The sequence below is a fragment of the Maricaulis sp. CAU 1757 genome, assembly GCF_054482675.1.
The window spans coordinates 54,932-109,683 of record NZ_JBTLRI010000001.1 but is presented as its reverse complement, the minus strand read 5'-3'; the positions used below and the strand labels follow the sequence as shown (position 1 = coordinate 109,683).

The window sequence follows — 54,752 nt, the reverse complement described above, 5'->3', positions numbered from 1 at the left end:
TCCCCTCCCGATGGCAGCGCCCATCGACCAGAGAGAGATTTCAAGCGACCGGCCGCGCGAAGGCGTCAGGCGGGTCGAACCGGTTCAGGGCCAGGACGGCAGCGCCGCGCTGCATGACCGCCAGACCGATCGCTCCCAGGACATTGAACGTCTGGCCGCGCAGACCTTGCGCAATTCCAGACTGAAGATCGAGCAGGACCAGTCGTCCGGCACCTTCGTTTACTTCCTCATTGATCAGGATACCGGCGAAACGGTTCGCCGCTGGCCGCCGGAGAAATATGGCGAGCTGATGGAATTCCTGCGGACCCAGCGCGCCGGGCTGCTCGACAAGAGCGCCTGACGACAGTGCGCCCCAACACCGTTCCGGCCCGGCAAATTCGACCTACCCGGCGACGATAGCCCGGCAAGGCCGGTGCCCTGGCGGTGCCTCTCGCCATGGCTGAAGGCGTAACTTACTGATTTCTCTATTTCTCCAAGTGTGTGCCAAACCGGCACGCGACTTGCGCCTGTGTGTTCCAACAGCCGCTGAAGGCGGTCCACGGATACGCGGGAGAATGTCGCATGACCATGAGCGTCCACACCAATACCGGAGCGATGATCGCGCTCCAGAACCTGAACAAGACCAATGACGAGATGATGGGCGTTCAGACCCGCATCAACACGGGTCTCAAGATCTCGGGTGCCAAAGACAATTCTGCCATCTATGCGGTCGCACAGGGCATGCGTTCGGACGTTCGGGCGCTTGGCGCCGTCGACACCGGTCTGGACCGTGCCACCACCATCGCCGACGTGGCGCTGGCGGCGGGCGAAGCCATCTCCGATCTGCTGATCCAGATGCGCGAGAAGGCCACCGCTGCCATGGACCCGTCTCTGGATGCGTTCAGCCGCGGCGCCTACGATTCCGACTTCAAGGCCCTCGTCGATCAGGTCAGTGTCATCCTCCAGAACGCCGAATTCGATGGCGCCAACATCCTGGACGGATCGGTCACTAACGGCATCGAATTCCTCGCCGACGCTGACGCGGCCCGGACGATCACGCTGAAATCCCAGGACATGAGTTTCGGCGGCACCATCATCACCCTGGCCCAGACCGCCAGCCTTGGCACCGTGACCCTCGCCACGGCCGCTGTCACCGCGATCAAGACGAGCCTGGAGAACGTCAACCAGGCCCTCGCCAATCTGGGTTCTGACACCAAGAAGCTGGAGGCCCACTCCGGCTTTGTGAACAAGTTGATAGACTCGCTCAACAGCGGCATCGGCGATCTTGTGGACGCCGACCTCGCCAAGGAGAGTGCCAGGCTGCAAGCCCTGCAGGTCAAGCAGCAGCTGGGTGTGCAGGCCCTGTCAATCGCCAACGGCCAGCCACAGATCATCCTCAACTTGTTCAACGGCTAGGGCCCGCCCCTGCCTCCTTCTCCACCACGGCGCGGCCCTCCCTAGCGGGGGCCGTTTCCGTATCCGGTAGGCGAAGGCTTATGTTGCCGGCCAGGGAGGCCTTGTGATGACCGATACGTTCCTGCCTTACGGCCGCCAGTGCATTGACGATGATGACGTGGCGGCCGTGGTCGCGGTGTTGCGCAGCGATTGGCTCACAACCGGGCCGACCGTTGATGCCTTCGAGGCGGACTTTGCCGCCGCCGTTGGGGCGAGCCACGCGGTGGCCTGCAGCAATGGCACGACGGCCCTGCATCTGGCCCTAGCCGGGCTCGGCATCGGGCCGGGTGATGTCTGCATCGTCCCTGCGGTCACCTTCATGGCCACTGCCAATGCGGCCCGCTATTGCGGTGCCGAGGTGGAATTTGCCGATGTTGATGGCGATACCGGCCTGATGACCGCAGAGACCCTGGCCGAAGCGCTCGAACGGGCGCGCCAGCGGGGACGTGTTGCGGCCGTGCTGCCGGTGCATCTGGCCGGGCAGTGCGAGGATGTCGGGCGTCTGGCCGAGCTTGCAGAGGCAGCTGGTGCGGCGCTGGTGGAAGACGCCTGTCATGCGCTCGGAACGACCTACAGGGGCCGACCCGTGGGGGGCTGCAGGCACTCCTCAGCGAGCTGTTTCTCGTTTCATCCGGTCAAGACCATCGCCGCCGGAGAGGGCGGCATGGTGACAACAAATGATGCCGAGCTGGCCGCCCGCCTGCGGCGTCTGCGCAGCCACGGCATCGAGCGCGAGGCCACGCGGCTCGAGCGGGGGCAGGACGAGCCCTGGTGGCACGAGATGCAGGCCCTGGGCTGGAATTACCGGCTCAGCGACATCCAGGCGGCGCTCGGCCGTTCCCAGTTGTCCAAGCTTGGCCAGTTCGCGGCCCGTCGCCGAGCCTTGGCAGAGATCTATGACAGCGAGCTGGCGACCATGGGGCCTGGCATACGGCCCCTGCAGCGCACCCCGGATTGCGATCCCTGCCTGCACCTCTATCCGGCACGGGTCGATTTTGTCGACGGGCCTGACCGCTCCGTCCTGATGGCACGGCTGGCGGCGCGCGGGATCGGCACCCAGGTGCACTACATTCCGGTGCCCGACCAGCCTTATTATCGCCAGCGCTATGGCGAGCAGGAGCGGCCCGGCGCACGGCATTACTACCAACGCACGCTGTCCCTGCCACTCTATGCGGGCATGGAGGCGGACGATGCGCGCCGGGTCTGCGCGGTTCTTGCCGAGGAAATCGCCGGCTAAGCCGGAAAGCTCAGCAGCCGGCCCGGTCGAGCAGGGCCTGCAGGCTTGTGGCGTCAAGTTGTTCTGGGTTGTTGTCGGAGGCGTAGGCAAAGCCTTCCGGAACCGGGCGCGCATTTTCCGCTTCATAGACTTCGCGGACATGTTCCGAGAAGGCCGGCAGGATGGCGTAACGGTCAGCCAGCTCGACGGTGCTGCGGGCATCGTCTTCCGGCACCATGACCTCGTGCAATTTTTCGCCCGGGCGGATGCCGATCACCCGGTGCGGCAGGTCGGGCGCCAGGGTCTGGGCCAGGTCGATCATGCTCATCGAGGGAATCTTGGGCACAAAGATCTCGCCACCCCTGGCCATGGCCAGGCTGGAAAGGACGAAATTGACGCCTTGTTCGAGGGTAATCCAGAACCGCGTCATGCGGGGGTCGGTGATCGGAAGCTCTCTGGCGCCTTCCGCGATGAGGCGCCGGAAGAAGGGAATGACCGAGCCGCGGGAGCCGACGACATTGCCATAACGGACCACGGAGAACACCGGGCCGCCTTCGCCGGCCATGTGCGGTGCGGCGGTGACGATCTTGTCGGCCGCCAGCTTAGAGGCGCCATACAGGTTGATCGGGTTGGCCGCCTTGTCGGTCGAAAGGGCGCATACGTGCTGGACGCCGCGCTTGATGGCAGCGCGCACAACGTTTTCCGCCCCCATGACATTGGTCTTGATGCACTCGAACGGATTGTACTCGGCAATCGGGACATGCTTGAGAGCGGCGGCGTGGATGACAATGTCGACATCGCGCATGGCCTGGTCGAGGCGCGCCTCGTCGCGTACGTCACCGATGAAATAGCGCAGGAAGGGGTAGCGGCTCGGCGGGAAGGTCTGGGCCATCTCGTACTGTTTGAGCTCGTCGCGCGAGAAGATGATCAGCTTTTTCGGCTTGTACTCGGCGCAGATCACTTCGGTCAGCTTGCGACCGAAGGATCCCGTCCCCCCGGTTACCAGGATGGTCTGGCCGTCCAGCGACATGCGCTGGTCGCCGAAGCTGCGTTGCGGAATGGACGGGCTGGCGGTGGGATCGGGCATGAGGCCTCGCGATGGTAAGAATGCCGGCAGGCTGGGGCGCGTCGGTTAATGAGCGGTTAGGGAAGCGCCGCCGGGCGGGGCGGCTAGCGTGCTTTTCGGGCAGCCGGAGAAATGATCTTCGTTAACCCTTGCTCGCAACACTTTGTTCGTACCCGTGAACGACAATGGCATGTCAAATTGGCAGGAGCTCAAGGTGAGCATTATCGGGTTGGACATGAACGTGCTGACGGGCTGGTATCAGTCCCGTATCAACACGTCGCTGGCGTCGTCTTCGGCGCTGTCCGGCGTCGCTGCGTCGCAACGCAAGGAAGACGTCGCCCCGCCGCCGTGGGACCTGCAAAGCAAGCAGCTGCAAACGCTCGAGGACATGCGCCGCAAGGTGCTGGCCACGAACGATTTTTTTCTGGACCCGAGCCGCGAGTTCTCCGACCTCGACGCACCGGACGACCACAAGTCGATGTTCTCGCTGCACCAGGGCCTGAAGCGGCTGGCATCATTGGCCGAAGAGGCGCGCGACCCGACCACCAACGACACCCGGCGCGACCTGCTTAACCGAGCCCTGCAAAAGGGTATGTCGCAGCTCGACGACTACTTCCAGGACATGGACCTCGACACGGTCAACCTGCTCAAGGGTGAGCAGCTGACCAAGGTGGAAAGCGATGTCGCGGTGTCACGCGGCCTGTCCGAATTCAAGACAGGAACCATTCACACCGGCGACTTCGACGCCGAAGTGGCAAGCCTGACCGGTGACGTGCAGTTCAACATCGCCATCACCAAGAACGGGGCGACGACAAATATCGCCATTGACCTGGCCGACATGGGCACGACGACCCGCAACCTCGACAACATCGTGGCTCATATCAACACCCAGCTGGAAGCGGCCGGCATGGTGTCCCGCTTCGAGCGCGCCAAGATCGGCGAGAAGAATGATGTCGGGGTGGTGCCGGGCAATAATTACGGCTTCCGTATCGCCGGCGTGTCGACCGAGGCGCTCAGCTTCTCCGCGCCCGCGGCCCAGCCGGCCGTCTACATGGCCGGTATTTCCGGGCTCGGCGAAACCGCCGGCGGGCAAATCGTCAAGTTGACCGACCTGGCCAGCGGCAACCCAACGACCGGCTTCACCACCCGTTTCAGCGCCGACCCGACGTCCAGCGAAGTCGCGGTGCCGGGCGCCGAGGATGGCGAGACGCGCACCAAGCAGGTCGACAATCCCCTGGAAATCCAGGCCACGGCCGCCGGCGCGGACGGTGGCATTTATGTCGTCGGCAAGACCCTCTCGACCACCGATGGCCAGGTGCTCAAGGGCGAGCAGGATCTGGTCCTGGCACGCTATGACAGCAATGGCACACGGGTATGGAGCCGGGTTCTAGGCGCTGCCAGCGAGGCGGAAGGCAGCAGTATCGCGGTCGACGCCAGCGGCAATGTGATCGTCTCCGGCCAGGTCACTGGCGGGCTGGATGACACGACCGCAATCGGCGGCAAGGACGCCCTGGTGGTCAAGTATTCCGCCAGCGGGGTCGAACAGTGGGCCCAGCGCTTTGGCGGCACTGGCGACGACAGTGCCTCGACCGTCGCCGTGGCCGCTGACGGAACGGTTTTCGTGGCCGGCAAGTCGGCGTCGGCCTTTGGCGGGCAAGCGCATGGCGGCGGCGCCTCGGACGGGTTCGTGCGGGCTTTGGGCACGGACGGTTCGACGCTTTGGACGCGCCGGGTCGGCGATGCAGGCGACGAGACGATCAAGTCCGTTGCCATTGCCGGCGACGGCAGCCTCCTGGTGGCCAGCAATGAGGGCGGCAGTGCCGTTGTGCGCAAGTTCTCGACCGCGGACGGCACGTCGGCGGCCATCTGGGAACAGAATTTCGGCAGTCTCGATGACGGCGCCGTGGGTGAGCTCGCGGTGGACGGCAATGACATCTACCTGACCGGTTCGGCCGGCAATGCATTTGCTCCCAGTGCGCCGCTTGCGGCCCATGCCGGCGGCGGACGTGACGCTTTCCTGGTCAAGATGACAGACGGCGCGACGCCAAGTGTGGCCTACACCACTTTTGTCGGATCCGACCAGGAGGATGGCGCCGCGACGCTCGAAGTGTCCGGCGGCAAGGTCTACATGGCGGGGAAGACGCTGGGCGGTATCAATGGCGGGACGCTGCAGGGCGAGCGCGACGCCTTTGTCGCACAGCTCGACGCGACCACCGGCGGGCTGGACTGGAGCAAGCAGCTTTCCGGGCGTGGTGGCCTGGCCGAAGCGCGCGGGCTCGCCGTTGGGGCTGGCGATGACTCGATCCTGTCAGCGCTGGGCCTGCCTGCTGGTGACGTGAGCTATTCGGACACCCGCGTGGTCACGGATCGCAGCTCGGCGCGGGAAGGTGATCACTTCTACGTGTCGGTCGATGGTGGCCGGCGCAAGAAAATCACCATCGACAATGACGACACGATGCGGTCGCTGACCTTCAAGATCAATGCGGCCCTGGTGCTCAACGGCACGGCCGAGGTGAAGCGTGGCTCGGACGGTGACCAGCTGCGCATCAAGGCGGCCGAAGACAAGACGATCGAACTGTTCGCCGGCGGGGACGGCCGCGACCTTCTCAAGTCGTTGGGGATGAGCCCCGGCGCCATCGTCAATACCGGTTCGCTGCTCGACAAGGACGACAAGACCTCGGACGCGCCACCACTGTTTGCCCTGGAATTGCCGACCTCGATGTCCATTGCCAGCGAGGAAGATGCCGAGAAAGCGTATGAAACACTGCAGGACAGCATGTCCGTGCTGCAGCGCGCCTATCGCGAAATCACCATGGACCCGGCCCTGAAAGCGCTGCTGGAAGGTCCTCAGAAAGGCAAGAAGGGCGGATCGGTGCCCGCCTATTACAACGCCCAGCTGGCCAATTACCAGGCCGGGCTCGCACGGCTGAATGCCGGTCCGAGCAATGGCGGCGGCTATTTCTGACGCCGGAATCGCATGACCAGCAGGCGAGGGGCGGTGCCGGGGCCGATGGTCCGGCCTGCCTCGATATGTTCACTCATCCCGGCAAGTGCGAAGCCGCACGAGAGGGCCTGCCCGACATACTCGGAAACCGTGTGCAGATAAGCTTCCACCAAGGTGGAGCCGGTGCTCGTGTCAATCCGCGCCTGACGCCCCATGAGCTGGCGGAACGGGTGCAGCTCGCTGATGTAGAACTCACCGCCCGGCTTCAATGCGCGCGCCGCCTCGGCCATGACCGGGGCAAGCGTGTCGACGTGTTCGAGCACGAGATTGGCCGTGACCAGATCGGCCTGTCCTGGATCGATCGGCCATGGTTCGCGAATGTCATGCTGGCGCCATTCCACATGCTCGCCTAGGCCACGGGCACGGCCCCGGTCCAGCATTTCCGGTGTCACGTCGAGGGCGAGGATGTGGGCTGCACGCGCTGCCAGCCAAGCCGTATTCTTGCCGGTACCTGCACCCAGTTCGATGACGCGGGCGCCATCGATATCCACATCGCTGCCGCGCAGTATCAAGGCGTCCAGATCACGCGTGGTGTTGTCATTGCTGTCGTAGACGCCGGCCCATTCGGAATAGGCCTGGCGGATGGGAACGGGCTCGGTCATCGGCGTTACCGGATATGATTGAAATATGAGTCTGCAATCGCAATAGCGCATTTCGCGCGGGTTTGTGATAGGCACGCCTCGCCTTTCGAGCTGCGAGCGCCCGGAAGTGATGACCGGCGATGGACCGGCAACTGACTGGGCCGCTATCGCCCGCATCTTGGAAACGACATTTAATGACCTTGAATACCCGTATCGCTCCAGCTCTGGAGCGCGCCCTCGTTACGAAGGGCTATGACAGCTTGACTGAAGTTCAGGACGCCGTGCTGACCGAAGAGGCGGCCGGCGCCGACCTTCTCGTCTCGGCCCAAACCGGGTCGGGCAAGACCGTGGCCTTCGGCCTCGCCATTGCGCCTGACGTGCTGGGCGACGAAGACACGTGTGGCTGGGCCGGAGCGCCGGTGGCGCTGGTCGTGGCCCCGACCCGTGAACTGGCCTTGCAGGTGCAGCGCGAACTGGCCTGGCTCTATGGTGATGCCGGCGCGCGCATCGCGACCTGCGTCGGCGGCATGGACGCCCGTGCCGAGCGGCGCGTTCTGGAGCGCGGCTGTCACATCGTGGTCGGAACGCCGGGCCGCCTGCGCGACCATATCGAGCGACGCGCGCTGGACCTGTCGGAACTGCGCGCCGTCGTGCTCGACGAAGCCGACGAGATGCTGGATTTCGGCTTCCGCGAAGATCTCGAATTCATTCTCGAGAAATCACCGGAAAGCCGTCGCACCCTGCTGTTCTCGGCGACCGTGCCGCGCGCCATCACCGATATCGCCCGGCGTTATCAGAAGAATGCCGTGCGCATTTCCACGGTGAGCGAGAACAGTCAGCACAGCGATATCGAATACCAGGCCATGCTGGTGGTGCCGCAGGACCGCGAGAACGCGATCATCAACCTGCTGCGCTTCCATGATGCCGAGCGGGCAATTGTCTTCTGCGCCACGCGGGAAGCCGTCAATCGTCTCGCCACCCGGTTCGGCAATCGCGGCTTCAACGCCGTGGCCCTGTCGGGCGAGCTGTCGCAGAACGAGCGCACGCACGCGCTGCAGGCCCTGCGTGACGGGCGGGCCCGGGTCTGTGTGGCCACCGACGTGGCCGCGCGCGGCATTGATCTGCCGGGCCTCGAACTGGTGATCCACGCCGACCTTCCCAACAATGGTGACACGCTGAAGCACCGTTCCGGCCGCACCGGCCGGGCCGGGCGCAAGGGCATCTGTTCGCTGATCGTGCCGCTCAACCGGCGCGGCAAGGCCAACCGTCTGCTGCGGGATGCCGGGGTCAAGGCCGAATGGGTCAAGGTGCCCGGCCAGGACGAGATCCGGGCCAAGGACCGTGACCGGTTGTATGCCGACCCGATCCTCACCGAAAAGCACGACGACGAGCTCTACAAGGATGCCCAGGCCCTGCTTGAGGCCTTCGAGCCTGAGCAGATCGCCGCGGCTTTCCTCAAGCATCGCCTGGAAGCCGAGCCGGCGGCGGAAGACCTGCGTCTGATCGATCCGGATGACCGCAATGCGCGGTCGACCTTCGAGGCGCGCGAGCCGCGTCCGGCCCGGGCTCCGTTCAACAATGGCGTCTGGTTCACACTGACGGCCGGCCGCAAGCACCGCGCCGAGCCGCGCTGGCTGTTGCCGCTGATCTGCCGGGTTGGTGACGTCACGCGCACCGAGGTCGGCTCGATCCAGATCGGCGAGGCGGCGTCCAAGTTCGAGATCGACGGCCATGCCGTGGCCAAGTTCGAGGAGGCCGTGGCCAAGGCAGGGGGCGGCGAGAAGAATATTCGCATTGCTCGCGATGACGGTACGGTCGAGGTCAGTGGCGGGCCGGGCGATTTTGCCGGTCGGCCGCCGCGTGACCGCAAGGACGGCTTCTCCAAGGAGGGGCATCGCAAGGGCGGCAAGAAGCCGTTCCGCAAGAGCGGTGATGAGGGCGAGGGCGAGTTTCGCCCGGACCGACCCAAGTTCGGCAAGCCGGGCAACAAGCCGGGCGGCGCCAAGCTGAAGGGCAAGTTCCGCGGCTCGCCGACAGACAGCTCACCGCGCAAGCCGCGGGCCGATCGCCCTGTGGCCGCGGCGACCGGCGAGGCGGATCACAGCCTCAAGAAGGTCAAGCGCAAGCCGAAGTTCAAGAAGGACTAGGCAGAAGCAGAAACGGGCGGCCAAGGCCGCCCGTTCTTGTATCCGGTGGGTGTCAGGCCGTCTGGTTGACGGCAATGGCAAAGCCATTGGGTGGGGGTGTGCGCGTGGCCGCTCCGGGCCCGTAGCCGCTGCCGGCCGAGCGCTGGCGAGCGGCTTCGTCGGCGATCGCCTTGACCACCCCCTCGGTGACCTGTTTGAGCGCATTCACCACATGGCCGTTCTCGGCGAGTTCGGCGTGGAAGGTCTGGGTCGCCTCCCGCAATGACTGGCGCAGATTGGCCGGGGCCCCGGCAAAGCGCGACGGCTCCTTGTGGGCACGCGCCACCTCGGCGCGGTAGACATTGGCGAGCTGGGACTTCTCGTCCTGCAGGCCGAGCGCGTCCTGAGGCCGGCTTTCCTTGAACAGGCGGGTTTCCTCGCGCACCAGGTCGGTCAGGCGCTGGGTCAGGCGCAGCAGGGCCTGGGCCCGTTCCGTCGGATTGGCGGCTGCCAGTTCACTCATCATCACATCTCCCCTTCTTCCTGGTAACGCAGGATCTCGCTGGTCAGGCGGTCGGCCAGGCCGAGCCCGCCGGCCTGCGACATCACCTTGGCGTATTCTTCGTGCAACAGGCCGGTGAAGGCCTTCTCGCCGGCTCCGCCGCCGAACGGATTGTCTTCACCGACGCCGGAGAACATCTGTTCGATCATTTGCGACAGGAAGAAGCTCTCGAATTCCTCTGCCGCCGCCCGGGCGTCCTCGGCCGAGCGTCCGGCCGCCATGTTCGGTCCGCCATTGGCACGGGCCGCCGTGGTGGCGTTCTGCATCTGAAGGTCGAGGAAATTGTCCATCACAGGACCTCGATGTCGGCTTGCAGCGCGCCCGAGGCCTTGATGGCCTGCAGGATGGTGATCATGTCGCGCGGCGTGACGCCCATGGCGTTCAGCCCGTCGACCAGCTCGCGCAGGGACACGCCCTGCTGCAGCACGCCGAGTTGCATGTTGTCTTCCTCGACGCTGAGATCGGTACGCGGCAGCACCACGGTCTCGCCCTGCGAGAACGGGGCGGGCTGGCTGGCCATCGGGGTTTCGGTGACGGTGATGGTCAGATTGCCCTGGGCGATGGCGACAGTGGATACGCGCACATTCTCGCCCATGACGATGGTGCCTGTGTTCTCGTCGATGATGATGCGGGCCGGCGTATCAGGCTGGACGCGCAGCTGCTCGACTTCGGCCAGCAGGTCGATCATGTCGCCATTGAACGAGGCCGGGCGAACCAGCTCCACGGCGCCCGGGTCGAGGGCGCGGGCGGCGCCAGGGCCGACATAGGCGTTGATGGCGTCGGCCATGCGGCGCGCCGTGGTGAAGTCGGGATTGCGCAGGGACAGGCGCAGCGACGTGCGGCCGGCAATGTCGGCCCACGGATCGATGCCCGTACCGGCGAACGGGTTCTCGACCGTGGCCCCGTTGGCGATGCGGCCGGAGGTCGGCACGCCGCGCGTGATCGAGGCACCGTCACCGGCGGCTTCGAAACCGCCGACCGTGAGCGTGCCCTGCGACACGGCCCAGGCGCGGCCGTGGCTGTCGAACAGAGGCGTCGCGATCAGTGTACCGCCCTGCAGGCTGCCGGCATCGCCAATGGCGGAGACGGTGACGTCGATGCGCGAGCCTTGCGAGGCGAAGGCCGGCAGGGAGGCGGTGACCATCACCGCGGCGATGTTGCGGGTGTTGAGGTTGGCGTCGCGGGTGTTGACGTTGAACTGTTCCAGCATCGCGTTCAGCGACTGGTTGGTGAAGGCCGCATTGCGCAGGCTGTCGCCGCTGCCGTCCAGACCGACCACCAGGCCGTAACCGACCAGGTGGTTCTCGCGAACATCCTCGACATCGACCATGTCCTTGATGCGCGAATTGGCCAGAGCCGGCATTGAGACGGCGAGGGCGGCGATGAAGGCGACGATGAAACGCATTTTGCGGTCTCCGGTAAACGTGTCGCCCACCCCCTTGCCAGACCCGTGCCAGAGTCAGATTCAGGGTTAATATAAAAATACCCTACAAATCAGTTAGTTGGGGCGTCTCCTCGGTGTGTACAGGGCGGAAAATGTGGCCGGGAGGCCGCAATGATGGGCAGGATTTGCCGGGCCGGAGGCCGGAATTAAGGCCTTGTTAAGGGCGCGGGCTCATCCATGAACACACACAGTCAGGACCCGATTCTTGCCATGAAAATCTCCGGACCGAATTCCACCTCTGCCGCGACGTCCGCCAAGCGGAAGGGTGCTGCCCGCACCAGCGGGGACGGATTCAAGCCGGATGCCGGTGCAGCAGCCACGTCGGCCCGGGCGGCCGGAGGCGCCAGTGCGGCAAGCTCAGTCCAGTCGGTCGATGCCATCCTGGCCCTGCAGGGCGTCGAGGATTTCACCCATGCCCGCAAGCGCGCCACCGAGCGCGCATTTTCGCTCCTCGACGTGCTCGACGAGTTGAAGATCGGCCTGCTGGAAGGCGGTTTGCCGCGCGCCAAACTGGTGGCCTTGATGAACCTTTTGCAGACCCGCCGCGACCAGACCGACGATGCTCAGCTCGAAGCTGCGCTCGACGAAGTGGAAACCCGGGCCGCGGTCGAACTGGCGAAGTTCGGCTAACTGCCTGATTTCTGGTTCTGGACACAATTCATTCAAGTTTTTCTGCTAGTTGCTACCTGGGCTTAAGAGTGAACAGCGTCGCCGCGTTGACTCGTCCGGCCCTGTGCATATTCTCCGCCCCGCTTTCTGGGGGGAGCAGCGTACCGCGTTGAGTGAGTGGAAAGCCATGAGCGAAGCAGACACATCGGAACGTTTTGAACTCCCGGCCGGCTACACGCCGTCCGAGGACGAAGAGTTCATGAATGATCGCCAGAAGGAATATTTCCGGCGCAAACTGATGGCCTGGAAGGAGGAAATCCTCCGGGAAAGCCGATCCACGATCTCCAATCTTCAGCAGGACCTCGGTGCCTTGCCGGACCTGGCCGACCGCGCCTCGACGGAAACCGACCGTTCGCTCGAATTGCGGGCGCGCGACCGTCAGCGCAAGCTGATCTCCAAGATCGATGCGGCGCTGCGCCGGATCGAGGAAGACAATTACGGCTATTGTGACGAAACCGGCGAGCCGATCTCCCTGGCCCGTCTCGATGCGCGCCCCGTGGCGACGCTGAGCCTGGAAGCCCAGGAGCGCCATGAGCGCAAGGAACGCGTCCACCGCGACGAATAAGTCGTCCGGACATCGTGATCGAGAAACGGCCCGGCTTGTCCGGGCTTTTTCATGCCCGACGCACCAAAAAAAAAGGCCGTCACGGTAACGCCCGCGACGGCCTGCAGTTTACCCGATGGTGGCGGGATTTCTTTACCTCAGAACGGCATCAGGATGTCGAAGACCTCCTGGCCATAGCGCGGACGTTGCACGTCGGTCAGGTGACCGCGGCCGCCGTAGGAGATGCGCGCTTCGGCGATCTGGGTGTGGCTGATCGTATTGTCCGAACCGATGTCCTGGGGCCGGGCGATGCCGGAGATCAGTAGTTCGCGAACTTCGTTGTTGACCCGGACTTCCTGACGCCCGGCGATCACGAGATTGCCGTTTGGCAGGACCTGGGTGACGATCGCCGCGACGGTCAGCGAGATGGTCTCGTTGCGGTTGACCGAGCCGGTGCCCTGGGTCGAGGAGTTGGAGCCCAGCGAGGCCAGGTTGGACGGGTCGATCGAGTCGTTGAAGAAGCCGGTCAGGTCGGCACCGAAGAATTCGGCCAGATTGGCCCCTTCCTCGGAGCTGCGCGTCCGGTTTGTGGTGTTCTGCAGCTGGGCGCGGTCGGAGATGTCGATATTGACGGTCAGGATGTCGCCCTGACGTGCGGCCCGCGGGTCGCCGAAGAAGGTCGGCGAGTTGGCGTTCCACAGCGAGTTGGAATTGACCGCCTGGCGCGGTGCCGGTGCAACATATTGCGGCATCGGCATCTGCGAGGGACCGGAGCCGGCCAGGACGGCCGGGTTCTCGATCGGGGTCATAGGCGGCACCTGGCCGACGTAGGACAGGCGGTCGGTCGTGGCACAGGCTTGCAGCGACGCGGCGGCGATGGCGAGGGCGAAAAGCTTGCGGATCATGATGGTATCTCCCTCGAGGATCAGAAACTGACGGCCGGGCTGGACCCGACGCGGGCGCGGCCGGGCCCGTCGACGAGGGCCTCCACCGTGCGGTTGGACTGCAGGTTGACGAAGCGAGCAAGCTCGCCGTCGGCGGCGTCTTCAAGGGCGCGGGCCCGGACTGACAACTGGATGCCGGGGGCTTCGAAGGTCAGGGTGACCAGTTCGCCGCGGCTGACCATCAGCGGCTGCTGCAGGTCGTAGCCCCGCAGCGGCTCGTTGGCGCGCAGGCCCCGCCGGGTTTCCAGGCCGATGATGGCATTCGGGTCGAGGACCGCGTCGGGACGCAAGCGGTCCGAGCGCTGCGCCATCCAGGTGATGTCCTCGGCACGGATGCGCTGGCCGGCGGCGACGGCACGGGACAGGACCGGGACATCGACAGTGGCATAGGCGCGGCCGGTGACGCGGACCGGCTCGGCGCCTTCATAGGGTGCGACCTCGGCGGCGAGCATGCCGGAGCGGCGGTCGAAATTCAGCGATACGATGTGCGGGCCGCCGACGCTGTCGACCGGGGCGTGCAGGTTCAGGGCGCTATTGGCCAGCTGGACCTCGTGCACGGCCGCTTCGCGGGCGAACAGTTCGCCCTCGAGCAAATCGGTGAGCATGTCGGTCGGCACGGAGCGGCTGGCCCGGGCAATGGCGATCCGGCGCACGCCGGCGGCATTGGCCCAGTCGAGATCGTGCTCTGCGGCGACGCGGCGGACATAACCCACGTCCAGTGCCGTGCGGCTGCCAGGTGCCGGAGCACGGGCAATCACGACATCGGCGCTGTCGCCGGAGATGTCGAACAGGTCGCCGAGGGTGATCTGGGCCCCCTCGACAACGGGGTTTTCGCGCAGGAACACTGCCTCGCCGGCAAAGGCCGGGCCGGTCATCAGACCGGATGCGAGGAGGGTGCAGGCGATGAGACCGGTGCGGGTCATTCAGGACCTCCCTAGCGCAGGTTCGACGAAGCGGCGAGCATTTCGTCGGACGCCGTGATGACACGGGCATTCATCTCGTAGGCCCGCTGGGCCTGGATGAGCGCGGTGATTTCGGAGACGGCATTGACATTGGCCGCTTCCACGAAGCCCTGCCGGATCATGCCGTAGCCGGGCGAGCCGGGAGTGCCGACATTGGCCGCACCGGACGCGGCGCTTTCCATGTACAGATTGTCGCCGCGGGCCTCGAGGCCGGCCTCGTTGAAGAAGGTCGCGAGTTCCAGCTGGCCAACGGTCTGCGGCTCGGTTTGGCCGTCGATCAGGGCCTGAACCTGGCCCTGGGCGTTGATGGCGATGTCACGGGCGCCCTGCGGCAGGGCGACGCCCGGAGCCACGGTATAGCCGTCCATGGTGACGATCTGGCCTTCCGGGCTGAGGGCGAAATTGCCGGCCCGCGTATAGGCGTCCGAGCCGTCCGGCATCTGCACCCGGAAATAGCCGGCGCCGGCGATGCCGAGGTCGAGCGGGTTGCCGGTATTGGCCAGCGAGCCCTGCTCGGTGATGCGATAGATCGACGAAGCCTGGACGCCAAGGCCGACCTGGACGCCGGTCGGCACGATGGTGCCGGCGTCGGACGAGTTGGTGCCCACCTGCTGGACGTTCTGGTAGAGCAGGTCCTGGAACTCGGCACGCTGGCGCTTGAAGCCGGTCGTGTTCATGTTGGCCAAGTTGTTCGAGATCACTTCGACATTGAGCTGCTGAGCTTGCATGCCGGATGCTGCGGTGGTGAGGGAGCGCATGTTCAGGTCTCCTGCTAGACGCGGCCGAGGCGCTCGATGGCGCGCTTGTTGAGATCTTCGGCTTCGGAAAGGAATTTCGAGACCGACTGGTAGGAGCGCATGATGCTCATCATGTCGGTCAGCTCGATGATGGACTGGACGTTCGAACGCTCCACAAAGCCCTGGTGCACGTTGGCGTCGATCAGGGCTTGCGGCGCGTCGGCCGGGTCATCGGTCGGTGGCACGGTGTAACGGCCATTGCCTTGCTTGCTCATCTCGGCCCGGTTGGCGACTTCGAAAACGCCGATGCGGGCAACTTCGACCCCGTCTTGCACGATGGCGCCGCCATCCTGGATCAGGGTTTCCTCGGCGGCCGGGTCCAGGAAGATCGGCATGCGGGTCATGGCGTCGAGCACCGGGGCACCGTCAAAGGCGACCAGCTGGCCGGCATTGTCGGTGTGGAAGCGACCGTCTCTCGTGTACTGCTCGCCACCTGCGGTCTCGACGGCGAAAAAGCCGTCGCCCTCAATGGCCACATCGAAGGGGCGTCCGGTCAGCTCCATTTCGCCCTGGCGAAAGTCGCGGCCGAGGCCCCAGGTGTTGACGTAGTTGATATCGCTCGGGCCTTCGCTGCTTTCCGCGGTGTGGGCGGGCTGGCTCTCGAGCAGCACCGATTCGACCTTGAAGCCGGCGGTATTGGCGTTGGCGATGTTGTTGGCGACGACGTCCATAGACCTGCGAAGGGTCATCTGGCGCGTCAGGCCGATCATGATTGCGTTGTCCATCGGGCGGTTTCCATTCTGGATGCCATTGATTGCTGTCTTGTCGCAGCAGTTGCCATCCCTGGTGCACGCGCCGTGCCAAGGTTAATTTCCATGAAAAACAGGGGGTTGTGTAGGCGGTACCGATTTGCCCGGCAGATCTTCACGGCAAGAAGCGGGGGTGGGCGGAAAAATCTGCCGGGTGTCGGCCGATCACTACGAAACGTTAACCGCGTTCGTCGTTAATGCGGGTCAGACGAAATTCCCGTGTGGAGCCCGCAATGGCTGACGATATCGACGACATCGAGGACGAGGAAGACGGCGAGGAGAAGCCGAAGAAGAGCCTGCTAAAGCTGGGCTTGTTCATTGGCCTGCCAGTGCTGATCCTCCTGCTCGCCGGAATTGGCGGCTTCATGATGTTCGCCGGCGGCGGCGACGACGCCGAGGCCGAACACGCCGAAGCCGCTGAAGGTGAGGGTGACGGGCATGGCGCTGGCGCCGCCGCCGACCATTCCGCAGCAATATATTATTATGATCTGCGCGAGGGCGACGGCACCGAAGAAACCATTACAACGAATATCCGCTCGAGCGACGGCCGTGCCGTCATCGTGCAGCTCAAGATCACCTTTGAATCGAGTAATCCCAACCTCGGCCCCGTGCTGGAGGAGCATGTCGATCCGATCATGGATCAGTTCATCATGTTCCTGAGGGAATTGCGCGAGGACGATCTGTACGGATCGGCCGGCATGCACCGGGTTCGCCTGGAATTGCTGCGCCGCGTCAACCTGGCCATCGAGCCGGCCCAGGTTGATGCCGTGTGGATCCAGGAATTCATGATTGTCGACTAGGACTTCGAGGACGCTACTTCATGTCTGACGATTTGGACCAAGATGCCCTTGCCGCCGAATGGGAGGCCATGGCCGAGGACGGAGACGACCTCGACCTGGCATCCGAATGGGAGGCCATGGTCGGGGCGGATGATGACGATCAGGAATTGCCGACCGTCGGCAATGGTCCCGAGCGCATCCTCAACCAGGACGAAATCGACAGCCTGCTCGGCTTCTCGCTGACCGATGACGACGCGGCCGACAAGTCGGGCATCCGTGCCATCATCAACTCCGCGCTGGTTTCCTACGAGCGCTTGCCCATGCTGGAGATCGTGTTCGACCGCCTGGTGCGGTTGATGACGACCTCGCTGCGCAATTTCACGTCGGACAATGTCGAGGTGTCGCTCGACAACATCTCCTCGATCCGCTTCGGCGACTATCTCAACTCGATCCCGCTGCCGGCCATCCTGGCCGTGTTCCGGGCCCAGCAGCTCGACAATTACGGCCTGCTGACGGTGGATTCCAACCTCATCTACTCGATCGTCGACGTCCTGCTCGGCGGTCGCCGCGGCACGTCGGCCATGCGTATCGAGGGCCGGCCCTACACGACGATCGAGCGCATGCTGGTGCAGCGCATGATCGAAGTCGTGCTGGAAGACGCCAAGCAGGCCTTCCAGCCGCTGACCGAAGTCGATTTCGACCTGGAGCGCGTCGAGACCAACCCGCGCTTCGCCGCCATCGCCCGCCCGGCCAACGCCGCCATCCTGGTCAAGCTGCGCATCGACATGGAAGACCGGGGCGGCCGAATCGAGCTTCTCCTGCCCTATGCGACGCTGGAGCCGATCCGGAAGATGCTGTTGCAGCAGTTCATGGGGGAGAAGTTCGGCCGGGACAATATCTGGGAAGGCCACCTGGCGACCGAATTGTGGTCGACCAAGATGGAAGTGCACGCCGTGCTCGACGAGCAGCGCGTGACCCTGGGACAGGTCGCGGACCTCAAGGTCGGCGATACGCTTTTCCTCGATGCCACACCCATGAGTGAAGTCGAATTACGCTGCGGCGCTGTGCCGCTGACACGCGGTCGCATGGGCCGCATTGGACATAATGTTGCGCTGAGGCTGGGCGGACCGCTCTCGCCGGGCGCCAAGAAAGCAATGATGAGGTTCGCATGACGCTCGCGACACTGGTTTTCGAAGGTCTGGTTGCCGCCCTGCTGGTGGTGGCCGTTGTCATGTGCTGGCGTGTGGACCGCCGTCTCGGTGCCCTCAAGAAGGGCTCGGACGGGGTGCAGGCCTCGGTTATCGCCCTCAATGAGGCGACTGACCGGGCACGGGCGAGCCTGGCCATGCTGGAGCGCGCCACCCACCAGTCAGGCGAGGTGCTTGAGCGCCGTGTCGCCGAGGCCCGCAAATTGTCCGACGAGCTGCAGCTGATGACCGGCCAGGCCGACAAGAAGGCCGACAGCCTGTCGAGCCGCCGCCCGCAGCGCCGCCGGGCCAGCGAAATCTTTCCGGAAGGCGCCGGTTCGCGCGTCATCAACGACCTCAAGGATGTGAGATAGCGCCATGCGTGAACCGCTTCGCCTGCTCGCCGTTCTGGCCGTCCTGATGGGCGGCCTGCTGGGTATCAAGGCCCTGTCCGTCGCCAATGGTGCGGCTGACTGGTGGACCGCCCAGTCCGAAGCCGCTGCGCTCAGCGTGGCCGTGGCAGAAGAGGATGCGGCAGAACAGGACCAGTCCGAAGAGGCGGCACCGCAAGCGGATTCCCAACAGGACGAAGCCGAGGAAGACAGCGCCCAGGCCAATGCCGCGTCCGCTGCCTTTGCCGAGCGCATCGCCTCCGGCGTGCGCACGGCTGAAGAGGAGCGGGTGATCTACCGCTTGCGCGAGCGCTCGGCCCAGCTGGAACAGCGCGAGGCGGAGCTGGAAACCCGGGAGGCTCTGATGCTGGCGATGGAGCAGCGCGTCGATACCAAGATTGCGGAGCTCAACGAGCTGCAGCAGCAGATTGAGGCGCTGTCCGGCACCCTGAATGATCGCGAGAACGAGGACATGCAGGTCATAGTGGCCTGGTATGCGTCCATGGATGCCGGTGATGCGGCGGCCCGGATTGCCAGCCTCGACATGGACACCCAGCTGCAGATTGCCTCGCGCATGTCGCAGCGCAGCTTCGGCCCCATTCTGGCGGAGATGACGACCGACGCGGCCGCCAGCCTGACCGAGCGCATGGCCACACGGTCCAACCTGCCGGAAACCGTGGCGGAGCTGGAGGCCCGGATTGCCGAGGGCGGCTAGACATATCCCCCTTTTCGGTGGCGGCCTGGCCGCCCTGCTCCTGGCCGGCTCGGCGCTGGCCCAGGTGCCGGCGGAGATTCGTGCCGAACGCACGGAGACCGGCGCGCGCATCCTGATCGACTATGCCGACAGTGTCGGTGACAGCCGTCCCGGCGCCGAGGCAGTGATCGAGCATACGGTGCTGATTGCACGACTGGGCGAAGCGCTCGAGGCCGACGTCAGCGATCTGGCCGCCTCCCTCGACGGTCTGGCGGCGCGGGCGCGGCTCGATCCCGACGGTTCGACCTTGCGGGTGGCGCTCAACCAGCTCGCCGACGCGCATGTGTCCACGAGTTATGACCAGATCGCCATCGATCTGGTGCCGCCGGGCAATCCAGCGCCGGCGCCGGTCGTTTCGCCGCGCGAACAACGCGAACGCGATGCGGCTCGCCAGGCCGCCGAACAGGCCGCGCTGCCACCGCCTCCGCCGCCACCGGTCGATCCGGTGCCGGTGCAATACCGTGTCGGGCAGGCCACCGAATATACGCGTATCGAGCTGCTCTGGCCGCGCGCCGTTGATTACGCGCTCAGCCAGCAGGGCGAAGTTGCGGAAGTCCGCTTTGCCGTGCCGGCCGAGATCGATCTGAGCCGTCTTGCCGGCTCACCGCCGCGTTTTCTCGAGCGACTGTCGGCGGAACGCGATGGCGATGAATGGGTATTGCGCCTGACGGTCGAGCCGGGGGTCGAGGTTCGCGCCTGGGATGAGGGCAGCCGGGTCGCCATCGACCTGCCTGATCCCGCCGCCGCCAGCGCTGCCGCGCTCCTGGCCGAAATCGAAGCCATGCAGGCCGCCGAGACGGGAGCTGGGGCCGCCCCGGAGGCTGTGACAGAGATGGCCGACGCGGAAGCGCCTTCGGGGCCGGTCCGCCTGCAGCCAAATTCTCCGCAAGAGGGCGCGCCTGTCGCTGCCGACCCGGCCCCTGATGCGGTTTCCGAACCGACGGTCGAAGCCTCGACCGGGCAGGCTCCGGCTGACGGTGTCGTGCATGCCAATGTCTCTGAATTCAATGGCGATCTTCGGGTCGAGTTCGACTGGGCAGCTGCGCCGGGCGCAGCCGTGTTCCGGCGCGGGGAGGCGGTCTGGATCGTATTCGACGCGGTGGCCGATCTCGACCTGCGCGAGCTGGACAACACCAATCGACGTCATGTGCGCAATTTCCAGGCTGTGCAGGGCGAGAACTGGTCGGCCGCGCGGGTGATCGTGCCCTCGACTTCGCAGCCCGAGGCGCGCCTGGCGGACAATCGCTGGACGATCGTGTTCTCCGAACGCATCGACTCGCCGCCGCGGCCAATCAATGTCCGACGCGATGCCCGGCGGGGTCAGCCGGGGCGGATCCTGCTGGACATCGACAATGCGCTGGCCACCCGCTGGGTCCGCGATCCGGTCGTCGGCGATCGAATCGGGGTGATCACGGCCGGCGGGCCGGTGCAGGGCCTGGCGGCGCGCCGCGAGTTCGTGGGCGGCACGCTATTGCCGAGCGCCCAGGGCGGTGCCGTTGCGGCGATTGCCGATGATATCGAGATATCGCTGATCCGTGGTGGCGCGGCGATTGGCCGTCCGTCCGGTCTCAACCTGACGCCGGCCTCCGGCGGTGGCGAGGCGGCGGGCAATTCTGTGCTGGCCAACGTGTCCTCGCCGGCGCTGATGTATTTCGATGCCTGGCAAGGCGATGGCTACTTTCCGGACGCCTGGAAGGCGAGGCTGCGCCGGGCTGCGCTGGAGGACGGCATCGATGGCCTGGTCGGCCTGGCTCGCTTCCTGATCGCCAACGAGCTCGCCATCGAGGCGTTGGGCATGCTCGACATCGCGATTGCGGAAGAGCCGTCCCTGGCCAACGACGCCCATGTGCGGGCGCTGCAGGGCGTGGCCAGCTACATGATGAGCCGCAATGAGGACGCCAAGACCTATCTCGGGCACACCTCGCTGGCGGTTGATCCGGCAGCCGATCTGTGGCGCGGCATGATCGCGGTCGGCGAAGAACGCTGGGAGGATGCGCGCCGGCGTTTCCAGACAGGCGAGCGCACAGTCTATCACTACCCCCCGGTCTGGCAGGCGCGGTTCCACGTCGGCCACGCCCGCGCGGCCCTTGAGCTGGGCGATCTCGCGGCGGCACAGGAATACCTTTACGCGGTCGAGACCGCAGAACCCGACCGCCAGACCCGCCTGGCCACCCAGTATGTCTCGGCCCGGCTGGCCGAAGCGATGGGTAATGGCGACGCTGCCATCGAGCAGCTGCAGGCTTTGGTGAATGCCGGTGATGCGCCGATGGAGGCGCAGGCGCTGTATGATCTGATCCGGCTGCAACTGGATGCCGGCGAGCTCGACCGCGCGTCGGCGATCGAGGAGCTCGAGAACCTGCGCTTCCGCTGGCGCGGCGACAATATCGAGCTCGACACGGTGCGCATGCTCGGCGAGCTCTACGTCCAGACCGGCGAATTCGCGCGCGGCCTGGAGACCATGGACACGGCGCAGGCGCGTTTCCCCGATACCGAGGCCGGACGCCGCATCGCCGACGACATGAACGGCATCTTTCGCCGCCTCTTCTTGGAAGGCGAAGCCGACCGGATGGATCCGATCGAGGCCGTGGCGGTGTTCTACCAATACCAGCACCTCGCCCCGATCGGTGCCGACGGCGACCGCATGATCCGGCGGCTGGCCGACCGGCTGATCGCCTTTGACCTGCTGGAGCCTGCCTCTGAACTGCTCCAGCACCAGGTCGACAACCGGCTGCGTGAGCCGCTCGCGCGAGCCCGCGTGGCCACCGACCTGGCCATCGTCTACCTGATGGACCGGCGCTATGAGGATGCCATCAACACGCTGCGCGGATCGCGCGTGGCCGGCTTGCCGGAGGAGGTCCGCTCGGAGCGCTATCTACTTGAGGCGCGGGCCTATGCCGAGCTCGGTCGCCGGGACCAGGCGCTCGAACTGATCGCCAGCGACCGTTCCGATGCGGCCAACCGGCTGCGGGCCGATGTCGCCTGGACGCAGCGTGAATGGGACATGGCGGGGACCCGTCTCGAAGCCATCCTCGGCAATCGCTATGTCGACAGTGCGCCGTTGAGCCCCTCCGAAGAAGCGGACTTGATGCGCGCCGCCATCGCCTATTCGCTGGCCCGCAACTCGGCCGGTTCAAGCCGACTCGGCCAACGCTACGGCGCGGCCATGGAGCGTACCGACCAGGCCGCGGCCTTCGAGCTGCTGACATCGGAAGATGCGCCGAGTGGCAATATCCGGTTCTCCGACATGGCCACCCGGATTGCCAGCATCGATACGCTGGAAGCCTTCATGCAGCCGTTCCGGGCCCGGTTCAGCGAGGGTGGCGAGAGCTAGCGGCCGGCGGCGTGAGAGCCGAACCTGCGGCCTCGCCTTCCAAGTCGGTAGCTGCCCGTATGGAAGCTTCGCTTTCCCGTTATATCATTGATTTAGCAGATGCATTCTACACCCCAACTCCTGGGGAGTGGCGTCGCGGACTGCCTGGGCATCGCCCCTGGGTCCGGCCAGGCGCTGTGGTCTGCAGCCCCTCATGGCTTTGTCCAGCATTTGCCCCGAGTGAATAGTCCGAGCCGCTGTGGCGTCATCGCGGTGTGAGAAGCGCCTGGGCCGACGCGTGCATAAAATAAATTTTCCCGCACTTTTTCAAACGGTTTTTGTTTTTAAAACAATTGCTTCGCGCAAAACCGCCCCGTCTGTGTCCTCCCCCCTTATCGGCAGGGGTATACTGGTCGCGTCAGGTCAGCGTGCCGAAGCTCTGGACCAGGGAGCCGACGACGAGGCGCCAGCCGTCGACGAGGACGAAGAAGATGAGTTTGAAGGGCAGGGAGATGACGATCGGGGGCAGCATCATCATGCCCATCGACATCAGGATGGAGGCGACCACAAGGTCGATGACGAGGAAGGGAATGAAGAGCAGGAAGCCGATTTCGAAGGCTCGGCGCAGTTCGGAGATCATGAAGGCGGGCGCGACAATCCAGAAATCGATCTCTTCCGGGCTGGCCGGGACGGCCTGCTGGGACATGTCGATGAACAGGGCCAGGTCGTCCTCGCGGACGTGGGACAGCATGAAGGTCTTGAGCGGGGCAGACGAGCGCTCGAAGGCTTCGGGCAGTTCGATCTCTTCCTGCAGAAGGGGCTGGATACCTTGCTCGTAGGACTGGGTCAGCACCGGCGCCATGATGAAGCCGGACATGAAGATGGCGAGCGAGATGAGCACGGCATTGGGCGGGCTCTGCTGCAGGCCCAAACCGGTTCGCAACAGCGACAGCACGACGATGATGCGCACGAAGCTTGTGGTCATGACGATGATGGAGGGGGCCAGCGACAGCACCGTGAGCAGGGCGATGAGCTGCAGCACGCGCTCGGTCAGCCCGCCTTCGGTGCCGGTGTCGATGGTGACGCTCTGCGCCTCGGCCGACGCTCCGATCAGCGTGGCGACACCCAGGATGAACAGGGTGACGTAGATCCACAGGCCCTTTTTCATGCCAGGCGCTCCGAGCTGACGGGTTTGAGGTGCTCGCCTTGCCGGACCTCCTTGCTGGACAGCACGGTTTCGCGCTCGGCGCCGAGCAGGATGACGTGTTCCTGGCCATCGGCTTCAAGCACCACCAGGCGGCGGCGCGGGTCGAGGACCAGGGTCTCGCGGACGGCGAGGCGGCGGCGCGGGCCCTGGGCCGGCTGCAGGCCGGTCATCTGGCGCAGGATCCAGCCCTTGCGCACGGCCAGGCTGAACAGGCCGAGCGCGCCCAGCAGGACGAGCAGGATGCACAGGGCGAACAGGTAATGGGTCCAGTTGACGATATCGTCCATGGGGCAAGGCCGCTTCTAGCTTGCCCTTGCTTGTCTGCTGATGCGGTTAAACCAGCGTTAACCAGGCAGGCGGCAGATTGTGCCTAGTTGAAAAGGGGATTCGCAGATGCGTCCCGATGATGTGCCGGTGCTGGCACTGCTGCGACAATCGATAGGTTTCCATTCCGATCGCCAGCGGGTGATCGCGGAAAACGTCGCCAATGCCAACACCCCCGGCTATACGCCGAAAGACATTGATGAAAGCGCGTTCCAGCAAGCTGTCGCACGACAGCTGCAAGGGGGTGCCGCGAGCTCGGTTCCGGCGACCCGCCTGCGCACCACGGAAGCCGGACACATCGCCGGTGGGCGTGCGCCTGATTCGGGGCGCAGCTGGCAGACCACCGAACGTCCGGATTCGGAAACCACGATCAACGGAAACTCGGTGGTCCTCGAAGAACAGATGGTTCGCGCCCAGGACAACCGCATGCGCTATGAGAGCGCGATCACGCTGTATCAGAAGAGCCTCGGGCTCATCCGCATGGCGATCAAGCCGCCGGGCCGCTAGGAATTGGAGTGATTGATGGGTAACAGTTCAGACGCCATGCAGATCTCCGCTTTCGGGCTCCGCGCCCAGGCGGCGCGCATGCGCATCATTTCCGAGAACATCGCCAACGCCGAGTCGACCTCGCGTGAACCGGGCGGTGATCCCTACCGTCGCCAGATCCCGGTCTTCGAGGCCGAGCTCGACCGTGTCACCGGGATGAGCCGGGTGCGCATGACCGACGTGGCGCACGACCAGTCGGACTTCACGCTGGAGTATGACCCGGGCCACCCGGCCGCCAACGGCGAGGGCTATGTGAAGACCTCGAACGTGCAGACCCTGGTCGAGATGATGGACATGCGCGAAGCGATGCGCTCCTACGAAGCCAATCTCAACATGATCGAAAACAGCAAGCGCATGCAGGAACGTGCGCTTGACCTGCTGCGCCGCTGATCGCGGGCGCGCTGACCCTCTTGTCCTGAAGGATTGTTTCCATGGCTGATCTTGCTGCCGTCCAGGCCTACCAGGCCGCCATCCGCACCGCCCAGTCGGCGGCCAATACTGCCAGCACGCCGGCGGCCGAAAGCGGGGGCGTGGATTTCGGTGCCATGGTCAGCAATGCCTTGACCAATACGGGCGAGGCCCTCCAGGGCGCCGAGCAGATGACCGCCGCTGCCGCGGCCGGCCAGGCCGACCTGGTCGACGTGGTGACCGCCGTTTCGGCCGCTGAACTGTCGCTCGAGACGGTCGTGGCCGTGCGTGACGAGGTGGTGAAGGCCTACCAGGAAATCCTGCGCATGCCGATCTGACGCGGCTGCACAATCGACATGAAAAAGGCCTCCCGGAGCGATCCGGGAGGCCTTTCTCTTGGATGTCGGCCGCCGCCTATTCGGCAGCGTCTCCATTGGCGGCCAGCGTTTCCTCGATATAGGCATCGACGCGGGCTTCCAGGACGGCCAGGGGCATGGCGCCCTGAGTCAGGACCACATCGTGATAGTCGCGGATGTCGTAGGCATCACCGAGAGCCGCCTCGGCCCGGTCGCGCAGGCGCACGATTTCCAGCATGCCGATCTTGTAGGCCGTGGCCTGGCCCGGATAGACGATGTAGCGGTCGATGGCGTTGATCGCGTCGCCTTCCGGATTGGGCGTGTTCTCCATCAGGTAGTCGACGGCTTCCTGTCGGGTCCACTGGTGGTAGTGCAGCCCGGTATCAACGACCAGCCGGGCGGCGCGCCAAAGCTCCATGGCGAGACGTCCGAAGTCGGAATAGGGGTCGGAATAGAAGCCGAACTCCTTCGGCAGGAGTTCCGAGTAGAGGCCCCAGCCCTCGGTGTAGGCGGTATAGCCGCCAAAGCGCCGGAAGGAGGGCACGTCATCGAGCTCCTGCATGATGGCCAGCTGCATGTGGTGACCCGGAATGCCCTCGTGATAGGCGAGCGCCTCCATCTGGTAGGTCGGCATGTTGGCCATGTCGCGCAGGTTAGCATAGTAGACGCCGGGCCGTGTGCCGTTCGGGGCCGGACGCTGGTAGAAGGCCTTGCCGGCGGATGCCTCGCGGAACTCCTCGACGCGGCGGACTTCCAGCTCGGCTTCCGGGAAGGTGTTGAACATCTGCGGCGAGGCATCGCGCATGGCGTCGATCAGGGCCGTGGCTTCGGCCAGGTACTGGTCGCGTCCCTCGTCGGTATTGGCGTAGTAGAACTGCTCGTCAGTGCGCATGAATTCGAAGAATTCGTTGAGCGTGCCGTCGAAGCCGACCTGGTCCATGATGGCGCGCATCTCGGTGTGGATGCGCTCGACTTCCGACAGGCCGAGTTGGTGGATCTCCTCGGCCGAGATGTCCAGCGTCGTGTAGCCGTTCAGGAGATAGTTGTAGTACTCCGCGCCGTCCGGATGCTTCCACACGCCGTCATCTTCCGACGCCATCGGCTCCTGTTCCTCGAACAGGGCAATGACGCGCTCATAGGCAGGCTGGACCTCGTTTGTGAGAGCCGCCTCGGCTTCGCTGACCAGACGCTCGCGCTCGGCCTCCTCGATGTCGAGCTCGCCGACCTTGGCTTTGAAGTCGGCCAGGATCGGGCTGTCATTGCCGTCATCGAAGGGGGCGCCGCTGATCACGTTGCGGGCGGTCTCGATCATCGGCTGGAAGGTCCAGCGCGGTGTCATCACGCCGAGCTCGGCCGAGCGGCGCGAATTGGCGATGTTCTGGTCGAGATATTCGCCGAGGGAGTTGAGCCGGGCGATATAGGCCTCGGCGTCGCTGACATCGTCGATGCGGTGGTTGTTGATCAGGAAGGCGGGCGCATTCATGTGCGGGCCCGAGCGCGGGGTGAAGGTGTAGCCGTGGTCTTCCCAGCGGCGGCCTTCCTCGGCCCGGTCGGCATTGTACTCGTAGAGGTCCCAGGAAAGCCGGGCGCTATCGTCCAGGGCGTCATAATCGAAGCTGGCGCGCATCTCCTCGAGCGCGGCCCGGTTCATCTCGTAGGTTTCCTGGTCGTATTCCGGAGTGGAATTGTTCCACTGGTCATAATTGGTCTTGCGACCCTGGTAGGTCTGCGACATCGGATAGCGCGCGAGATTGTCCTCGAAGCGGGCCTCGAACCAGGCGTTGAGGCGGTCGCTCTCGGTCTCGGCCGCATCGGTCTGCGTGCCGGTCGCGGCGCTGTCGCTGGCCTGGTTTCCAGCGGCGGCCATGTCACGGGCGGCGTCTTCGGTGACCGTGTTGGCCGGTTCGCTGCAGGCCGCAACCAGGGCCAGGACAGAGACACTCAGGATCAGCTTGTGCATATGCGGGTACTCCCTTATTCCGCTTCGCCGTTGCCGGCTTGTTTGTCTTCGATATAGGTCTCGACCAGCTCGGTGAGTACCGGCAGGGGCAAGGATCCGTTGGTCAGCACCACGTCGTGGAACTCGCCCCAGTCGAATTCCTCGCCCAGCGCGCTACGGGCCCGGTCGCGCAGGGCCTGGATGTGCAGCTGGCCAATCTTGTAGGATGTCGCCTGTCCCGGCCAGACGATGTAGCGCTCGACCTCGCGGACGATCTCCTCCTCGGTGAAGGAGGTGTTCTCGCGCAGAAAGTCGATGGCGTCCTGCCGCGTCCATTGCATGGCGTGGATGCCGGTGTCGACGACCAGACGACCGGCTCGCCACAGCTCGTAGGCGAGGCGGCCGAAGTCCTGATAGGGGTCCGTGAACAGGCCCATATCCTTGCCCAGGCTCTCGGCATAGAGGGCCCACCCCTCGCCATAGGCCGACAGGTAGAGCAGGCGCTGGAACATCGGTGTGCCCTCGCGCTCCTGGGCCAGGGTGAGCTGGAAATGGTGGCCCGGAATGCCCTCGTGATAGGCCAGTGTCTCCATCTGGTAGACGGGCAGGTTCCGCATGTTCAGCGTGTTGGCGTAGTAGATACCGGGACGCGAGCCGTCGAGGCTGCCGGTATTGTAGAACGCGGTCGGTGAACCGGCGGCGCGGAAGGGCTCGACCTCGCGCACCTCCATTTCGCCTTCCGGCAAGGTGTCGAAATAGTCCGGCACCACGGCGCGCACGCCGTCGAACACGTCATTGACCTCAGCGATGTAGCGGGCCCGGCCCTCATCGGTACTGGGATAGTAGAACTGCGCGTCGGTGCGCATGAATTCGAAGAACTCGTTGAGCGTGCCGTCGAACCCGACCTGGTCCATGATGGCGCGCATCTCGTCGTGTATGCGATCGATCTCGGCCAGTCCGGTGTCGTGGATCTCCTGTGCGCTGAGCTCGGGCAGGGTGGTGAAGGCGGCCAGCTGGCTGGCATAGTATTCCTCGCCACGCGGCAGTTTCCAGGCGCCGTCGCGTTCATCGGTCATGTCGCGATGGCGCTCGAACATGGTGATCAGGCGCTCATAGGCGGGTCCAACCGAGGTCTCGAGCGCTTCGCGGCCACGCGCCAGCAGGGCGGCTTCCTCGTCCTCGCCGAGGCTGAGGGCCTCGACCTTGGCGGTGAAGTCGGCGAGCAACGGGGAAGGTTCCTCGCTGTCGTCGAAGGGGGCGCCGGTGATGATGTTGGCCGTATTGCCAATCAGATAGTCGAAGGCGAAGCGCGGCGGCAGCACACCCGCCTCGGCACGCGCATCGGCACGGGCGATCAGCAGGTCGAGGCGCGGCGCGATGCCTTCAAGCCGGCGCACATAGGCGTCGGCCTGTTCGTCAGTCTCCACCGAGTGCTGGCTGATCAGCAGGGTCGGCATGCCGGTGTGCGGGCCGAACATCTGGGTGAACACATAGTTCTGGTCCCGGAAACCGTATTGCCGGATGCCGGTCTCCAGCAGGTATTCGGCGACGAGCCAGGAGGTGCGTCCGGAAGGGGTGAGGGCCGCGGGATCGAAATGCGAGCGCAGGTATTGCAGACGGTCCTCGCGGCGCTGTTGCTCCTCGGCCAGGAAGGCGTCGCTGACATCGTCCCAGCGCCCGTAGGCATCCAGATCGCTGGTCATGCCGAGCTGGGTCTGGGTCTGCGGCGAGCGCGCCAGGTCCTCGGCGAAGGTTTCGGCGAACCAGGCATTGAGCCGGGCCGTGTTCTCCGCGCGCTCGATCGTCGGGTCGAGAGCCTCGGCGGTGTCGGAATGGGGGTCTGACAGGGCGGCCGGGCGATTGGCGACGGCCGGATCGGTGCCCTCCGAGCAACCCGCGGTGAGCAGAAGGGCGGCGGTTAGCAGCAGGGCAGATCTGGTCATATCGGGCATCACTCTCTGGCGGGGTCGCAGGACTCTGGCCGGCCGGCCGGGCCGCCGCTGGCCGGCAACACCGGAAAGCGTGGCGGCGCACCTTAGCGCGCCGCCATGCCGTCCTGTCAAACGCGTCGTGCCACCAGGCGCTATTGTGCGGCCTGCGCCGGCAATTGCTTGGCAGCGATGTAGTCGTCGACCAGCTCTTCCAGGAGGGTCAGCGGGATCGAGCCATTGGTCAGCACCACGTCGTGGAACTCGCCATAGTCGAACCGGTCACCCAGCGCATCCATGGCGCGCTGGCGCAGTTCCAGAATGGTCAGCATGCCGATCTTGTAGGACACGGCCTGGCCCGGCCAGACCATGTAGCGACGCACCTCGTTGCGGATGTCGCCTTCGGGCATCGGCGTGTTGGCCAGCATGTAGTCGATGGCGTCCTGCTCGCTCCACTCCATGGAGTGGATCCCGGTATCGACGACCAGGCGGGCGGCGCGGAAGACCTCGTAGGAGAGGCGGCCGAAATCCTGGTAGGGATCGGTGAAGAAGCCCATGTCCTTGCCGAGGTTCTCTGCATAGAGGGCCCAGCCCTCACCGAAGGCGGAATACCAGGTCAGGCGCTGGAACATCGGCACGCCGTCGAGCTCCTGCGAGAGGGAGGACTGGAAGTGGTGGCCGGGTGCGCCCTCGTGATAGGCCAGCGTCTCCATCTGGTAGACGGGGTTCTCGTCCATGTGGGCGAGGTTGATGTAGTAGGCGCCAGGGCGCGACCCATCGAGGGCGCCGGGCTCGTAGAAGGCCCCGGTGGCGGTATCGATGCGGTAGTCCTCGACGGCGCGCACTTCCAGCTCGGCCGAGGGCAGGGTGTCGAAATACTCCGGCGCCGTCTCCATCATCGCATCGATCATGGCGGTGGCTTCCGACAGGTAGCGCTCGCGGCCGGCCTCGCTGTCCTCGTAATAGAATTGCGGGTCGGTGCGCAGGTAGGAGAAGAAGTCCTGCAGCGTGCCCTCGAAGCCGACATCATTCATGATCGTGCGCATCTCGTTGTGGATGCGCTCGACCTCGTCGAGGCCGGTCTGGTGGATCTGCTCGGCGGTGAGATCGGTGCGGGTGGTGTAATTGGCCAGCTGCGAGCGGTAGTATTCCGCCCCGTCCGGCATGGCCCAGGCGCCCTGGCTGACATCGCCGGCCAGTTCGGCATGGCGCTGCATGGTCTCGATCAGGGACTCATAGGCCGGGCCGACGCTGTTGAGCAGCGCGCTCTCGCCGCGCTGCAGGAGCTGGCGCTCTGTGGCTTCGTCGAGCTCGAGAGCTGTGACCTTCTGGTGCAGATCGGCCATCAGCGGCGACATCTCGGCGCCGTCGTCGAAGGGCGCGCCGGTTATGAAGCGCTCGGAGGCCGTGATCACGATCGGGTAGGCGAAGGCCGGGGCCAGCACGCCGGCTTCGGCGCGGTCATCCGCCTGTTCGGTGTGGCTGCGCAGCACCGCGCCCAGGCCCTCGAGGCGGCGCACATAGGCGCGAGCATGATCCTCGTTCTCCACCCGATGCATGCCGATCATGAGACTGGGCAGGTCGGTGTGCGGGCCAAAGAACTGGGTGAAGATCAGGCCGTTGTCGCGGAACTCCGCCATCTGGGCGTTGTTGGCGGCAATGAATTCGGCGAACCGCCAGGACACCTGGGCGTCGTCGGTCAGATTCTCGAAATTGAAGTTCTCGCGCATGTAGCGCAGGCGGGCGGCCTCGCGGTCGCGTGCCGCGCGGAAGGCGGCGTCCGACGGGTCGTCCCATTCGCCATAGGCCTCGACATCGTCGATCATGCCGAGATAGGTCTTGGTGATGGGGGAGTAGGCGAGCTCGGCCTCGAACTGCTCCTGGAACCACGCGTTGAGGCGCGCGGTCTCGGTCTGGCGGCTGGCTTCGGTGGCGTCGGTGGAGGCCCCGTCAGAGATCTGCGCTGGCTCGGCCGGAGCGGTCGTGAGGGTGTCAGCGTCGTCGCCCGATGGCGAGCAGGCGGCGATCAGGGCCAGCGTGCTGGCGCCGACGAAAAGGGTGCGCAACATGGTCGGGAATCTCCCCATATTTACCTGAATTGACTCTTTCTTAACGCCGCGAGCGCATGCGTAAACATAATTAACCGTAAGACCGATTCTCCCCGCAGAAGGTGAGGCGAGACCCGTGACTGGACCGGAAGTCCTGGATTTTGCGCGCGAAGCGATCTGGCTGATGCTGGCCATGGCCTCCCCGATCATGATCGTGGGACTGGTCGTCGGTGTGTCCATCGCCCTGTTCCAGGCCCTTACCCAGGTGCAGGAGATGACGCTGGTCTTCGTGCCGAAGATCATCGCCATCTTTATTGCCCTGCTGATCTTCCTGCCCCTCATGGGCGGGCTCATGTCGGGCTTCATGACGGTGATTTTCGACCGTATCGCGCAGCCATTGTGAGGCCGGGGCGATGCTGACCATGGAATTGCCCGCCCTGGTATTCGCCGCCGGTGTCGTGTTCGCCCGCGTCGGGTCGATCCTGATGCTGCTGCCGGGTTTCGGCGAGCCGAGCATCCCGGTGCGCATCCGCCTGTCCTTCGCGCTGCTGGTCTGTCTCATCCTCGGTCCGATCCTCGCACCGCTACTGCCGGACATGCCGGCCCGCCCGCTGCCGCTGGCCGGTATCGTGATCGGCGAAGTCATCACAGGGCTGATGATCGGCGCCGTCGCACGGATGCTGATGGCCGTGGCGGCCGTCGCCGGCCAGGTCATGGCGATGCAGACCTCGCTGGCCATGGCGCAGAGCTTCGACCCCTCGCAGGGGGCCCAGGGCGCGCTGCTGTCAACGCTGCTGAACCTGACCTTCCTGCTGCTTCTTTTCACGACTAACACCCATCATCTCCTGCTGCAGATGATGTCCAACAGCTACATGGTCTTTCCCCCCGGCGAGGTGCCAAATCTTGGTGACGCGGCGGACTGGGCCCTGACGGCATTCGTTGATGCCTTCCGGCTTGGTGTGCAGCTGGCCGCACCGCTGATCGTCTTCGGCCTGATCTTCTACCTGGCCCTGGGCGTGCTTTCGCGCCTGATGCCGCAGGCCCAGATCTTCTTTATCGCCATGCCGGCGAACATCATTGTCGGCCTGTTCATCTTCACCATTGCCCTCGGCACGATGGGCGCGGTGTGGCTGGAGCGCATGCAGCGCTTCGCCGTGGATATGAATTAGGGAGGGCGCGGTGGCAGACGGCGAAGACGACAGCCAGAAAACCGAAGAACCGACCCAGCGCCGTCTAGAGGATGCGCGCAAGAAGGGCGACGTCGCCAAATCGCAGGAAATCCCGGGTTGGTTCATCCTGGCCTCGGGCCTGGCACTGATCAGCTTCGTGTTCCCGGCCATGGCGCGGCGCCTTGCCGGTGACATGCAGGTCTTCTTTGCGGAATCCCACAGCTTTGCCACCGACCCCCATGCGGTGATGGGCCTGATGCAGGCGACCGCCTGGGACGTGGCGCTGATCGTCGGCATCCCGATCCTGGCGCTGGCGGTGGCGGGGTTTGCCGGTCATTACCTGCAGCAGGGCTTCCTGTTCACCACCGAGAAGATCCAGCCCAAACTCTCCAAGCTCAATCCGATTGAGGGGTTCAAGCGCAATTTCGGCCCCCAAGGCGTGGCCAATTTCCTCAAAGGCGTGGGCAAGATGGCGCTGGTCGCCATGGCCGCCTTCGTGGTGCTGTATCCCAAGCGTGACATCCTGGCCGGGCTGCCAGCGCTGGACCTGATGGCGGTGCTCTCGCTGGTGCGCCAGTCGGCAATCGAACTGATGCTGGCGGCGCTGGTCGTCTACGCCATCATTGCCGGGCTGGACTATGTCTTCCAGCGCCAGAGCTTCATGAAGCGCAACAGGATGTCGCGGCGCGAGATCAAGGATGAGCTCAAGCAGTCGGACGGTGATCCGTTGATCAAGGCCAAGCTGCGCCAGATCCGCCAGGAGCGGGCCCAGAAGCGGATGATGGCCCAAATCCCCGACGCCAGCGTCATCATCACCAACCCGACCCACTATGCCATCGCGTTGAAGTACGAGCCCAATGTCACCCCGGCGCCGATCTGCCTGGCCAAGGGCGTTGACGAGGTGGCGTTGCGCATTCGCGAGCTGGCCAAGGAGCACGATATTCCGATCGTCGAGGACCCGCCGCTGGCGAGGGCCCTGCATGCTACTGCCGATCTCGACGAGGAAATCCCGGTCGAGCATTTCCAGGCCGTGGCCAAGGTGATCGGCTATGTGCTGGCGCTGGCGCAGGGACAGCGCGCCAGATATCGTCCCAGCGAGTAACCTGTCCCCCGATTGATTGATTCGCGCCGGAGACGACGCATGGCCGATACTTCCGTTCCCACGCCTGAGACCCCGGACGAGACCGACGGCAAGAGCCTGTGGTCGAAACCCTTTGCCAGGGTGGCGCTGTGGGTGTGCGGCATCGTCTCGGCGCTGGCCGCGGCGGTGGCCCTGTTCGCGGCCGGTTCGGACGGCTGGCAGGGCTTTGTCTACCTGTCCGGCCTGGCCGCTGTCGGATTTCTGGTGCTGTACGCCATCGCTGCCGGCGAGACGGCTGGCCGCAACCTGCGTGACAAGGTGGCTCGTGACCAGGGGCCGAGTACCGAGGACATCGCCTACAAGGCCCTGAACGGCTATCCGGAACCGGTGCTGATCACAGACCAGCGCGGCGGGGCGCGCTGGGGCAATGCGGCCTATCGGGAGCTGGCCCGCCAGGTTGGCGGGTTTGGCCAGAGTTTCGGCCTGCCAACGGTGGACCGGATCTGGGCCGGGGCCGGTGGCGGCGATGGTGCGGTTTATCGCCTCGCCCGGGCCGCGGCCCGCGGCGACGGAGCGTGCGAGCTGCTGCCGCCGATCGATCTGGGTGACGGCAATCTGGCGCGCTTTCATCTCGAGGCCCAGCCACAGGACGGGCAGATGATCCTGTGGCGGCTGATCCGCGCGGAAGGCCGTGACACCAAATCCGACATGGCGGTCGCCGACTGGGCCGTGCATGCACCGGTCGGCCTGTTCTCGCTGCGCACCAATGGCGAGATCGCCATGGGCAATGCGACCCTGCGCGGCTGGCTCGGCCTTGGGGAAGGCGAAGGCTTTCCGCCGCTGTCCAAGGTCCTGACCGGTGACGGAGCCGAGCGCGTCCTGCTGAGCCGCGGCGGGGAGGGTATCGCCCGCATCGATGCGCGGCTGCGCTCGCCGGACGGCGTTGAATCGCCGGTGGCTCTGGCCGTCGAATGGGCCAGTGGCGATCCGGTGACCGGCCGCGTGGTGATGTACATGCTGTCCTCGACAGGGGCCCCGCCGCGCCTGGGCCGCCAGGAGGAGGAGGCCGACATGTCCGGCGCCGCCATGCTGGACGACCTGTTCGCCAGCGCGCCCTTCGGCGTCGTGCGGCTGGACGGGGCCGACCCGGAAAGCGCCATCATCGAGGACGTCAATCCGGGCCTGGTGCAGCTGTCCGGCGGCAAGGCCATCCCGGGCATCCGCTTCTGCGACCTGTTCAACTGGGATGATGGTCGCTCGGCCACCGATGCCTTTGCCGCAGCCATGGCGGGCTCGGGCGAGCCGGCCGAAGCCCGGCTGGAAACCGAAAAGCAGACCTATGTCCACCTGGCGTTCGCCCCGGCGCGCGGCGGCAAGCGGGTCGCTTATGTCATCGACGTGACCTCGTGGAAGGAGCTGGAGCGCCAGTTCTCGCAGTCCAACAAGATGCAGGCCGTCGGACAGCTGGCGGGCGGCGTGGCGCACGACTTCAACAACCTGCTGACGGCGGTGCGGCTCAATACCGACGAGCTCCTGAACCGTCACCCGGTCGGCGATCCGGACTATTCCGAACTGCAGTCGATCAACCAGACGGTGGCCCGCGCCGCCGGCCTGGTGCGCAAGCTGCTGGCCTTCTCGCGCAAGCAGACCTTCCGCATGGAGACCCTGGATATCGGCGATCTGCTGTCGGACGTGTCGGTGCTGCTGCGTCAGATCGTCGAGGAGACGGTGCGGCTGGACATCGTGCACGGGCGTTCGCTGCCGATGATCAAGGCCGACAAGGGCCAGCTGGAAACCGCCATCATCAACCTCGCCGCCAATGCCCGCGACGCGATGCGGGAGAAGGGCGGCGGACGCCTGACCATCCAGACCTCGCTGACCAGCGCCGACGTGGTGCGCAAGGCCGGTGCGCCCAACCCGCGCGAGGGCGACTGGCTGGCCATCGCCGTGACCGATGAAGGCCATGGCATGGACCCCGAGACGATGGAAAAGATCTTCGAGCCCTTCTTCACCACCAAGGAGGCGGGCAAGGGCACCGGGCTCGGCCTGGCCACGGTGTACGGCATCGTCAAGCAGTCCGGCGGCTTCCTGTTCGCCGACAGCGAGGTGGGCAAGGGCACAACCTTCACCATTTACCTGCCTGGCCACGCGCCGAGCGAGGAGGAGAGCGAGGAGCTGCAGCAGGTCGAGGCGGCCAAAACGGTAGAGAAGGCGCCGGAAGACCTGTCCGGCCGCGGCCGCATCCTGCTGGTGGAAGACGAGGACGCGGTCCGCAACATCGCCGCCAAGACGCTGATCAAGCGCGGCTATGACGTGGTCGAGGCGTGTGACGGGGAAGAGGCCTACGAGATCCTCGAGGATGACGAGGACGGGTTTGACCTGCTGATCTCCGACGTCGTGATGCCGGGCCTGGACGGGCCGGGCCTGCTGGAAAAGGCGCGCGACATGCTCAAGGGCACGCGCGTCGTGTTCATTTCCGGCTACGCGGCCGAGCAATTCTCCAAGACCCTGTCGGACGAGGCCGACGTCTCCTTCCTGCCCAAGCCGTTCACGCTCAAGCAGCTGGCGGAGAAGGTGAAGGAAGAGCTGGGCTCGGCGGAGGGTTAGGGGCGGCGCTGCATCAAGTGCGGTCCGGTTGCATCCGATTGACGGCTAGGCGACATCTTTCCCGGACAGACAGACCGGAGAGAGATGATGCTGAGATCGATCGTGATGGCCGCCGCCGTTTTGCTACTACCCGGCCAGTCGCTGGCGGGACAGGGCTTGCCGGAGCGGCCCGAGCCGGTCGCCGAAGTCCTGATCCTCGGTACCTATCATTTCGCCAATCCGGGGCGCGACCAATTCAACGCCGAGGCGGACGATATGCTGTCGCCGCGCCGCCAAGCCGAAATCGCTGCACTGATCGACGCTCTGGCCGAGTTTGCCCCGACCCAAATCGCGGTCGAAGCGCTTCCCGGAGCCGGTATCAACGAGCGATATAGGGCTTGGCGGGCCGGCGATGCGGAGTTGACGGCCAACGAGACCGAGCAGATCGGGTTCAGACTGGCTCACCGGATGGGACTCAACGGGCTGGCGCTGGTGGATGCCGACCACCCCTTCCTTGCCTACGAGGACTTGCTGCTGGCCTATGGAGAATTGGCTGGCGGGGTCGACGATCCCCGACTGGTGCAGGTGGAAGCTGATCGCGCTGAGCTGGGACGTGGTTTCACGGCGGAGACCGAGAGGCGTCAGGCGGCCCACAGCGTCGGCGAGGTTCTGGCTTGGCTCAATAGTGATACTGCGCTCGACGCCAATGCGGATTTCTATCTGGCTCACCGGATCCGGCGTTGGGCGCCGGACGGGGGCGCGGCCGGTGCCTATACCGTGGGCAACTGGTACACGCGCAATATCCTGATCCTGCAAAATGTCCTGCGACTGGTGGAAGGCGGGCAGGACGAGCGCGTTCTGCTGGTCATTGGCCAGGGCCACGCGGCGATTCTTCGCGATCTGGTGGCGCAATCGCCCTGGCTTGAGCTGGTCGACCCGCTCTCCTATCTGCCGGCTGTCCCGGACGGGCCGTAGCGCTGGGGCCGGAGGACACGACCTCCCGGCCGCTCAGTGATTGCGCAGGGCCTTGATGAGCTCGTCCTTGTCCATGTCCGAGCGACCGTCGATGCCGATCTCCTGCGCGCGCTCGTACAGCTCGTCCTTGGTCCACTCGTCGTAGGGCGGCTGCTGGCCACCCTTCTTCGACGGGCTCTGGTCGTCATTGGCCTTGGCATTGGCGATGCGAGCGGCCTTCTCCTTGCTCATGCCGTCCTCGCGCAGGTCTTCATAGAGCTTGTCGTCCTTGATCGACGCGCCGTGGTCCTTGGTCATTGGGTTCTCCCTTGTCAGTCAGGATGGCAACGGGCGTGTCGGGAGAGGGGTTCCGTGCTGGCGGGGTGAGCCGATGACAAGGGCGGGACCGGGGAGGGCGGTATCCCGGTGGCGGGCCCCGGTGCGATCTGCGAGGATGGAGGCAATTGGAGATACCGGATGACTTGCAGATCGAAGCCGAACCTGACCGTGGCCATTGCCGCTGCCCTGGCCGTGCTCTTCCTTGGGGCTGTGAGCCAGTCTGACGGCGGCGCGGACATAGAAGCGCGCACGACGAGCCAGTCCTTGGTCAGATAGGCAGACGAACGGCAAGCATAGTCAGCACGCCGGAACCAAATCAGCGCTTGCCCATTATTTCCCTGAACTCAAGGGGAAATCATGAAATTCTTTGAACCGTTGACCGACCAGCTCCAGGCCATTTGGGTCGGATTCGTTCAGGCCTTGCCGCAGATTGGCCTGGCGCTCATTATCCTGGTCATAACCTGGGCCATTGCCGGCCAGTCGCGACGTCTGCTGAGCGCGCTCCTCAAATCGGCCAAGCTGCGCCGGTCTCTGCGCGACCTGCTGGAAACCCTGCTGTCGATCGGCATCTGGGTGTTCGGCATCCTCGTCGCCGCCACGATCCTCTTCCCGTCCCTGACGCCGGCCCAGCTGCTGGGCGCGCTGGGCATTGGCGGTATCGCGGTGGGGCTGGCTTTCAACGACATCTTCTCCAACTTCCTGGCCGGCGTGATGATCATGGTGCGCAAGCCGATGCGGGTCGGTGACGTGATCGAGGTCAATGGCGTGCGCGGCCGGGTCGAGGAGATCACCATCCGCGACACCTATCTGCGCGAACTGTCGAACGAACTCGTGTTGATGCCCAACTCCATGCTGTTCAACAATCCCGTCGAGATCATCACCGATCGTGACGAGGTGCGCCACGAACTGGTCGTCGGGGTCGGCTATGGCGAGGACGCGGCGGCGGCGCTGGACGTGATCAAGGAGGCGGTCGAGAGCGTCGACGGACTGTCTTCGGACCGCGAGGTCGAAGTCTATGCCCGGGCCTTCGGCGCCTCCTCGATCGACTACACCGTGCGCTGGTGGACCAGCTCGCAGCCGGTCGAGATGCACAAGACGCGCTCGGCCATCGTGCTGTCGGTCAAGGCGGCGCTCGACGAGGCCGGGATCGAGATTCCCTTCCCCTACCGCACGCTCACCTTCTCCGAGCCGCTGGTCGTCGACCGGCAGGACGGGGAGGGCGCCGAGGCCGGCCAGGAAGAGGGCTAGCCTGCCGGGACAAGTCTGGAGACCGATCGAAGACAGGGCGGGACCGCGCGGTCCCGCCCTGTCTCGTGTGCGTCAAGGCTGCGGGCGCGGGGGCTAGTGGCGACCCCAGCGGAACACGAAGTCCTTGTTGTTGTCGCCATTCTGGCTGGCATTGACATTGCCGCCATTGCCCAGCTGCAGGATCACCAGGTCGTTATTATTGCCGTTCTGGCTGGCCGTCGCGGTATGATTGTGACCGCGCTGGATGATGGCGAGGTTGTTGTTGTAGCCGGACTGGTCAGCGATGGCGGTGTTGTGCCGCCCGGACTGCGCCACGATGACGCCGCCATTGCCGCCCTGCTGCCACGCGCCGGCGGCATTGCCGTGCCCGTTCTGTTGGATGCGCATGCGCTGGGCATAGCCGTACTGGGCGCCGGATACGCTGTTGTCGCGGCCATGCTGCTCGACATCGGCGCGGTTGGCCTGCCAGGCGGCCCGTGCGCGGGCCAGGGCCTGGGCGCGCTCCAGATGGGTGGACGGGGCCTGCTCGCGGTACGGGGCGCGCGGCTGCGCCTCCGCCGTGGCGGCCAGGCCGAGGCCGGAGCCGGCGATGAGGCCGGCGGCGAGAATCAAACGCAGCATGACAGGTCTCCCTCGTAAGCAAGGCGGGAGCAGCTGTCCCGCTGGATGAGGCCACACTGCACGGCGGCGCTTGAGCGCAAGCTGAGCGGCGCATTCATCCTGCAGACAGGAAGCGGACGAGGCTTCCGGCCACGGGCGCCATTGGCGTTCCCGTTCAGCGCGTCGGTTACAAGTGTCTGCCGGACATCCACTTTCGTGCTTTGTTCCGTTTTGTTAACCATAAAATGTTCCGCTTGTGTTCCGGGAACAAAACTGGTACGTCATGGCCAGGTTGCCCGTACCTGAGGGGCGTGAAATAAGGAATGAGGGCTATGAGCAAGGGCGCGATACGACTCGTGAAAAACGACAAGAACATGGACAAGCAGAAGGCCATCGAGGCCGCGCTGGGCCAGATTGACAAGGCGTTCGGCAAGGGCTCGGTGATGAAGCTCGGCTCCCGTCCGAACATGGACATCGAATCGATCTCGACCGGTTCGCTCGGACTCGACATCGCGCTCGGCATTGGCGGCCTGCCCAAGGGGCGGATCATCGAGATCTACGGTCCGGAAAGCTCGGGCAAGACGACGCTCGCCCTGCACACCGTGGCCGAGGCCCAGAAGGCCGGCGGCGTGGCCGCCTTCGTCGACGCCGAGCACGCCCTCGACCCGGTCTATGCCGGCAAGCTGGGCGTCGACGTCAACGAGCTGCTGGTGTCCCAGCCGGATGCCGGTGAACAGGCCCTCGAGATCGCCGACACGCTGGTGCGCTCCGGCGCCATCGACGTACTGGTCATCGACTCGGTGGCCGCCCTGACGCCGCGCGCCGAGCTGGAAGGCGAGATGGGCGACAGCCTACCCGGCCTGCAGGCCCGCCTGATGAGCCAGGCGCTGCGCAAGCTGACCGGCTCGATCTCCAAGTCCAATTGCCTGGTCATCTTCATCAACCAGATCCGCATGAAGATCGGTGTCATGTTCGGTTCGCCGGAAACGACGACCGGTGGCAATGCGCTGAAATTCTATTCCTCGGTCCGTCTCGACATCCGCCGCATCGGCGCGATCAAGAACCGCGACGAGGTGATCGGCAACCAGACCCGCGTCAAGGTGGTCAAGAACAAGGTCGCTCCGCCCTTCCGCGAGGTCGAGTTCGACATTCTCTACGGCGAGGGCATCTCCAAGATGGGCGAACTCATCGATCTCGGCGTCAAGGGCGATGTGATCGAGAAGTCGGGCTCCTGGTATTCCTACAATTCGGAACGCATCGGCCAGGGCCGCGAGAATGCGCGCCGCTTCCTGCTCGACAATCCCGGCACGGCCGGCGAGATCGAAGCCAAGGTGCGCGCCAATGCCGGCCTGATCGCCAATGAGATGCTGACCGGCCCCGACGAAGACGACGAGGTCGCCGCCGGCTGATGTCGGCCAGGCCTGGCGTGACCAGGCCGGCAAGGCGGGCGATCTGCGCCTTGCGGGTCGCCTGTTATGCCCGGTGCTCACGGGCCCGGGCGGTCCGGAGGCTGACGACCGCCATCCTCGAATGGCGTCTTCCATCGGCTCCTTCGGAGGGGGCCTGAGGACGGGCCCTGACGACGGGCCCTGACGACGGGGTCTGCGGACGGACGCTGAGGATGGGCCCTCAAGACGGGGTCTGCGGACGGGTTCTCATGGGCCGACCTGCTTGACCGTACCGTATGCGGGCCGGGTCCCGAGCCGGCTGCAGAGTGAATGAGTGTGAGAAGCCGGGCTCCTGCGGGGCCCGGTTTTTCCTTGGTTGTCCGTGCGGTCCAGGCCACCGAGACACGCCGCGCCAACGACGCGCCAACGACGCGCCTGCGCCGCGCCCGCGTCGCGCGGTCGCTTCAGCTGCGGGCGCTTCGCTGGGATCACTGCGCGGGCCCTGGTCCCGGGCCGGGTCCGGGGCCTGCCGCGTGCGGACAAGCGGGCCTTGGGACTTCGGGAAGGGGCTCTGGCCAGGCATCCAGGGCGAGAGCTCTCGGACAGCGCCGAGCGGACCGCTCTGTCGTCTCACCACAATTAACTGCTTGTTTCGTTTCTGCTGTACACTGGAGTGAGGGCAGGGGAGCCCCTGATGTCGGGGATTGGCACCCAGACACGGGGGCATATGGGGAACATCTATGGCCATTGAAATCTGGGTCGACTTCAAACGGGGTGTGAGACTTGTCGAGTTTTCCGGGAGTGTCACCCCGGAGCATCTCGGTCTGGTCGGCGAGATGTACTACGACCGCAAATTCTATGATTTCAGCCATGCCGAACTGGTGGTGTTCACGCCGGACGCGACGCTGATGTCGGTCTCGGCCCTCGATCTCGGTGACCTGGCCGACTCCTACAATGCGGCCCTGGCGGAGCGCGAAGACGCGGGCCCGACGGTTTCCGCCTGGGTGATCAATGAGCACGTGGCCACCGAAGCACGGATGTGGAAACAGTTTTCCCGCCAGGACAGCCTGCTGGAAAAGCAGCGCCATTATGCCGACGATGTTGAGGGCGCGCTGGAAAAGCTCGGTCTGCCTGCCGCGCTGGCGGACGATGTGAGGGCAAAGCGCGGCTTCAAGGCGTTTGCCGGGCGCGAGCGCGTCTAGGCCCTTTGCCGCGCCCGGCCCGTCCTGCCGCCGGGACTACACGGATAGGCGATTTCCATCGACACGACGTGCGATTGCGCGCTCGCCCTAGCGTGCGGTGCGCGCATCCCTCCCACTGCATGCGTGCTTGGCGTCACCGGCCTGTCCTTTCTATATACGGGGTCTGACCTGGCGGCCGCCCGATGCGGGCGGGCCGCATTGCTTTTATCGGGACTAGACCATGGCCAGCCTGCGCGACATCCGCTCGACTTTCCTCGACTATTTCGCCAGCAAGGATCACGAGGTCGTGCCGTCGGCCCCGCTGGTGCCGCAGGACGACCCGACGCTGCTCTTCGTCAATGCCGGCATGGTGCCGTTCAAGAATGTGTTTACCGGCCAGGAGACGCGCGCCAATCCGCGCGCGGCGTCGTCGCAGAAATGCGTGCGTGCCGGCGGCAAGCACAATGATCTCGACAATGTCGGCTATACCGCGCGCCATCATACCTTCTTCGAGATGCTGGGGAATTTCTCCTTCGGCGATTATTTCAAGGAGCAGGCCATCGTGCAGGCCTGGGAGCTGGTGACCGGCGAGTTCGGCCTGCCCAAGGACAAGCTTCTGGTCACGGTGTTTTCCGAAGACGACGAGGCGCGCCAGCTGTGGCGCAAGATTGCCGGCCTGCCGGACGACCGCATCATCCCGATTTCGACCTCGGACAATTTCTGGTCGATGGGCGATACCGGCCCCTGCGGCCCGTGCTCGGAGATTTTCTTCGACCATGGCGAAGACATAGCCGGAGGTCCCCCGGGTTCGCCGGACGAGGATGGCGACCGTTTCATCGAGATCTGGAATCTCGTCTTCATGCAGTTCGAGCAGCGCGCCGGCGGCGAGCGTATCGACCTGCCCAAGCCCTCCATCGACACCGGCATGGGGCTGGAGCGCATCGCGGCCATCCTGCAGGGCAAGCACAACAATTACGATATCGACCTGTTTGCCAACCTGATCCGTGCCGGCGAAGAGGCGCTCGGCGTGAAGGCCGAAGGTGATGCGCTGGCCAGTCACCGGGTGATCGCCGACCATTTGCGCTCGACCGCCTTCATGATGGCCGACGGGGTGACGCCGTCCAATGAGGGCCGCGGCTATGTGCTGCGCCGGATCATGCGGCGGGCCATGCGGCACGCGCACCTGCTGGGTGCGACGGAGCCGGTGATGTGGAAGCTGGTGCCGGCGCTCAAGGCCGAGATGGGCGATGCCTATCCGGAGCTTGGCCGGGCGCAAGCGCTGCTGGAAGACACCTTCCGGACCGAGGAGGAGCGTTTCCAGCGCACCCTCGGGCGTGGCCTCAGCCTGCTCGACGAGGCGACGGCCTCGCTGGGTCAAGGTGACACACTGCCGGGCGAGACCGCGTTCAAACTCTACGACACGTACGGCTTCCCGCTCGACCTCACCCAGGACGCGCTGCGCACCAAAGGCATGACGGTCGACGAGGCCGGATTCGAGACGGCCATGGCCAAGCAGCGTGCCGATGCGCGCGCGAGCAAGTTCTCGTCCGGGGATGCAGCGCCCGAGGCCGTGTGGTTTGCGGTGCGCGACAAGGCCGGCGAAACCCGGTTTCTCGGCTATGGCGGGCACGAGGGTGAGGGCAAGCTGGTGGCCCTGGTCTCCGACGGTCACGAAGCCGGGGCCCTTGGCACCGGCCAACGCGCAGAACTGGTCTTCGACCGTACGCCTTTCTATGCCGAGAGCGGTGGCCAGTGCGGTGATGCCGGCCTGATCCGGTTCGAGAACGGCGCGGTGTTCCGGGTCGAGGACACCCAGAAGCGGGCCGGCAATCTGCACGCCCACATCGGTGTCATGGAGAGCGGCGACGTGGTCACCGGCGATCCCGCGACGCTCGAGGTCGAGGGCGGCCGGCGGACGGCGACGCGGGCCAATCACTCCGCCACGCACCTGCTGCACGCGGCGCTGCGCGACGTGCTCGGCGACCATGTCAGCCAGAAGGGCTCCTATGTCGGACCCGACCGGCTGCGTTTCGACTTCAGCCACAACAAGGCGGTCAGCGCCGAACAGCTGGCCGAGATCGAGGCCCAGGTGAACGCCGTCGTGCGCCAGAACCGTGAAGTTGCCACGGCGGAGATGAGCCCTGACGCGGCTATCGAGGCTGGCGCGCTGGCCCTGTTCGGCGAGAAGTACGGCGACAAGGTGCGGGTGCTGACCATGGGCGAGGCCCTGAGCGGTGAGCGCAAGCCGTATTCGGTCGAGCTGTGCGGTGGCACGCATGTCGAGCGCACCGGCGATATCGGCTTGTTCAAGATCATCGTCGAGACCTCGGTGTCGGCCGGAGTGCGGCGCATCGAGGCCCTGACCGGCGAGGCCGCCCGGCGCTGGATGGAGGAGCAGATCGGCTTTGGCCGGGCTGTCGCCGACCAGCTCAAGGTGACCCCGGCCGATGCGCCGGCGCGCGTTGCCTCGCTGGTCGAGGAGCGCAAGAAACTGGAGCGACAGCTGGCCGAAGCCAAGAAGCAGCTGGCCATGGGCGGGGGTGCAGGGACGGCTCCGGCCGGCCCGGAACAGGTCAATGGGATTGCCTTCATCGGCCGCGTGGTCGAGGGCGTGGGCGGCAAGGATCTGCGCGGCCTGGTCGATGATGCCAAGGGCCAGATGGGGTCGGGCGTGGCGGCCTTCATCGGCGTCAATGATGGCAAGGCGGCGCTGGCGGTTGGTGTCACCGATGATCTCAAGGCCAAGCTCAGCGCGGTCGACCTAGTGAAAGCCGGTGCGGCGGCTGTTGGCGGCAAGGGCGGCGGTGGCCGGCCGGATTTCGCCCAGGCCGGTGGTCCGGACGGAGCCAAGGCCGAGGCCGGTTTGAACGCCATTCGCGACGCCCTGGCGAGCTGATGGCGCGCAGTCCGAAAGCCAGCTACCAGGCGGTCGGTGACAAGGCGGCGGTGCGCGCCATCGCGGCCGCGCGCGAAGTCTTCAATGAGGCACTGGAAAGGCGCAGCCTGAAAACGATCGCCGGAACGCTATGCGACAGTGCTCTGCTGGTGCCTGGCGACGAGGCCGAGCCGATCATCGGACGCGACCGGCAGGTCGAGGCATGGTCGTCGATCTTCTCCGCCATGCCGGACGTGCGCTATGTGCGCAGCCCGCAGCGCATCGAGGTCGGCGAGGACGGCTATCTGGCGGCCGAAACCGGGCGCTGGCACGGGGCCTGGTCGAGCGACGGGCTGAATGTCCAGTATTCCGGGCGCTACACCGCCAAATGGCGGCTCGACCTGGACGGCGAGTGGCGCATCGAGGCGGAGATCTTTGTCACGCTGCGTCGCTCTGGCAGCAGCGACTAGCGCTCGCGCTGCGATAGCCAGCGCCGGGCCTCGGCCTCGCTGGCAAATACGCGCTGCTCGACCCGGCCACGACCGGAGAAATTGAACTCGTAGGATTTCAGCAGGGCGAACTGCTGCGGCTGGCGGAACACGATGGCCGAGCGCGCCCGGCCATGCCGGCGGGTCGCCAGTTGGGCCTGTTCCTGGCTGGCGCTGAAATCGCGGATGCTGTCGAGGGTGACGGTGTCCATCCGGGTGTCCTCCTCGACGACGGTGAGCTGGTCATAGTCGGGATTCCAGTCGGCATGGGCCAGAACGGCTTCATAGCCTGCCTTGACCTCACTCAGCTTGAAGCGGCCATGCACCCGCCAGGTGATCAGCCCAGCCGTGCTGTCGATGTCGATCTCGAACCACATGCCCGGTTCGCCGGAGTCCGGAGGGCGGCTCACCGGCGACTCGCCAGCCAGGCCCGGGCCTGGGCTTCGGTGGCAAAGGCCCGGTCTATCGCGGTGCGGCCGGCAGCGGACAGGCGCTCCCAGTAGTGCAGCAGCGCCTGGGCCAGCCAGTCCGGGCAGACAATGGCGGCCCGCTTGGGCCGGCCGTCGGTGCGCGGGCGGTCACTGGCCGCCAGGCCGCGCAGGAGGCGTTCCAGTTCCGGTGGCGTGAAATGGCCCAGATCGGCCTGCCCGACCAGGGTGAGGTAATCATAATCATCCGACCAGTCCGGATGCTCGGCCGAGGCGGCGAAGCCGGTGAGCAATTCGTCGACGGTGAGCGCGCCCGACAGGTGATAGATCACCAGGCCGTTCTCCGGTTCGAAATCGAATGTGATCGCCAATCCCGCTTTCTCCGCTACGAAGCCCGGCTTGCGCCTGCCGTCATAACACCACTGATCCGCGGATCGATCCAGTCGAGTGAACCGGAGCGGCTTGCCGTTGCGCCACGAAAAAGGGGCGGCCCATTGGCACCGCCCCTTCTCGCATCGCGCTTCCGTCAGGTTCAGCCGTGGTCGGCCATGGCCTTCTGGAAGTTCTCGTCGACCTTGTTGATGAAGCCTTCGGTCGACAGCCAGCCCTGCTGGTCGCCCACCAGGAGCGCCAGGTCCTTGGTCATGTAGCCGGCTTCCACGGTCTTGATGATGGTGCTTTCCAGCAAGTTGGCGAAGTCCATCAGCTTTTCATTGCCGTCCATGCGGCCGCGGTGGTGCAGGCCGCGGGTCCAGGCGAAGATCGAGGCGATCGAGTTGGTCGAGGTCTGCTCGCCGCGCTGGTGCTGGCGGTAGTGGCGGGTGACCGTGCCGTGCGCGGCTTCCGCCTCGACGGTCTTGCCGTCCGGGCTCATCAGCACCGAGGTCATCAGGCCGAGCGAGCCGAAGCCCTGGGCCACGGTGTCGGACTGCACGTCGCCATCATAGTTCTTGCAGGCCCAGACGAAGCCGCCGGACCATTTCATGGCGGCCGCGACCATGTCATCGATCAGGCGGTGCTCGTAGGAGATGCCCTTCTCGGCGAAGGCGTCCTTGAATTCGGCGTCGTAGACTTCCTGGAACAGGTCCTTGAAGCGCCCGTCATAGGCCTTGAGGATGGTGTTCTTGGTCGACAGGTAGACCGGCCAGCCGCGCTGCAGGCCGTAGTTCAGCGAGGCGCGCGCGAAGTCGCGGATCGAGTCGTCGAGATTGTACATGCCCATGGCCACGCCGGCGGACGGGAAGTCGTAGACTTCGCGCTCGATCGGCTCACCGCCGTCTTCCGGCACGAAGGTCATGGTCAGCTTGCCCGGGCCCGGGACGAGGAAATCGGTGGCGCGGTACTGGTCGCCGAAGGCGTGACGGCCGATGACGATCGGCTGCTGCCAGCCCGGCACCAGGCGCGGCACGTTGGAGATCACGATCGGCTCGCGGAACACGACGCCGCCGAGGATGTTGCGGATGGTGCCGTTCGGCGAGCGCCACATCTTCTTCAGACCGAATTCCTCGACCCGACCCTCGTCCGGGGTGATCGTGGCGCACTTCACGCCGACGCCGTAATGCTTGATCGCCTCGGCGGCCTCGACGGTGATCTGGTCATCCGTCTCGTCGCGCTTGGTAACCGAGAGGTCGTAGTATTTCAGATCAATGTCGAGATAGGGCAGGATCAGCTTGTCCTTGATCATCTGCCAGATGATGCGGGTCATCTCGTCGCCGTCGAGCTCGACGACCGGGGTATCGACTTTGATCTTCGCCATGGTGTGGTTCTCTCTTTATCGGACGGATGGGGTGGGCGCGCAGGAGGCGCCCGAACGGGAATTCGCGCGCTCTCTAGCACCGGCGGCGAGAGCAAGAAAGTCCCGGCCTGAAAAAGCCGCCCGGAAACGGGTTTTCTGGCGCGCGATCGCAGTGTTAACTCAGTGGTTTGTGTAGTGGGGCCGGGAGGGGTCCGAGTGCGGGGAGAAAGCATGATCAAGCAGGGTGTGGCCGTGATCGTGGCGGCGGTGTTGGCAGGGTGCAGCGGGCAGGACGGTGGAGAGACGCCACCGGCGGCATCCATCGAGCGGATCGAGGGTGTCGGGGTCACGGCCCAGCTTGCCCAGCTTGAAAATGGCGGTTTCAGCCTCGACTACGTTTTCGACCAGCCCCAGGCCCTGGTGATTTTCTCGCGCTCGTCTGCGGATCATCGGCGTGGCGCCTGGCAACCCCTTGATGCCGGCGTCACGCTGGAGCGGATCGGCGGTTTCGATGCACTGGTGTTCGATACTCCGCGCATGGCTGCGAGCCTGTCCGTGGAGCCCGTCCTCGTACAGCCGGACGGCGATTACAGTCCGTTTGTCGGTTTCTCCGATGGCGGGCTCGCCGTTTTTACGGGACAGTTCGAGGTGCTGCCGGTCGAGAGCCGGGCCGAGATCGAGGGGCTGGACGGCGACCTGGCCAACTGGCAAGGCGAGCAGCCCTGGCTCGGCGTGCGTATCCTGTCGGATCGCCGCATCGTGCATGAGGGTGCCGTGCAGAGTGACGCGGTGACGGTGACAAGCCGGGGTTCGGGCAGTTTCGTCTACCTCGGCGAGGGGGATATCGAGGTCGGGGAAAGCTATGTCGGCGTCATCGACAGCGCGCTGCCCGAATGGATGCGCGAGAGCCTCGACACCGACTTCCAGTCGATCTTCGAGACCTATGTTGCCGAGTGGGGCAGCGGTCTGAGCGAGCCCACGGTGCTGTACTTCGCCTATTCCGGCGACGACCATCCGGGATTCTCCAATTCCGGGGGTGTTGCCGGTCGGGATATCATGATGGAGGCCAGCGGCGAGGCGCTGCGCCAGCCCCACCCCCAGATCCGCAATTATGTGCGCTGGTTCTTTGCCCACGAGATTGCTCACCAGTTCCAGGCCGATGCCGGGCCGATGCCCGATCGTATGGCCGAAAGCTGGCTGCACGAAGGGACGGCCAATGCGATGGCCAATGCGCTCGTGGCCGGCATGAGCCAGGATGCGCCGGCGTATCTGGCAGGCGAGTACGCCGTCTCCTGGGCAGGCTGTACGGATGCGCTGGCTGGCGGGGCGCTGACCGGGGCCGGTGCTCGCGGGCGCTTCGAGGCGTATTATGATTGCGGCGCGCTGATCGCCCTCATGAGTGACGCGGCGGCGCCGGAAGCCGACCTCTACGGGCTCTGGAAAGCCGCGGGCGCACGCGCCGCCGGGGCGGATGACGGCTTCACCGGCCCGGTCTGGTTCGACACCCTGGCCGCCCACGGAGCCACGCCGGAGGCCGTCGCGGCCCTGCGGGCGCTGGTCGAGGACGAGCTGGACGATCCGCAGGCCGCACTGCTTGCCGCGATGGACTTGGCCGGCGTAAGCGTCGAGTTCGACGCGCAAGGCCAGCTGATACGCATCCAGGGACCCGAAGAGACATGAGCCAGACCCCCGCCATCATCCTGCACACGCCGCAACTGGGCGAGAATATCGGCGCCGCGGCGCGGGTGATGGGGAATTTTTCGCTGCCGGACCTGGTCGTCGTCGACCCGCGCGACGGCTGGCCCAATGACAAGGCGGTGACCATGTCGGCCGGCTCACCGGTGCTCGAGGCGGCGCGGGTGGAATACCGGCTTGGAGACGCCGTGCACGGCATGACCCGGCTCTATGCCACCACGGCCAGGCCGCGCGGCATGGAGAAGCCGGTGATGACGGCGCGCGAGGCAGTCGCCGACATGCGTGCCGCGATCGCCGCCGGCGAGCGGGTCGGGGTGATGTTCGGCGGTGAGAAGTCCGGCTTGCCCAACGAGGCAGTGACCATGGCCGATGCCATCATCACCCTGCCGGTCGACCGCTCCTTTTCCTCCCTCAACCTGGCCCAGGCCGTGGCCGTGATCTGCTATGAGTGGAAGGCGGAAGAGGGGCTGCCGGCCGAGTTCGAGCCGGTTGCGGACGTGGCCAAACGCGAAGACCTGGAGCGCATGTTTGAGCACCTGGAAAGCGAGCTCGACCGGGCTGGGTTCTTCCATCCCCCGTCCAAGACGCCGCTGATGGTGCAAAATCTGCGCAATGCCTTCATTCGCGGGCGCTGGACCGAGCAGGAAGTGCGCACCTTCCGCGGTGCCATCAAGGCTCTGACCATCGGGCGCGGCAAGGCTCGGGTTGTGCGCGAGGACTGATGGCTCGCCCTGATAGGTTGTGAGCGTGCCGCGCGGTGATAGCTTGGGGGAGCGGCGTGTTTGGCGGCCAAGTTCGAGGACAGGGGCGATCTCGCGATGAGTTTATCCGACGAAGACTTCCGGATCATGGTTGAAGCCCTGCTCGCACAGCACGTTCAGCCTGACGGCCTGGAGAGGCTGAAAGGCCGGTACGGGAGCGGCGGCACGCTGGATTACGAGGCCTGCATCCGCGAGCTGCTGGACAGACGCCAGGAAATGAATGTCGCGCCCCTTCAGCATCGGCCGGGCCATTTCTACTCGCCGATAACCGATCCGGAACAGGTCAGACACCACCTGGAGAGCGTTGACCGCCAGGTAGAGCAAGTGCCGGGCATCGAGCTTGATGGCGAGCGGATGGCTGAATTCTACCGCGAGCTCAGCGCGCCCCTGAACCGGGAGCAGCCATTTCCCGATGACCGCACGGGCGATTGCGCCTTCTGGTTCCGCAATCCGGCCTATTCCTACGGGGACGCGACGACCCTGCACATGATGCTCCGGCACCTCAAGCCGAAGCGCGTCGTCGAGGTGGGCTCCGGGTTCTCCTCGATGTGCCTCCTGGAAACGCGGGACCGTCATCTTGATGGAGCGGCCAGGGTGACCTTCGTGGAACCCTTTCCGGAGCGGCTCAGAAGCCTGCTGAATGCCGGCGACTTCGCCAACACCCAGATCCTGGAGATGGGGGTTCAGCACGTCCCGGTTTCCGTGTTCACCGAGCTTGAGGCCGGCGATCTCCTGTTCATCGATTCAACCCATGTGCTGAAGACCGGATCGGATGTGGCCTATGAACTCGGTGAGGTCCTGCCGCGTCTGCGTCCAGGCGTTGTCGTGCATTTCCATGACATATTCTGGCCGTTCGAATACCGGCCCCGGTGGGCGGTCGAGATGAACCGGTCCTGGAACGAGGTTTACGCCCTGCGGTACTTCCTCTCCGAGAACCCGAACTGGGACATCATCATGTTCAACGATTTCATGCGCTTTCACCAAAAAGAGGTGGTCCGCGAGATGACCCCCTGGGTGAAGGGCGTGACGGGTGCAGGCATCTGGATCCGGCGTGTGGGGGCGGATCGCTGAAGGCACCTTGCCGCCAAGTCCGGGACAGGTGCCGACGGCACGCGTTTGCCGCCGCAGCCCGCCCCATTGACTTCCCTGCCTGTGCAGGTAAAACCCGCGCTTCCCTCGCCGGGACCACCTTGTGGCACCCGGACTTCGTTCAACACCAACGGGACGATGCGAGAACCGCCGTTTTGATCGCACGCCTTTGAGGGAAGGCGCGCCGGGCCGCATCGAATAGAGAGAACATGTCGAAGCGTCATTCGCAGAAATACAAGATCGACCGCCGCATGGGTGAGAACCTGTGGGGCCGTCCGAAGTCTCCGGTCAACTCCCGCTCCTACGGCCCGGGCCAGCACGGCCAGCGCCGCAAGGGCAAGCTGTCCGATTTCGGCCTCCAGCTGCGCGCCAAGCAGAAGCTGAAGGGTTATTACGGCAACATCACCGAGAAGCAGTTCCGTCGCACCTATGACGAAGCCGCACGCCGCAAGGGCAACACCACGGAGAACCTCATCGGTCTCCTGGAAAGCCGCCTGGACGCCCTGGTCTACCGCTGCAAGTTCGTGCCGACCGTGTTTGCCGCGCGCCAGTTCGTCAATCACGGCCACGTCAAGGTCAACGGCGTCAAGGTCAACATCCCGTCCTACCGCGTGAAGCCGGGCGACGTGATCGAGGTCCGCGAGCGTTCGCGCTCGATGGCCCTGGTGCTGGAAGCGCTGGAAAGCCCGGAACGCGACCTGCCGGATTACATCGATCTCGATGCCAAGGCGATGAAGGCCACCTTCGTGCGCATGCCGGAATTCTCCGAAGTGCCGTACCCGGTCCAGATGGAACCGAACCTGGTCATCGAATTCTACTCCTCGTAAGGGGACGTATTCGCCGACAGAAGAGGCCGCTCCGGACATCCGGGGCGGCCTTTTTCGTTTCAGTCGGCTGCGTCGCCGTGCTGGACATCAGCGATGCCCAGCCAACGCGCCGTGATCGCGGCGGAGAAGCCGTGCACGACCAGGGAGATGACGACAATCACGAAGACCAGGTTGAAGAAGACCGGGGTGATCGGGCCGGGGCTGACGACCGGGAAGATCGACAGGAAGATCGGCACGGATCCGCGCAATCCCATCCAGGCGGTGTAGGCCTGCTCGCGCACGGGCAATCGGAACGGGGCGAGCGTTACAAGGACGGCCAGCGGGCGGGCCAGCAGGATCAGCGCAGCGGCCATGGCCAGGCCTGGCAGCAGGACGTTTCCAAGTTCGCTCGGGGTGACCAGCAGTCCGAGCAGGACGAACAGGCATATCTGGGCGATCCAGGCGAGACCTTCGTGGAACTGAATGGCCCGGGCCGGCCGCACGGCCGGCCAGTTGGCGGCGATCAGCCCGAACAGGTAGATGGCCAGAAAGCCGGATCCTCCGACCAGGCTGGTGCCAGCATAGGTGAACAGGCCGGCGGCCAGCAGGAAAGGGGCGAGCAGGCCTTCCGGCAAGGTCATCCGGTTCAGCGCAAATTGTGCCAGCCAACCGCCACCGAAGCCGAGGATGGCGCCCAGGCCGAGCTGCTGCGCGAGCAGGGGAAACGCCTCGGTCAGGCCGGCCAGTGACAGGCCAGCGCCGGCATCGACAATCTCCACCATGGTAATGGTGAGGAAGATCGCCATCGGGTCATTGAGGCCGGACTCCACAAGCAGGACCTGGCGCGGGCGTTGCGCCAGGGAAACGCCACCATGACGCAGGGCCATGAAAGTGGCGGCGGCATCCGTCGAACTGACAACGGCGCCGAACAGCAGGCCTTCCGCGAGCGGGGCGTCGAGAATGACACTGTAGGCCAGCCCGACGAATCCCGCCGTCAGGACCACGCCGGGTCCTGCCAGAGCGAGGGCCGGAGCGGCTGCAGCGCGGAAGTCGGACATGCGGGTGTCGAGGCCGCCTGACAGCAGGATCAGGGCAAGACAGACCGAGCCAATGGCATAGGTGCGCTCGAAGTCATCAAACTCGATCCCGACGAGCCCGTCTTCCCCGAGCGCCATGCCCAGACACAGGAAGACCAGCAAGATGGGCGCGCGGAAACGTGCGGTCAGAGGCACCAGCAGGATGCCGATGCCGATCACGGCGCTCAGCGCAAACAAAAGGTCGTTCATGTGAGAGACCGCGGTGAAGGGCAGACAAGCTGCATATGGAGGAGCGCCCGGACGAGGTCAACGCGAAGTCCTTTCCTGGCAATTCCCCAATTGGGTGCAGACACTTGCATTGTCATGATTAAACGGTTTGATGCATGGGTGAACGACCTGAATTGGGGGCAGGGGTGAGTTTTCCGAAGACTTTGGCATGCGTGGCCGTGTTGCTCGGGCTGTCGGCCTGTGCGGGCCGACCGGACATGGCGGAGGGTGAGCCCGGTCAGCGGGCGCGCCTGATGGCGGCGCTGCCGGGCCTGCCGTCCATGCCGGAGCTGCCGACCATCAAGATCTCGCAGGTCAGCTTGCCCGGCACCAATCGGCAGGCCCCGCAGATCGATCCGGCTCTCGAGCCGGTCATCTACTGGCGGGTCATCGAGGACGACATCCTGATCATCCACGCCGACACGCGCGGCTGTACCGCGCGCTCGGATTTCGTGGTGCATGTCGAGCAGTACGATGTCGAGGTGTTCACCGTGTCGCTGCTGCGCGCCGGAGAGGATGCCTGCGACCGTGACCTGCCCTGGGGTACCCAGCTCGGATTTGGTTTCGAGGAACTGGGGGTGCCGTCCGGGGGCCGCATCGTCGTGCTCAATCCGCTCGACGAGCGGCCCTGGGACTGGAACGAGGTGCGCGTCCAGACCGCGGCCCGGCGAGCCCGCTAGCGCCGCTTGATGTCGAGCTTGTCCGGATAGAAGGCGATGTGGTCCTTGATCGCGGCCACCGCTTCATGCGGCTCGCGGTAGCACCAGGCGGCGTTGTCGAGGCGGCCGCCGCCATCCAGATTGACGTGGAAATAGCTCGCCTTGCCCTTGTGCGGGCAAGTCGTGCTGTGGTCTGAGGGGATCAACCGCGAGCGCGACACGTGGCCGGGCTTGAAATAGAGCACCGGCGGATACCCCGCTTCGTGCAGTTCGAGCGCCTCGGCATTGTCGGCGAGCGTGGTCTGGCTGGTGGTCACGTCGGCTCGGACAGGACTGTCCGAGATGGTGATCGGATGATCGGCGGTATCCAGGCTGTCAGACTGATCCATCGGGCTTTCAGGCCGCTTCCACGACCCCCTTCTCCTTGAGGTAAGTTTGCAGTTCGCCGCTCTCGAACATTTCCTTGATGATGTCGCATCCGCCGACGAATTCGCCCTTCACGTAGAGCTGGGGAATGGTCGGCCAGTTCGAGAACTCCTTGATGCCCTGACGCACCGCCGGATCCTCCAGCACGTTGACGCTTTCATAGTCGACCTGGAGGTGATCCAGGACGCGCGCCACGACCGAGGAAAACCCGCATTGCGGAAAGACCGGTGTTCCCTTCATGAAGAGCACCACATCATTGCTCTCGACGGTCGATTTGATGCTGTCGTGGACGGGGTCGGACATGCTGACTTAACTCCTGAGTTCGGCCGGTTGTTCCGGCCCCACTGAGCTAAGTCTTCAGGGCCTTGCCTGCAAGCCCCGCGGCTGCGGCATTGGCACGGAGATGGGCGGCCCTGGTGGTCAGGGTGACCGCGGCATCGCACCAGGGCTGGGCCAGGGCCCAGCCGAGCGCCTGGGTCGCTGTCTGCACCGGGCGGGCTGTCGGCGGGTCCTTGGGCGTCTGGCGCAGCACCGCCTGTTTGAGCCGGCGGGCGGCATACCAGGCTTCGCCGGTATTGCGCGGCACCAGGGGCGCGCGGGTCAGACCGGCCATGGTCTCGATGCCGATAATGGCGAGCCCCTTGTCGTGGGCCGCCTGAAGCCG

At 65.2% G+C, this 54,752-nt stretch carries 54 protein-coding genes (1 of these 54 cut by a window edge); 31 read left to right on the top strand and 23 right to left on the bottom strand.

Translation table 11 applies throughout. The features are described 5' to 3' along the window. The first annotated feature begins 10 nt into the window (after positions 1-10). The 3 genes from ACXYMR_RS00540 (at position 11) to pseC (ending at position 2,671) form a co-directional block, all read left to right on the top strand. A complete protein-coding gene (locus ACXYMR_RS00540; protein ID WP_458940790.1) occupies positions 11-340 on the top strand; it encodes a flagellar protein FlaG in 330 nt (109 codons plus the stop codon). Positions 341-561: 221 nt separating this feature from the next. After that, positions 562-1,395, top strand: coding sequence for a flagellin (locus ACXYMR_RS00535; RefSeq protein WP_458940789.1), 834 nt, complete (start codon positions 562-564; stop codon positions 1,393-1,395). Between the two features lie 106 nt (positions 1,396-1,501). After that, a complete protein-coding gene (pseC, locus tag ACXYMR_RS00530) occupies positions 1,502-2,671 on the top strand; it encodes a UDP-4-amino-4,6-dideoxy-N-acetyl-beta-L-altrosamine transaminase (protein ID WP_458940788.1) in 1,170 nt (389 codons plus the stop codon). Between the two features lie 10 nt (positions 2,672-2,681). Here pseC and pseB read toward each other — a convergent pair whose 3' ends face one another. Further along, positions 2,682-3,737: a UDP-N-acetylglucosamine 4,6-dehydratase (inverting) gene (gene pseB, locus ACXYMR_RS00525; RefSeq protein ID WP_458940787.1), complete on the bottom strand. Its 1,056-nt coding sequence runs from the start codon at positions 3,735-3,737 to the stop codon at positions 2,682-2,684. 169 nt (positions 3,738-3,906) lie between these two features. Between pseB and ACXYMR_RS00520 the strand changes: the two genes are divergently transcribed. After that, entirely contained in the window at positions 3,907-6,681 is a 2,775-nt protein-coding gene (locus ACXYMR_RS00520) for a hypothetical protein (protein WP_458940786.1), read from the top strand. On the opposite strand, the gene ACXYMR_RS00515 is transcribed toward ACXYMR_RS00520, so the two are convergent. Beyond that, positions 6,672-7,322: a class I SAM-dependent methyltransferase gene (locus tag ACXYMR_RS00515; RefSeq protein WP_458940785.1), complete on the bottom strand. Its 651-nt coding sequence runs from the start codon at positions 7,320-7,322 to the stop codon at positions 6,672-6,674. The two genes, ACXYMR_RS00520 and ACXYMR_RS00515, sit on opposite strands and share 10 nt — an antisense overlap. A gap of 173 nt (positions 7,323-7,495) precedes the next feature. Between ACXYMR_RS00515 and ACXYMR_RS00510 the strand changes: the two genes are divergently transcribed. Beyond that, the gene (locus tag ACXYMR_RS00510) at positions 7,496-9,448 is read left to right on the top strand and encodes a DEAD/DEAH box helicase (protein WP_458940784.1); all 1,953 of its coding nucleotides are present in this window, start codon (positions 7,496-7,498) and stop codon (positions 9,446-9,448) included. Positions 9,449-9,500: 52 nt separating this feature from the next. On the opposite strand, the gene ACXYMR_RS00505 is transcribed toward ACXYMR_RS00510, so the two are convergent. The 3 genes from ACXYMR_RS00505 to ACXYMR_RS00495 are packed head-to-tail and all read right to left on the bottom strand — an operon-like array spanning position 9,501 to position 11,394. Next, positions 9,501-9,950: a flagellar basal-body protein FlbY gene (locus ACXYMR_RS00505; RefSeq protein WP_458940783.1), complete on the bottom strand. Its 450-nt coding sequence runs from the start codon at positions 9,948-9,950 to the stop codon at positions 9,501-9,503. A 2-nt stretch (positions 9,951-9,952) separates the two neighbouring features. After that, complete coding sequence (locus ACXYMR_RS00500; RefSeq protein ID WP_458940782.1) at positions 9,953-10,279, bottom strand: rod-binding protein; 327 nt, start codon at positions 10,277-10,279, stop codon at positions 9,953-9,955. Next, on the bottom strand, positions 10,279-11,394 hold the full coding sequence (locus ACXYMR_RS00495; RefSeq protein WP_458940781.1) for a flagellar basal body P-ring protein FlgI: 1,116 nt from the start codon (positions 11,392-11,394) through the stop codon (positions 10,279-10,281). The genes ACXYMR_RS00500 and ACXYMR_RS00495 overlap by 1 nt, the downstream gene beginning before the upstream one ends. A gap of 216 nt (positions 11,395-11,610) precedes the next feature. On the opposite strand from ACXYMR_RS00495, the gene ACXYMR_RS00490 reads away from it, so the two are divergent. Together ACXYMR_RS00490 and dksA are read left to right on the top strand one after the other, a co-directional pair. Beyond that, positions 11,611-12,063 carry a flagellar assembly protein FliX gene (locus ACXYMR_RS00490; RefSeq protein ID WP_458940780.1) on the top strand — a complete coding sequence of 151 codons (453 nt, stop codon included), beginning with the start codon at positions 11,611-11,613 and terminating at the stop codon, positions 12,061-12,063. Positions 12,064-12,229: 166 nt separating this feature from the next. After that, the gene (dksA, locus tag ACXYMR_RS00485; protein ID WP_458940779.1) at positions 12,230-12,667 is read left to right on the top strand and encodes an RNA polymerase-binding protein DksA; all 438 of its coding nucleotides are present in this window, start codon (positions 12,230-12,232) and stop codon (positions 12,665-12,667) included. Positions 12,668-12,804: 137 nt separating this feature from the next. On the opposite strand, the gene flgH is transcribed toward dksA, so the two are convergent. From flgH to flgF, 4 genes are read right to left on the bottom strand one after another with little or no spacing between them, the layout of a single operon-like run. Further along, entirely contained in the window at positions 12,805-13,551 is a 747-nt protein-coding gene (gene flgH / locus ACXYMR_RS00480) for a flagellar basal body L-ring protein FlgH (protein ID WP_458940778.1), read from the bottom strand. 20 nt (positions 13,552-13,571) lie between these two features. Continuing rightward, positions 13,572-14,513, bottom strand: coding sequence for a flagellar basal body P-ring formation chaperone FlgA (gene flgA / locus ACXYMR_RS00475; RefSeq protein WP_458940777.1), 942 nt, complete (start codon positions 14,511-14,513; stop codon positions 13,572-13,574). Positions 14,514-14,524: 11 nt separating this feature from the next. After that, positions 14,525-15,310 carry a flagellar basal-body rod protein FlgG gene (flgG, locus tag ACXYMR_RS00470; protein WP_458940776.1) on the bottom strand — a complete coding sequence of 262 codons (786 nt, stop codon included), beginning with the start codon at positions 15,308-15,310 and terminating at the stop codon, positions 14,525-14,527. A 14-nt stretch (positions 15,311-15,324) separates the two neighbouring features. Further along, positions 15,325-16,074, bottom strand: coding sequence for a flagellar basal-body rod protein FlgF (flgF, locus tag ACXYMR_RS00465; protein WP_458940775.1), 750 nt, complete (start codon positions 16,072-16,074; stop codon positions 15,325-15,327). A 257-nt stretch (positions 16,075-16,331) separates the two neighbouring features. On the opposite strand from flgF, the gene ACXYMR_RS00460 reads away from it, so the two are divergent. The 5 genes from ACXYMR_RS00460 to ACXYMR_RS00440 all read left to right on the top strand — a co-directional run bounded on the left by ACXYMR_RS00460 (position 16,332) and on the right by ACXYMR_RS00440 (position 22,541). Beyond that, on the top strand, positions 16,332-16,898 hold the full coding sequence (locus ACXYMR_RS00460) for a flagellar basal body-associated FliL family protein (RefSeq protein ID WP_458940774.1): 567 nt from the start codon (positions 16,332-16,334) through the stop codon (positions 16,896-16,898). 116 nt (positions 16,899-17,014) lie between these two features. After that, positions 17,015-18,049 carry a flagellar motor switch protein FliM gene (fliM, locus tag ACXYMR_RS00455; RefSeq protein ID WP_458941907.1) on the top strand — a complete coding sequence of 345 codons (1,035 nt, stop codon included), beginning with the start codon at positions 17,015-17,017 and terminating at the stop codon, positions 18,047-18,049. Beyond that, positions 18,046-18,438, top strand: coding sequence for a DUF6468 domain-containing protein (locus tag ACXYMR_RS00450; protein WP_458940773.1), 393 nt, complete (start codon positions 18,046-18,048; stop codon positions 18,436-18,438). Before fliM ends, ACXYMR_RS00450 begins: the two co-directional genes overlap by 4 nt. A 4-nt stretch (positions 18,439-18,442) precedes the next feature. Beyond that, positions 18,443-19,171, top strand: a complete 729-nt coding sequence (locus tag ACXYMR_RS00445; protein WP_458940772.1) for a MotE family protein — start codon at positions 18,443-18,445, stop codon at positions 19,169-19,171. After that, the gene (locus ACXYMR_RS00440; protein WP_458940771.1) at positions 19,155-22,541 is read left to right on the top strand and encodes a tetratricopeptide repeat protein; all 3,387 of its coding nucleotides are present in this window, start codon (positions 19,155-19,157) and stop codon (positions 22,539-22,541) included. The genes ACXYMR_RS00445 and ACXYMR_RS00440 overlap by 17 nt, the downstream gene beginning before the upstream one ends. A gap of 397 nt (positions 22,542-22,938) precedes the next feature. On the opposite strand, the gene fliP is transcribed toward ACXYMR_RS00440, so the two are convergent. Together fliP and ACXYMR_RS00430 are read right to left on the bottom strand one after the other, a co-directional pair. Further along, a complete protein-coding gene (gene fliP / locus ACXYMR_RS00435) occupies positions 22,939-23,688 on the bottom strand; it encodes a flagellar type III secretion system pore protein FliP (RefSeq protein ID WP_458940770.1) in 750 nt (249 codons plus the stop codon). Then, positions 23,685-24,014 carry a flagellar biosynthetic protein FliO gene (locus tag ACXYMR_RS00430; RefSeq protein WP_458940769.1) on the bottom strand — a complete coding sequence of 110 codons (330 nt, stop codon included), beginning with the start codon at positions 24,012-24,014 and terminating at the stop codon, positions 23,685-23,687. Before ACXYMR_RS00430 ends, fliP begins: the two co-directional genes overlap by 4 nt. A gap of 106 nt (positions 24,015-24,120) precedes the next feature. On the opposite strand from ACXYMR_RS00430, the gene flgB reads away from it, so the two are divergent. From flgB to fliE, 3 genes are read left to right on the top strand one after another with little or no spacing between them, the layout of a single operon-like run. Beyond that, complete coding sequence (flgB, locus tag ACXYMR_RS00425; protein WP_458940768.1) at positions 24,121-24,558, top strand: flagellar basal body rod protein FlgB; 438 nt, start codon at positions 24,121-24,123, stop codon at positions 24,556-24,558. Between the two features lie 15 nt (positions 24,559-24,573). Continuing rightward, a complete protein-coding gene (gene flgC, locus ACXYMR_RS00420; protein WP_458940767.1) occupies positions 24,574-24,987 on the top strand; it encodes a flagellar basal body rod protein FlgC in 414 nt (137 codons plus the stop codon). 41 nt (positions 24,988-25,028) lie between these two features. Continuing rightward, positions 25,029-25,343 carry a flagellar hook-basal body complex protein FliE gene (gene fliE / locus ACXYMR_RS00415; protein WP_458940766.1) on the top strand — a complete coding sequence of 105 codons (315 nt, stop codon included), beginning with the start codon at positions 25,029-25,031 and terminating at the stop codon, positions 25,341-25,343. A 76-nt stretch (positions 25,344-25,419) separates the two neighbouring features. On the opposite strand, the gene ACXYMR_RS00410 is transcribed toward fliE, so the two are convergent. The 3 genes from ACXYMR_RS00410 to ACXYMR_RS00400 all read right to left on the bottom strand — a co-directional run bounded on the left by ACXYMR_RS00410 (position 25,420) and on the right by ACXYMR_RS00400 (position 31,297). Next, positions 25,420-27,321 carry a DUF885 domain-containing protein gene (locus tag ACXYMR_RS00410; protein WP_458940765.1) on the bottom strand — a complete coding sequence of 634 codons (1,902 nt, stop codon included), beginning with the start codon at positions 27,319-27,321 and terminating at the stop codon, positions 25,420-25,422. Positions 27,322-27,335: 14 nt separating this feature from the next. Next, a complete protein-coding gene (locus ACXYMR_RS00405; RefSeq protein ID WP_458940764.1) occupies positions 27,336-29,243 on the bottom strand; it encodes a DUF885 domain-containing protein in 1,908 nt (635 codons plus the stop codon). A gap of 140 nt (positions 29,244-29,383) precedes the next feature. Beyond that, positions 29,384-31,297, bottom strand: a complete 1,914-nt coding sequence (locus ACXYMR_RS00400) for a DUF885 domain-containing protein (RefSeq protein WP_458940763.1) — start codon at positions 31,295-31,297, stop codon at positions 29,384-29,386. A gap of 115 nt (positions 31,298-31,412) precedes the next feature. Between ACXYMR_RS00400 and fliQ the strand changes: the two genes are divergently transcribed. The 5 genes from fliQ to ACXYMR_RS00375 all read left to right on the top strand — a co-directional run bounded on the left by fliQ (position 31,413) and on the right by ACXYMR_RS00375 (position 37,087). Next, a complete protein-coding gene (gene fliQ / locus ACXYMR_RS00395; RefSeq protein WP_458940762.1) occupies positions 31,413-31,679 on the top strand; it encodes a flagellar biosynthesis protein FliQ in 267 nt (88 codons plus the stop codon). Between the two features lie 19 nt (positions 31,680-31,698). Further along, positions 31,699-32,445 carry a flagellar biosynthetic protein FliR gene (gene fliR, locus ACXYMR_RS00390; RefSeq protein ID WP_458940761.1) on the top strand — a complete coding sequence of 249 codons (747 nt, stop codon included), beginning with the start codon at positions 31,699-31,701 and terminating at the stop codon, positions 32,443-32,445. 10 nt (positions 32,446-32,455) lie between these two features. Then, positions 32,456-33,547 carry a flagellar biosynthesis protein FlhB gene (flhB, locus tag ACXYMR_RS00385; RefSeq protein WP_458940760.1) on the top strand — a complete coding sequence of 364 codons (1,092 nt, stop codon included), beginning with the start codon at positions 32,456-32,458 and terminating at the stop codon, positions 33,545-33,547. Positions 33,548-33,586: 39 nt separating this feature from the next. Continuing rightward, a complete protein-coding gene (locus tag ACXYMR_RS00380) occupies positions 33,587-36,133 on the top strand; it encodes an ATP-binding protein (RefSeq protein ID WP_458940759.1) in 2,547 nt (848 codons plus the stop codon). Positions 36,134-36,220: 87 nt separating this feature from the next. After that, positions 36,221-37,087, top strand: coding sequence for a DUF5694 domain-containing protein (locus tag ACXYMR_RS00375; RefSeq protein ID WP_458940758.1), 867 nt, complete (start codon positions 36,221-36,223; stop codon positions 37,085-37,087). Positions 37,088-37,120: 33 nt separating this feature from the next. Here the strand turns inward: ACXYMR_RS00375 and ACXYMR_RS00370 are convergent, their stop codons facing one another. Next, positions 37,121-37,384, bottom strand: coding sequence for a DUF7218 family protein (locus ACXYMR_RS00370; RefSeq protein WP_458940757.1), 264 nt, complete (start codon positions 37,382-37,384; stop codon positions 37,121-37,123). Positions 37,385-37,543: 159 nt separating this feature from the next. Here ACXYMR_RS00370 and ACXYMR_RS00365 point away from each other — a divergent pair, with 159 nt between their 5' ends. Both ACXYMR_RS00365 and ACXYMR_RS00360 read left to right on the top strand, forming a co-directional pair. After that, complete coding sequence (locus ACXYMR_RS00365) at positions 37,544-37,681, top strand: hypothetical protein (RefSeq protein ID WP_458940756.1); 138 nt, start codon at positions 37,544-37,546, stop codon at positions 37,679-37,681. Between the two features lie 81 nt (positions 37,682-37,762). Continuing rightward, positions 37,763-38,653: a mechanosensitive ion channel family protein gene (locus tag ACXYMR_RS00360; RefSeq protein WP_458940755.1), complete on the top strand. Its 891-nt coding sequence runs from the start codon at positions 37,763-37,765 to the stop codon at positions 38,651-38,653. A gap of 93 nt (positions 38,654-38,746) precedes the next feature. Here ACXYMR_RS00360 and ACXYMR_RS00355 read toward each other — a convergent pair whose 3' ends face one another. Next, entirely contained in the window at positions 38,747-39,274 is a 528-nt protein-coding gene (locus ACXYMR_RS00355; protein ID WP_458940754.1) for a hypothetical protein, read from the bottom strand. Between the two features lie 311 nt (positions 39,275-39,585). Here ACXYMR_RS00355 and recA point away from each other — a divergent pair, with 311 nt between their 5' ends. From recA to ACXYMR_RS00335, 4 genes are all read left to right on the top strand, one after another. Then, the gene (gene recA, locus ACXYMR_RS00350) at positions 39,586-40,662 is read left to right on the top strand and encodes a recombinase RecA (protein ID WP_458940753.1); all 1,077 of its coding nucleotides are present in this window, start codon (positions 39,586-39,588) and stop codon (positions 40,660-40,662) included. Between the two features lie 719 nt (positions 40,663-41,381). Beyond that, positions 41,382-41,843 (top strand): hypothetical protein, encoded by a 462-nt coding sequence (locus ACXYMR_RS00345; RefSeq protein WP_458940752.1) that lies wholly within the window; start codon positions 41,382-41,384, stop codon positions 41,841-41,843. Positions 41,844-42,063: 220 nt separating this feature from the next. Further along, positions 42,064-44,718, top strand: coding sequence for an alanine--tRNA ligase (alaS, locus tag ACXYMR_RS00340; RefSeq protein WP_458940751.1), 2,655 nt, complete (start codon positions 42,064-42,066; stop codon positions 44,716-44,718). Beyond that, complete coding sequence (locus ACXYMR_RS00335) at positions 44,718-45,167, top strand: YybH family protein (protein ID WP_458940750.1); 450 nt, start codon at positions 44,718-44,720, stop codon at positions 45,165-45,167. The genes alaS and ACXYMR_RS00335 overlap by 1 nt, the downstream gene beginning before the upstream one ends. Here ACXYMR_RS00335 and ACXYMR_RS00330 read toward each other — a convergent pair. The 3 genes from ACXYMR_RS00330 to ACXYMR_RS00320 all read right to left on the bottom strand — a co-directional run bounded on the left by ACXYMR_RS00330 (position 45,164) and on the right by ACXYMR_RS00320 (position 47,369). Further along, the gene (locus ACXYMR_RS00330) at positions 45,164-45,595 is read right to left on the bottom strand and encodes a hypothetical protein (RefSeq protein WP_458940748.1); all 432 of its coding nucleotides are present in this window, start codon (positions 45,593-45,595) and stop codon (positions 45,164-45,166) included. The two genes, ACXYMR_RS00335 and ACXYMR_RS00330, sit on opposite strands and share 4 nt — an antisense overlap. Further along, positions 45,592-45,984, bottom strand: coding sequence for a hypothetical protein (locus ACXYMR_RS00325; RefSeq protein WP_458940747.1), 393 nt, complete (start codon positions 45,982-45,984; stop codon positions 45,592-45,594). Before ACXYMR_RS00325 ends, ACXYMR_RS00330 begins: the two co-directional genes overlap by 4 nt. Positions 45,985-46,145: 161 nt before the next feature. Then, positions 46,146-47,369 carry an NADP-dependent isocitrate dehydrogenase gene (locus ACXYMR_RS00320; RefSeq protein ID WP_458940746.1) on the bottom strand — a complete coding sequence of 408 codons (1,224 nt, stop codon included), beginning with the start codon at positions 47,367-47,369 and terminating at the stop codon, positions 46,146-46,148. A gap of 210 nt (positions 47,370-47,579) precedes the next feature. Here ACXYMR_RS00320 and ACXYMR_RS00315 point away from each other — a divergent pair, with 210 nt between their 5' ends. The 4 genes from ACXYMR_RS00315 to rpsD all read left to right on the top strand — a co-directional run bounded on the left by ACXYMR_RS00315 (position 47,580) and on the right by rpsD (position 51,720). Then, positions 47,580-49,028, top strand: a complete 1,449-nt coding sequence (locus ACXYMR_RS00315) for a hypothetical protein (RefSeq protein WP_458940745.1) — start codon at positions 47,580-47,582, stop codon at positions 49,026-49,028. Beyond that, positions 49,025-49,765: an RNA methyltransferase gene (locus ACXYMR_RS00310; protein WP_458940744.1), complete on the top strand. Its 741-nt coding sequence runs from the start codon at positions 49,025-49,027 to the stop codon at positions 49,763-49,765. Before ACXYMR_RS00315 ends, ACXYMR_RS00310 begins: the two co-directional genes overlap by 4 nt. 96 nt (positions 49,766-49,861) lie before the next feature. After that, positions 49,862-50,875: a class I SAM-dependent methyltransferase gene (locus ACXYMR_RS00305; RefSeq protein ID WP_458940742.1), complete on the top strand. Its 1,014-nt coding sequence runs from the start codon at positions 49,862-49,864 to the stop codon at positions 50,873-50,875. Positions 50,876-51,102: 227 nt separating this feature from the next. After that, a complete protein-coding gene (rpsD, locus tag ACXYMR_RS00300) occupies positions 51,103-51,720 on the top strand; it encodes a 30S ribosomal protein S4 (RefSeq protein WP_458940741.1) in 618 nt (205 codons plus the stop codon). Positions 51,721-51,779: 59 nt separating this feature from the next. Here rpsD and ACXYMR_RS00295 read toward each other — a convergent pair whose 3' ends face one another. After that, positions 51,780-52,985 (bottom strand): potassium/proton antiporter, encoded by a 1,206-nt coding sequence (locus ACXYMR_RS00295; RefSeq protein WP_458940740.1) that lies wholly within the window; start codon positions 52,983-52,985, stop codon positions 51,780-51,782. Between the two features lie 191 nt (positions 52,986-53,176). Here ACXYMR_RS00295 and ACXYMR_RS00290 point away from each other — a divergent pair, with 191 nt between their 5' ends. After that, positions 53,177-53,683 carry a hypothetical protein gene (locus ACXYMR_RS00290; RefSeq protein WP_458940739.1) on the top strand — a complete coding sequence of 169 codons (507 nt, stop codon included), beginning with the start codon at positions 53,177-53,179 and terminating at the stop codon, positions 53,681-53,683. Here ACXYMR_RS00290 and ACXYMR_RS00285 read toward each other — a convergent pair. The 3 genes in view from ACXYMR_RS00285 to ACXYMR_RS00275 are tightly spaced (at most 46 nt apart) and all read right to left on the bottom strand, a layout consistent with a single transcriptional unit that may run on beyond the window. Then, entirely contained in the window at positions 53,680-54,051 is a 372-nt protein-coding gene (locus ACXYMR_RS00285; RefSeq protein WP_458940738.1) for a DUF427 domain-containing protein, read from the bottom strand. The genes ACXYMR_RS00290 and ACXYMR_RS00285 overlap by 4 nt on opposite strands. 7 nt (positions 54,052-54,058) lie before the next feature. Further along, a complete protein-coding gene (gene grxD, locus ACXYMR_RS00280) occupies positions 54,059-54,391 on the bottom strand; it encodes a Grx4 family monothiol glutaredoxin (RefSeq protein WP_458940737.1) in 333 nt (110 codons plus the stop codon). Between the two features lie 46 nt (positions 54,392-54,437). Next, a protein-coding gene (locus tag ACXYMR_RS00275; RefSeq protein ID WP_458940736.1) for an aldo/keto reductase crosses the window boundary here: on the bottom strand, positions 54,438-54,752 show its end. Its footprint extends 531 nt past the window's final position; 315 of the gene's 846 nt are visible here — the last part of the coding sequence; the start codon falls outside the window, past its right edge; its stop codon occupies positions 54,438-54,440.

Excerpts from the sequence above, each read along its gene's own strand:
- ACXYMR_RS00495 (WP_458940781.1), bottom strand. The coding sequence starts at position 11,394 with ATGCGTTTCATCGTCGCCTTCATCGCCGCCCTCGCCGTCTCAATGCCG.
- ACXYMR_RS00535 (WP_458940789.1), top strand. The coding sequence starts at position 562 with ATGACCATGAGCGTCCACACCAATACCGGAGCGATGATCGCGCTCCAG.
- pseC (WP_458940788.1), top strand. The coding sequence starts at position 1,502 with ATGACCGATACGTTCCTGCCTTACGGCCGCCAGTGCATTGACGATGAT.
- ACXYMR_RS00285 (WP_458940738.1), bottom strand. The coding sequence starts at position 54,051 with ATGGATCAGTCTGACAGCCTGGATACCGCCGATCATCCGATCACCATC.
- ACXYMR_RS00430 (WP_458940769.1), bottom strand. The coding sequence starts at position 24,014 with ATGGACGATATCGTCAACTGGACCCATTACCTGTTCGCCCTGTGCATC.
- ACXYMR_RS00375 (WP_458940758.1), top strand. The coding sequence starts at position 36,221 with ATGCTGAGATCGATCGTGATGGCCGCCGCCGTTTTGCTACTACCCGGC.
- flgF (WP_458940775.1), bottom strand. The coding sequence starts at position 16,074 with ATGGACAACGCAATCATGATCGGCCTGACGCGCCAGATGACCCTTCGC.
- fliE (WP_458940766.1), top strand. The coding sequence starts at position 25,029 with ATGGCTGATCTTGCTGCCGTCCAGGCCTACCAGGCCGCCATCCGCACC.
- ACXYMR_RS00450 (WP_458940773.1), top strand. The coding sequence starts at position 18,046 with ATGACGCTCGCGACACTGGTTTTCGAAGGTCTGGTTGCCGCCCTGCTG.
- ACXYMR_RS00520 (WP_458940786.1), top strand. The coding sequence starts at position 3,907 with ATGTCAAATTGGCAGGAGCTCAAGGTGAGCATTATCGGGTTGGACATG.
- ACXYMR_RS00335 (WP_458940750.1), top strand. The coding sequence starts at position 44,718 with ATGGCGCGCAGTCCGAAAGCCAGCTACCAGGCGGTCGGTGACAAGGCG.
- flgA (WP_458940777.1), bottom strand. The coding sequence starts at position 14,513 with ATGACCCGCACCGGTCTCATCGCCTGCACCCTCCTCGCATCCGGTCTG.
- ACXYMR_RS00345 (WP_458940752.1), top strand. The coding sequence starts at position 41,382 with ATGGCCATTGAAATCTGGGTCGACTTCAAACGGGGTGTGAGACTTGTC.
- ACXYMR_RS00540 (WP_458940790.1), top strand. The coding sequence starts at position 11 with ATGGCAGCGCCCATCGACCAGAGAGAGATTTCAAGCGACCGGCCGCGC.
- ACXYMR_RS00505 (WP_458940783.1), bottom strand. The coding sequence starts at position 9,950 with ATGAGTGAACTGGCAGCCGCCAATCCGACGGAACGGGCCCAGGCCCTG.
- rpsD (WP_458940741.1), top strand. The coding sequence starts at position 51,103 with ATGTCGAAGCGTCATTCGCAGAAATACAAGATCGACCGCCGCATGGGT.
- ACXYMR_RS00295 (WP_458940740.1), bottom strand. The coding sequence starts at position 52,985 with ATGAACGACCTTTTGTTTGCGCTGAGCGCCGTGATCGGCATCGGCATC.
- ACXYMR_RS00315 (WP_458940745.1), top strand. The coding sequence starts at position 47,580 with ATGATCAAGCAGGGTGTGGCCGTGATCGTGGCGGCGGTGTTGGCAGGG.
- dksA (WP_458940779.1), top strand. The coding sequence starts at position 12,230 with ATGAGCGAAGCAGACACATCGGAACGTTTTGAACTCCCGGCCGGCTAC.
- flgB (WP_458940768.1), top strand. The coding sequence starts at position 24,121 with ATGCGTCCCGATGATGTGCCGGTGCTGGCACTGCTGCGACAATCGATA.
- ACXYMR_RS00515 (WP_458940785.1), bottom strand. The coding sequence starts at position 7,322 with ATGACCGAGCCCGTTCCCATCCGCCAGGCCTATTCCGAATGGGCCGGC.
- recA (WP_458940753.1), top strand. The coding sequence starts at position 39,586 with ATGAGCAAGGGCGCGATACGACTCGTGAAAAACGACAAGAACATGGAC.
- ACXYMR_RS00490 (WP_458940780.1), top strand. The coding sequence starts at position 11,611 with ATGAACACACACAGTCAGGACCCGATTCTTGCCATGAAAATCTCCGGA.
- ACXYMR_RS00460 (WP_458940774.1), top strand. The coding sequence starts at position 16,332 with ATGGCTGACGATATCGACGACATCGAGGACGAGGAAGACGGCGAGGAG.
- flgG (WP_458940776.1), bottom strand. The coding sequence starts at position 15,310 with ATGCGCTCCCTCACCACCGCAGCATCCGGCATGCAAGCTCAGCAGCTC.
- ACXYMR_RS00320 (WP_458940746.1), bottom strand. The coding sequence starts at position 47,369 with ATGGCGAAGATCAAAGTCGATACCCCGGTCGTCGAGCTCGACGGCGAC.
- ACXYMR_RS00510 (WP_458940784.1), top strand. The coding sequence starts at position 7,496 with ATGACCTTGAATACCCGTATCGCTCCAGCTCTGGAGCGCGCCCTCGTT.
- ACXYMR_RS00365 (WP_458940756.1), top strand. The coding sequence starts at position 37,544 with ATGACTTGCAGATCGAAGCCGAACCTGACCGTGGCCATTGCCGCTGCC.
- ACXYMR_RS00400 (WP_458940763.1), bottom strand. The coding sequence starts at position 31,297 with ATGTTGCGCACCCTTTTCGTCGGCGCCAGCACGCTGGCCCTGATCGCC.
- ACXYMR_RS00360 (WP_458940755.1), top strand. The coding sequence starts at position 37,763 with ATGAAATTCTTTGAACCGTTGACCGACCAGCTCCAGGCCATTTGGGTC.
- flgC (WP_458940767.1), top strand. The coding sequence starts at position 24,574 with ATGGGTAACAGTTCAGACGCCATGCAGATCTCCGCTTTCGGGCTCCGC.
- flgH (WP_458940778.1), bottom strand. The coding sequence starts at position 13,551 with ATGATCCGCAAGCTTTTCGCCCTCGCCATCGCCGCCGCGTCGCTGCAA.
- grxD (WP_458940737.1), bottom strand. The coding sequence starts at position 54,391 with ATGTCCGACCCCGTCCACGACAGCATCAAATCGACCGTCGAGAGCAAT.
- ACXYMR_RS00380 (WP_458940759.1), top strand. The coding sequence starts at position 33,587 with ATGGCCGATACTTCCGTTCCCACGCCTGAGACCCCGGACGAGACCGAC.
- alaS (WP_458940751.1), top strand. The coding sequence starts at position 42,064 with ATGGCCAGCCTGCGCGACATCCGCTCGACTTTCCTCGACTATTTCGCC.
- ACXYMR_RS00370 (WP_458940757.1), bottom strand. The coding sequence starts at position 37,384 with ATGACCAAGGACCACGGCGCGTCGATCAAGGACGACAAGCTCTATGAA.
- ACXYMR_RS00500 (WP_458940782.1), bottom strand. The coding sequence starts at position 10,279 with ATGGACAATTTCCTCGACCTTCAGATGCAGAACGCCACCACGGCGGCC.
- ACXYMR_RS00445 (WP_458940772.1), top strand. The coding sequence starts at position 18,443 with ATGCGTGAACCGCTTCGCCTGCTCGCCGTTCTGGCCGTCCTGATGGGC.
- fliP (WP_458940770.1), bottom strand. The coding sequence starts at position 23,688 with ATGAAAAAGGGCCTGTGGATCTACGTCACCCTGTTCATCCTGGGTGTC.
- ACXYMR_RS00410 (WP_458940765.1), bottom strand. The coding sequence starts at position 27,321 with ATGCACAAGCTGATCCTGAGTGTCTCTGTCCTGGCCCTGGTTGCGGCC.
- ACXYMR_RS00355 (WP_458940754.1), bottom strand. The coding sequence starts at position 39,274 with ATGCTGCGTTTGATTCTCGCCGCCGGCCTCATCGCCGGCTCCGGCCTC.
- ACXYMR_RS00405 (WP_458940764.1), bottom strand. The coding sequence starts at position 29,243 with ATGACCAGATCTGCCCTGCTGCTAACCGCCGCCCTTCTGCTCACCGCG.
- ACXYMR_RS00305 (WP_458940742.1), top strand. The coding sequence starts at position 49,862 with ATGAGTTTATCCGACGAAGACTTCCGGATCATGGTTGAAGCCCTGCTC.
- fliR (WP_458940761.1), top strand. The coding sequence starts at position 31,699 with ATGGAATTGCCCGCCCTGGTATTCGCCGCCGGTGTCGTGTTCGCCCGC.
- ACXYMR_RS00310 (WP_458940744.1), top strand. The coding sequence starts at position 49,025 with ATGAGCCAGACCCCCGCCATCATCCTGCACACGCCGCAACTGGGCGAG.
- pseB (WP_458940787.1), bottom strand. The coding sequence starts at position 3,737 with ATGCCCGATCCCACCGCCAGCCCGTCCATTCCGCAACGCAGCTTCGGC.
- fliM (WP_458941907.1), top strand. The coding sequence starts at position 17,015 with ATGGTCGGGGCGGATGATGACGATCAGGAATTGCCGACCGTCGGCAAT.